This is a genomic window from Rummeliibacillus sp. NPDC094406, from assembly GCF_044763875.1.
In the GTDB taxonomy this organism is placed as follows: Bacteria; Bacillota; Bacilli; order Bacillales_A; family Planococcaceae; genus Rummeliibacillus.
In genome coordinates this window covers 1-57,671 of the sequence record NZ_JBIWGZ010000007.1, presented here as the reverse complement: position 1 = coordinate 57,671, position 57,671 = coordinate 1, and the positions used below count along the sequence as shown (strand labels likewise).

Annotated in this window: 58 protein-coding genes, 7 tRNA genes, 1 rRNA gene, 1 pseudogene, 2 riboswitches and 1 other annotated feature (1 of these 70 running past the window's edge); of the genes and pseudogenes, 19 read left to right on the top strand and 48 right to left on the bottom strand. The window is 34.6% G+C overall.

Annotation, left to right across the window (positions count from 1 at the left end):
- From ACIQ4I_RS16875 to ACIQ4I_RS16860, 4 genes are all read right to left on the bottom strand, one after another.
- Positions 1–437: the 5' portion of a YfiT family bacillithiol transferase gene (locus tag ACIQ4I_RS16875; RefSeq protein ID WP_403098103.1), read on the bottom strand. The gene continues 73 nt to the left of window position 1, outside the view; the window shows 437 of its 510 coding nt (coding positions 1–437); it begins with the start codon at positions 435–437; its stop codon lies beyond the left edge, outside the window.
- Positions 434–997: a ribonuclease FAU-1 family protein gene (locus ACIQ4I_RS16870; protein WP_403098101.1), complete on the bottom strand. Its 564-nt coding sequence runs from the start codon at positions 995–997 to the stop codon at positions 434–436. Before ACIQ4I_RS16870 ends, ACIQ4I_RS16875 begins: the two co-directional genes overlap by 4 nt.
- A 200-nt stretch (positions 998–1,197) precedes the next feature.
- Positions 1,198–1,533, bottom strand: coding sequence for a DoxX family protein (locus tag ACIQ4I_RS16865; RefSeq protein WP_397536490.1), 336 nt, complete (start codon positions 1,531–1,533; stop codon positions 1,198–1,200).
- Positions 1,534–2,106: 573 nt separating this feature from the next.
- A complete protein-coding gene (locus ACIQ4I_RS16860) occupies positions 2,107–2,592 on the bottom strand; it encodes an HIT family protein (protein WP_403098099.1) in 486 nt (161 codons plus the stop codon).
- Positions 2,593–2,761: 169 nt separating this feature from the next.
- On the opposite strand from ACIQ4I_RS16860, the gene ACIQ4I_RS16855 reads away from it, so the two are divergent.
- Genes ACIQ4I_RS16855 through ACIQ4I_RS16845 form a run of 3 tightly spaced genes read left to right on the top strand, consistent with a single transcriptional unit; the run spans position 2,762 to position 4,451 of the window.
- Positions 2,762–3,475, top strand: a complete 714-nt coding sequence (locus tag ACIQ4I_RS16855; RefSeq protein ID WP_403098098.1) for an MBL fold metallo-hydrolase — start codon at positions 2,762–2,764, stop codon at positions 3,473–3,475.
- Positions 3,476–3,503: 28 nt separating this feature from the next.
- Positions 3,504–4,070: a TetR/AcrR family transcriptional regulator gene (locus tag ACIQ4I_RS16850; RefSeq protein WP_403098096.1), complete on the top strand. Its 567-nt coding sequence runs from the start codon at positions 3,504–3,506 to the stop codon at positions 4,068–4,070.
- 33 nt (positions 4,071–4,103) lie between these two features.
- Positions 4,104–4,451, top strand: a complete 348-nt coding sequence (locus ACIQ4I_RS16845; protein ID WP_403098094.1) for a YrdB family protein — start codon at positions 4,104–4,106, stop codon at positions 4,449–4,451.
- A 103-nt stretch (positions 4,452–4,554) separates the two neighbouring features.
- Here the strand turns inward: ACIQ4I_RS16845 and thiE are convergent, their stop codons facing one another.
- From thiE to ACIQ4I_RS16820, 5 genes are all read right to left on the bottom strand, one after another.
- Positions 4,555–5,178, bottom strand: a complete 624-nt coding sequence (gene thiE, locus ACIQ4I_RS16840; protein ID WP_403098092.1) for a thiamine phosphate synthase — start codon at positions 5,176–5,178, stop codon at positions 4,555–4,557.
- Positions 5,165–5,989: a bifunctional hydroxymethylpyrimidine kinase/phosphomethylpyrimidine kinase gene (thiD, locus tag ACIQ4I_RS16835; RefSeq protein WP_403098090.1), complete on the bottom strand. Its 825-nt coding sequence runs from the start codon at positions 5,987–5,989 to the stop codon at positions 5,165–5,167. The genes thiE and thiD overlap by 14 nt, the downstream gene beginning before the upstream one ends.
- Positions 5,989–6,738, bottom strand: a complete 750-nt coding sequence (thiM, locus tag ACIQ4I_RS16830) for a hydroxyethylthiazole kinase (protein ID WP_403098088.1) — start codon at positions 6,736–6,738, stop codon at positions 5,989–5,991. The genes thiD and thiM overlap by 1 nt, the downstream gene beginning before the upstream one ends.
- Positions 6,725–7,408: a thiaminase II gene (tenA, locus tag ACIQ4I_RS16825; protein ID WP_403098086.1), complete on the bottom strand. Its 684-nt coding sequence runs from the start codon at positions 7,406–7,408 to the stop codon at positions 6,725–6,727. The genes thiM and tenA overlap by 14 nt, the downstream gene beginning before the upstream one ends.
- Before the next feature lie 61 nt (positions 7,409–7,469).
- Positions 7,470–7,568, bottom strand: a riboswitch (TPP riboswitch).
- Between the two features lie 63 nt (positions 7,569–7,631).
- Positions 7,632–7,729: riboswitch (TPP riboswitch) on the bottom strand.
- 58 nt (positions 7,730–7,787) lie between these two features.
- Positions 7,788–8,207 (bottom strand): VOC family protein, encoded by a 420-nt coding sequence (locus ACIQ4I_RS16820; RefSeq protein WP_403098084.1) that lies wholly within the window; start codon positions 8,205–8,207, stop codon positions 7,788–7,790.
- Positions 8,208–8,412: 205 nt separating this feature from the next.
- Between ACIQ4I_RS16820 and ACIQ4I_RS16815 the strand changes: the two genes are divergently transcribed.
- The gene (locus tag ACIQ4I_RS16815) at positions 8,413–9,165 is read left to right on the top strand and encodes a class I SAM-dependent methyltransferase (protein ID WP_403098083.1); all 753 of its coding nucleotides are present in this window, start codon (positions 8,413–8,415) and stop codon (positions 9,163–9,165) included.
- A 21-nt stretch (positions 9,166–9,186) separates the two neighbouring features.
- Here ACIQ4I_RS16815 and ACIQ4I_RS16810 read toward each other — a convergent pair whose 3' ends face one another.
- The 4 genes from ACIQ4I_RS16810 to ACIQ4I_RS16795 all read right to left on the bottom strand — a co-directional run bounded on the left by ACIQ4I_RS16810 (position 9,187) and on the right by ACIQ4I_RS16795 (position 12,438).
- Entirely contained in the window at positions 9,187–10,104 is a 918-nt protein-coding gene (locus tag ACIQ4I_RS16810; protein ID WP_403098081.1) for a LysR family transcriptional regulator, read from the bottom strand.
- A gap of 29 nt (positions 10,105–10,133) precedes the next feature.
- Entirely contained in the window at positions 10,134–10,610 is a 477-nt protein-coding gene (locus ACIQ4I_RS16805) for a GNAT family N-acetyltransferase (RefSeq protein WP_403098080.1), read from the bottom strand.
- 372 nt (positions 10,611–10,982) lie between these two features.
- Complete coding sequence (locus tag ACIQ4I_RS16800) at positions 10,983–11,525, bottom strand: NADPH-dependent FMN reductase (protein ID WP_403098078.1); 543 nt, start codon at positions 11,523–11,525, stop codon at positions 10,983–10,985.
- Positions 11,526–11,703: 178 nt separating this feature from the next.
- Entirely contained in the window at positions 11,704–12,438 is a 735-nt protein-coding gene (locus ACIQ4I_RS16795; RefSeq protein ID WP_403098076.1) for a polysaccharide deacetylase family protein, read from the bottom strand.
- A 216-nt stretch (positions 12,439–12,654) separates the two neighbouring features.
- Positions 12,655–12,906 (top strand) — a binding site (T-box leader).
- 124 nt (positions 12,907–13,030) lie between these two features.
- Between ACIQ4I_RS16795 and metG the strand changes: the two genes are divergently transcribed.
- Both metG and ACIQ4I_RS16785 read left to right on the top strand, forming a co-directional pair.
- The gene (gene metG, locus ACIQ4I_RS16790) at positions 13,031–14,665 is read left to right on the top strand and encodes a methionine--tRNA ligase (protein WP_403098074.1); all 1,635 of its coding nucleotides are present in this window, start codon (positions 13,031–13,033) and stop codon (positions 14,663–14,665) included.
- Between the two features lie 120 nt (positions 14,666–14,785).
- On the top strand, positions 14,786–16,027 hold the full coding sequence (locus ACIQ4I_RS16785) for an aminopeptidase (RefSeq protein ID WP_403098072.1): 1,242 nt from the start codon (positions 14,786–14,788) through the stop codon (positions 16,025–16,027).
- 83 nt (positions 16,028–16,110) lie between these two features.
- On the opposite strand, the gene ACIQ4I_RS16780 is transcribed toward ACIQ4I_RS16785, so the two are convergent.
- Positions 16,111–16,437, bottom strand: coding sequence for an ArsR/SmtB family transcription factor (locus ACIQ4I_RS16780; RefSeq protein ID WP_403098070.1), 327 nt, complete (start codon positions 16,435–16,437; stop codon positions 16,111–16,113).
- A 101-nt stretch (positions 16,438–16,538) separates the two neighbouring features.
- Complete coding sequence (locus ACIQ4I_RS16775; RefSeq protein ID WP_403098068.1) at positions 16,539–18,314, bottom strand: SulP family inorganic anion transporter; 1,776 nt, start codon at positions 18,312–18,314, stop codon at positions 16,539–16,541.
- Between the two features lie 275 nt (positions 18,315–18,589).
- Here ACIQ4I_RS16775 and ACIQ4I_RS16770 point away from each other — a divergent pair, with 275 nt between their 5' ends.
- Both ACIQ4I_RS16770 and ACIQ4I_RS16765 read left to right on the top strand, forming a co-directional pair.
- A complete protein-coding gene (locus tag ACIQ4I_RS16770; protein WP_403098066.1) occupies positions 18,590–19,276 on the top strand; it encodes a DUF2225 domain-containing protein in 687 nt (228 codons plus the stop codon).
- Between the two features lie 29 nt (positions 19,277–19,305).
- Positions 19,306–19,668: a hypothetical protein gene (locus ACIQ4I_RS16765; RefSeq protein ID WP_403098064.1), complete on the top strand. Its 363-nt coding sequence runs from the start codon at positions 19,306–19,308 to the stop codon at positions 19,666–19,668.
- Between the two features lie 98 nt (positions 19,669–19,766).
- Here ACIQ4I_RS16765 and ACIQ4I_RS16760 read toward each other — a convergent pair whose 3' ends face one another.
- From ACIQ4I_RS16760 to ACIQ4I_RS16730, 7 genes are all read right to left on the bottom strand, one after another.
- Positions 19,767–20,222: a GNAT family N-acetyltransferase gene (locus ACIQ4I_RS16760; RefSeq protein WP_403098062.1), complete on the bottom strand. Its 456-nt coding sequence runs from the start codon at positions 20,220–20,222 to the stop codon at positions 19,767–19,769.
- 42 nt (positions 20,223–20,264) lie between these two features.
- A complete protein-coding gene (locus tag ACIQ4I_RS16755) occupies positions 20,265–20,822 on the bottom strand; it encodes a cysteine hydrolase family protein (RefSeq protein ID WP_403098060.1) in 558 nt (185 codons plus the stop codon).
- Positions 20,823–20,842: 20 nt separating this feature from the next.
- Complete coding sequence (locus ACIQ4I_RS16750) at positions 20,843–21,526, bottom strand: hypothetical protein (RefSeq protein WP_403098058.1); 684 nt, start codon at positions 21,524–21,526, stop codon at positions 20,843–20,845.
- Between the two features lie 279 nt (positions 21,527–21,805).
- On the bottom strand, positions 21,806–22,387 hold the full coding sequence (locus ACIQ4I_RS16745; protein ID WP_403098056.1) for a GNAT family N-acetyltransferase: 582 nt from the start codon (positions 22,385–22,387) through the stop codon (positions 21,806–21,808).
- A gap of 277 nt (positions 22,388–22,664) precedes the next feature.
- Positions 22,665–23,027 (bottom strand): MerR family transcriptional regulator, encoded by a 363-nt coding sequence (locus tag ACIQ4I_RS16740; RefSeq protein ID WP_403098054.1) that lies wholly within the window; start codon positions 23,025–23,027, stop codon positions 22,665–22,667.
- Between the two features lie 708 nt (positions 23,028–23,735).
- The gene (locus ACIQ4I_RS16735; protein ID WP_403098052.1) at positions 23,736–23,909 is read right to left on the bottom strand and encodes a hypothetical protein; all 174 of its coding nucleotides are present in this window, start codon (positions 23,907–23,909) and stop codon (positions 23,736–23,738) included.
- A 33-nt stretch (positions 23,910–23,942) separates the two neighbouring features.
- The gene (locus ACIQ4I_RS16730) at positions 23,943–24,269 is read right to left on the bottom strand and encodes a YnfA family protein (RefSeq protein ID WP_403098051.1); all 327 of its coding nucleotides are present in this window, start codon (positions 24,267–24,269) and stop codon (positions 23,943–23,945) included.
- Positions 24,270–24,439: 170 nt separating this feature from the next.
- Between ACIQ4I_RS16730 and ACIQ4I_RS16725 the strand changes: the two genes are divergently transcribed.
- Complete coding sequence (locus tag ACIQ4I_RS16725) at positions 24,440–25,003, top strand: histidine phosphatase family protein (RefSeq protein WP_403098049.1); 564 nt, start codon at positions 24,440–24,442, stop codon at positions 25,001–25,003.
- A gap of 99 nt (positions 25,004–25,102) precedes the next feature.
- Here ACIQ4I_RS16725 and ACIQ4I_RS16720 read toward each other — a convergent pair whose 3' ends face one another.
- Together ACIQ4I_RS16720 and ACIQ4I_RS16715 are read right to left on the bottom strand one after the other, a co-directional pair.
- Complete coding sequence (locus ACIQ4I_RS16720; RefSeq protein ID WP_403098047.1) at positions 25,103–25,672, bottom strand: hydrolase; 570 nt, start codon at positions 25,670–25,672, stop codon at positions 25,103–25,105.
- A 217-nt stretch (positions 25,673–25,889) separates the two neighbouring features.
- Entirely contained in the window at positions 25,890–26,477 is a 588-nt protein-coding gene (locus ACIQ4I_RS16715; RefSeq protein WP_403098364.1) for a DNA-3-methyladenine glycosylase I, read from the bottom strand.
- A 196-nt stretch (positions 26,478–26,673) separates the two neighbouring features.
- On the opposite strand from ACIQ4I_RS16715, the gene ACIQ4I_RS16710 reads away from it, so the two are divergent.
- Positions 26,674–28,419 (top strand): ABC transporter ATP-binding protein, encoded by a 1,746-nt coding sequence (locus ACIQ4I_RS16710; protein ID WP_403098045.1) that lies wholly within the window; start codon positions 26,674–26,676, stop codon positions 28,417–28,419.
- A gap of 180 nt (positions 28,420–28,599) precedes the next feature.
- On the opposite strand, the gene brnQ is transcribed toward ACIQ4I_RS16710, so the two are convergent.
- Both brnQ and ACIQ4I_RS16700 read right to left on the bottom strand, forming a co-directional pair.
- On the bottom strand, positions 28,600–29,940 hold the full coding sequence (gene brnQ / locus ACIQ4I_RS16705; protein WP_403098043.1) for a branched-chain amino acid transport system II carrier protein: 1,341 nt from the start codon (positions 29,938–29,940) through the stop codon (positions 28,600–28,602).
- Positions 29,941–30,204: 264 nt separating this feature from the next.
- Positions 30,205–30,522 carry a MazG nucleotide pyrophosphohydrolase domain-containing protein gene (locus ACIQ4I_RS16700; protein WP_403098041.1) on the bottom strand — a complete coding sequence of 106 codons (318 nt, stop codon included), beginning with the start codon at positions 30,520–30,522 and terminating at the stop codon, positions 30,205–30,207.
- An 88-nt stretch (positions 30,523–30,610) separates the two neighbouring features.
- Between ACIQ4I_RS16700 and ACIQ4I_RS16695 the strand changes: the two genes are divergently transcribed.
- On the top strand, positions 30,611–31,189 hold the full coding sequence (locus tag ACIQ4I_RS16695; protein ID WP_403098039.1) for an LOG family protein: 579 nt from the start codon (positions 30,611–30,613) through the stop codon (positions 31,187–31,189).
- A 71-nt stretch (positions 31,190–31,260) separates the two neighbouring features.
- On the opposite strand, the gene ACIQ4I_RS16690 is transcribed toward ACIQ4I_RS16695, so the two are convergent.
- Together ACIQ4I_RS16690 and ACIQ4I_RS16685 are read right to left on the bottom strand one after the other, a co-directional pair.
- Complete coding sequence (locus ACIQ4I_RS16690) at positions 31,261–32,349, bottom strand: sensor histidine kinase (RefSeq protein ID WP_403098038.1); 1,089 nt, start codon at positions 32,347–32,349, stop codon at positions 31,261–31,263.
- Positions 32,346–33,068, bottom strand: coding sequence for a response regulator transcription factor (locus ACIQ4I_RS16685; RefSeq protein WP_403098362.1), 723 nt, complete (start codon positions 33,066–33,068; stop codon positions 32,346–32,348). The genes ACIQ4I_RS16690 and ACIQ4I_RS16685 overlap by 4 nt, the downstream gene beginning before the upstream one ends.
- A 150-nt stretch (positions 33,069–33,218) precedes the next feature.
- Between ACIQ4I_RS16685 and ACIQ4I_RS16680 the strand changes: the two genes are divergently transcribed.
- The 7 genes and pseudogenes from ACIQ4I_RS16680 (at position 33,219) to ACIQ4I_RS16650 (ending at position 39,670) form a co-directional block, all read left to right on the top strand.
- Positions 33,219–34,139, top strand: coding sequence for an ABC transporter ATP-binding protein (locus tag ACIQ4I_RS16680; protein ID WP_403098036.1), 921 nt, complete (start codon positions 33,219–33,221; stop codon positions 34,137–34,139).
- The gene (locus ACIQ4I_RS16675) at positions 34,132–34,836 is read left to right on the top strand and encodes an ABC transporter permease (RefSeq protein WP_403098034.1); all 705 of its coding nucleotides are present in this window, start codon (positions 34,132–34,134) and stop codon (positions 34,834–34,836) included. The genes ACIQ4I_RS16680 and ACIQ4I_RS16675 overlap by 8 nt, the downstream gene beginning before the upstream one ends.
- Positions 34,836–35,669, top strand: coding sequence for a DUF4097 family beta strand repeat-containing protein (locus ACIQ4I_RS16670; RefSeq protein ID WP_403098032.1), 834 nt, complete (start codon positions 34,836–34,838; stop codon positions 35,667–35,669). The genes ACIQ4I_RS16675 and ACIQ4I_RS16670 overlap by 1 nt, the downstream gene beginning before the upstream one ends.
- 581 nt (positions 35,670–36,250) lie before the next feature.
- A complete protein-coding gene (locus tag ACIQ4I_RS16665) occupies positions 36,251–36,955 on the top strand; it encodes a response regulator transcription factor (protein ID WP_403098030.1) in 705 nt (234 codons plus the stop codon).
- The gene (locus ACIQ4I_RS16660) at positions 36,956–37,891 is read left to right on the top strand and encodes a sensor histidine kinase (RefSeq protein WP_403098028.1); all 936 of its coding nucleotides are present in this window, start codon (positions 36,956–36,958) and stop codon (positions 37,889–37,891) included. It abuts the gene before it with no gap.
- A gap of 96 nt (positions 37,892–37,987) precedes the next feature.
- Positions 37,988–38,910, top strand: a pseudogene (locus ACIQ4I_RS16655) (ABC transporter ATP-binding protein).
- A 61-nt stretch (positions 38,911–38,971) separates the two neighbouring features.
- Positions 38,972–39,670 (top strand): ABC transporter permease, encoded by a 699-nt coding sequence (locus ACIQ4I_RS16650; RefSeq protein WP_403098026.1) that lies wholly within the window; start codon positions 38,972–38,974, stop codon positions 39,668–39,670.
- A gap of 329 nt (positions 39,671–39,999) precedes the next feature.
- On the opposite strand, the gene ACIQ4I_RS16645 is transcribed toward ACIQ4I_RS16650, so the two are convergent.
- The 4 genes from ACIQ4I_RS16645 to ACIQ4I_RS16630 form a co-directional block, all read right to left on the bottom strand.
- Positions 40,000–40,599 carry a class I SAM-dependent methyltransferase gene (locus tag ACIQ4I_RS16645; protein WP_403098024.1) on the bottom strand — a complete coding sequence of 200 codons (600 nt, stop codon included), beginning with the start codon at positions 40,597–40,599 and terminating at the stop codon, positions 40,000–40,002.
- A gap of 388 nt (positions 40,600–40,987) precedes the next feature.
- Positions 40,988–41,920 (bottom strand): DUF4309 domain-containing protein, encoded by a 933-nt coding sequence (locus ACIQ4I_RS16640; protein ID WP_403098022.1) that lies wholly within the window; start codon positions 41,918–41,920, stop codon positions 40,988–40,990.
- A 355-nt stretch (positions 41,921–42,275) separates the two neighbouring features.
- Positions 42,276–42,863, bottom strand: coding sequence for a YdeI/OmpD-associated family protein (locus tag ACIQ4I_RS16635; protein WP_403098360.1), 588 nt, complete (start codon positions 42,861–42,863; stop codon positions 42,276–42,278).
- A gap of 48 nt (positions 42,864–42,911) precedes the next feature.
- Positions 42,912–44,171 (bottom strand): chloride channel protein, encoded by a 1,260-nt coding sequence (locus tag ACIQ4I_RS16630; RefSeq protein ID WP_403098020.1) that lies wholly within the window; start codon positions 44,169–44,171, stop codon positions 42,912–42,914.
- A gap of 372 nt (positions 44,172–44,543) precedes the next feature.
- Between ACIQ4I_RS16630 and ACIQ4I_RS16625 the strand changes: the two genes are divergently transcribed.
- Complete coding sequence (locus ACIQ4I_RS16625) at positions 44,544–45,026, top strand: hypothetical protein (RefSeq protein WP_403098018.1); 483 nt, start codon at positions 44,544–44,546, stop codon at positions 45,024–45,026.
- 230 nt (positions 45,027–45,256) lie between these two features.
- On the opposite strand, the gene ACIQ4I_RS16620 is transcribed toward ACIQ4I_RS16625, so the two are convergent.
- The 16 genes from ACIQ4I_RS16620 to rrf form a co-directional block, all read right to left on the bottom strand.
- Entirely contained in the window at positions 45,257–47,002 is a 1,746-nt protein-coding gene (locus ACIQ4I_RS16620) for a methyl-accepting chemotaxis protein (RefSeq protein WP_403098016.1), read from the bottom strand.
- A gap of 355 nt (positions 47,003–47,357) precedes the next feature.
- A complete protein-coding gene (gene glmS, locus ACIQ4I_RS16615; RefSeq protein WP_403098014.1) occupies positions 47,358–49,160 on the bottom strand; it encodes a glutamine--fructose-6-phosphate transaminase (isomerizing) in 1,803 nt (600 codons plus the stop codon).
- A 775-nt stretch (positions 49,161–49,935) separates the two neighbouring features.
- Positions 49,936–51,288, bottom strand: a complete 1,353-nt coding sequence (gene glmM / locus ACIQ4I_RS16610) for a phosphoglucosamine mutase (protein ID WP_403098012.1) — start codon at positions 51,286–51,288, stop codon at positions 49,936–49,938.
- A gap of 49 nt (positions 51,289–51,337) precedes the next feature.
- Positions 51,338–52,627 (bottom strand): CdaR family protein, encoded by a 1,290-nt coding sequence (locus ACIQ4I_RS16605; protein WP_403098010.1) that lies wholly within the window; start codon positions 52,625–52,627, stop codon positions 51,338–51,340.
- Positions 52,627–53,469 (bottom strand): diadenylate cyclase CdaA, encoded by an 843-nt coding sequence (cdaA, locus tag ACIQ4I_RS16600; protein WP_403098009.1) that lies wholly within the window; start codon positions 53,467–53,469, stop codon positions 52,627–52,629. Before cdaA ends, ACIQ4I_RS16605 begins: the two co-directional genes overlap by 1 nt.
- A gap of 117 nt (positions 53,470–53,586) precedes the next feature.
- Positions 53,587–54,207 (bottom strand): anti-sigma factor family protein, encoded by a 621-nt coding sequence (locus ACIQ4I_RS16595; protein ID WP_403098007.1) that lies wholly within the window; start codon positions 54,205–54,207, stop codon positions 53,587–53,589.
- 12 nt (positions 54,208–54,219) lie between these two features.
- Positions 54,220–54,783: an RNA polymerase sigma factor SigW gene (sigW, locus tag ACIQ4I_RS16590; protein WP_397536544.1), complete on the bottom strand. Its 564-nt coding sequence runs from the start codon at positions 54,781–54,783 to the stop codon at positions 54,220–54,222.
- Positions 54,784–55,069: 286 nt separating this feature from the next.
- Positions 55,070–55,975 carry an arginase gene (gene rocF, locus ACIQ4I_RS16585; protein WP_403098005.1) on the bottom strand — a complete coding sequence of 302 codons (906 nt, stop codon included), beginning with the start codon at positions 55,973–55,975 and terminating at the stop codon, positions 55,070–55,072.
- Between the two features lie 622 nt (positions 55,976–56,597).
- Positions 56,598–56,670: transfer RNA gene (locus ACIQ4I_RS16580), tRNA-Lys, on the bottom strand.
- A 12-nt stretch (positions 56,671–56,682) separates the two neighbouring features.
- Positions 56,683–56,757, bottom strand: a tRNA-Gln gene (locus ACIQ4I_RS16575).
- 5 nt (positions 56,758–56,762) lie between these two features.
- Positions 56,763–56,846, bottom strand: a tRNA-Tyr gene (locus ACIQ4I_RS16570).
- A 7-nt stretch (positions 56,847–56,853) separates the two neighbouring features.
- Positions 56,854–56,929, bottom strand: a tRNA-Val gene (locus ACIQ4I_RS16565).
- Positions 56,930–56,956: 27 nt separating this feature from the next.
- Positions 56,957–57,031 (bottom strand) — tRNA-Glu (locus ACIQ4I_RS16560).
- Between the two features lie 120 nt (positions 57,032–57,151).
- A tRNA-Thr gene (locus tag ACIQ4I_RS16555) sits at positions 57,152–57,224 on the bottom strand.
- A 13-nt stretch (positions 57,225–57,237) separates the two neighbouring features.
- A tRNA-Asn gene (locus tag ACIQ4I_RS16550) sits at positions 57,238–57,314 on the bottom strand.
- A gap of 263 nt (positions 57,315–57,577) precedes the next feature.
- Positions 57,578–57,671, bottom strand: a 5S ribosomal RNA gene (gene rrf, locus ACIQ4I_RS16545); the annotation flags it as partial.

The following is a 57,671-nucleotide window of genomic DNA, read 5'->3' as shown; positions in this document are numbered from 1 at the left end:
ACTGTTGTAATGCTTGAAACAGGATGAAGGAAAGTTCTTTTCAACTGTTCTTCAGTTAACTTTTGAAGCAAATAAGCCCATCTCTCATGAAGGCTTTCGATAAGATGTAATGATACCGTCATAGGCAAACTATAATCCGGTAGCTCTGCCCATTCCGCCTCTTCATAGGGTTTAATCGTTGGCATTTCCTCTGTAATGGCAAGTTTCATTCGAATATAACCATTCATATGGCTATCCGCGAGGTGATGCACAAGCTGGCTTACTGTCCAGCTATTTGGGCAATATGTTCTATTGAGATCTTCTTCTCTTAGATCTTTAACAACTTCTTTTAGCTGTTGTGGTAATGAGTGGATTTCTTCGATCCACTGCGCAACTTGTTCTTTTGAAATAATATCATCATATTCGAACTGTCCAATTGGGTATCTTTCATTGATCATTTATCTTTTCCCTCGCTTTCTTGCTTTAATATCTCTAAAATCTCTTTATGCTTCTGTGCTAAATTTAATAACTTAAAACTTCCGGTATGTAATAGATTCATGAGTGTATTTGTTTCTTTCCATGCTAAATCATACTGAGCCTGATCAATTTCTCCATTTTGTAAAGCCTCTTCTAATTCATCTTCATCTAATAGAAAGGTCTTTTCTGAAGGTAATACCACGATATCCAAATATAAATCATCCATATAGGGTATATCGTTTTCTTCACCATTACGGAGGCAAATATCAACATATGTATATACGATATTGCCGTTCCTATCAAATGTAGTGGTTATTGCGTGATTGCTGTTACTAGGAAACTGCTGTAACCACATATAGCCATCATCAACAATACATATATTTTCTTCTTCATGATTCACATAGAGCGGGCTAGCTACTTTAACCATATCGAGTAATGCGATATAGCCTTTAAATTCTTTCGTATCAAGATAAGATTGTGCATAACTCTTTTGTAAAATGCGTTTCCAATCAGGTCGATTTCCGTACTTCCTCTTTAGCATGTCTATACACTCCTTTCTATTTTTCCTAATTATACACCATTGTATTTTCGTGAATAATAAATAACTAAAAATTCAGAAATAAAATGGACTATCTTAGAAAGAGATTTTCTAGATAGCCCTTTATCGAAGTAATTATCACTTCAATTCTATTTATTTAATAAGTAAACTCTAGTTTTTCTTTTACATAACTAATTTTTAATTTAGTCTTCTACACTTTCACTAGTGGATACCAAAAATATAACTGAGTTTAATACGAAGAATATAAAGGGCTTCATAGCGATCTCTAGACCTTGCCCAACCATTAAATGTGTGGATGTAGCTCCAACCATCACAACTGCTAATGCTCCACTCGAAATCGGCACAAAACCTTTCTTCCAAAAACCTATTAATAAGCCTATAGCTGATGTTACTTCAACTGCTCCTACCCCATACATGATGATCTTTCCATAGCCATACACTTCAGTAAAATTTTCTACATGAATTGGATTGGCAGTTAACTTCATATAACCAAAATACATAAACGCAAGACCTAGCAAAAATTGAATTAGACCAACTGAAGACTTCTTTAAAATAGCAACTCCTCCTTTATCATATATTTCTTTCTACTACATATCATAGTCTCGTAGTATTACGTTTAGAAGTAGATTTATCAAAAAGTCATAATTTCAAAACAGAAACTAATTTAATATTTTATTGATGACGGGAAATTCATTTTTTAAGGAGGCGATCGAAAGAAATATGCTTATATATCTGCCCTTATTTATTTCCTTTGGATTTATACTTTTTCATGTAAGTGTAAGTATGAAAAGAATCTTTTGGCTTAGTTTTGTAGCTACTTTTGTTTATACAATATTCGTTTGTTGGATTGGTCCTCATTATGAGTTTACTTTTATATTGGGCTTAATCTGTATAATGTTTTGGTTAATGGTCTTATCTGTCTTCATCACACGTTCTCATTACGATTAAATAAAAGTTTGCTTTAATGATTTTAAAAAGGATAAAAAGCGCTCTAATAGAAATCATTAGAACGCTTTCCTTTTATTCATTTTTACTTGAGATCGCAGATCGTTACTTTATGTAGATGGTAGTTAACGCGCCATATAGAATACTTAATTATTCAAGGCTATCGTTAATACTTTGATTGCATCCATTACTTCTTTCATATTTTCTTCATTGTTCATATTGTTTCTAGCATGAAGAAGAACTGGTCTAACTGATTCTACGGAACGACCGAAGTCGTACATCCAGTCATATCGTGGAACCATCCATATGTGAAAATGATGTGTTGTATCTTCGTTATAAAAATAATAAACGTATTCGATTCCTAAAACTTCTCTTTGAGCTTTTCTTATCTTAGATAATAAGTAAATATAATCAATTTTTTCTTCTTCCGTTAATTCATCAAAGCATTTAATGTGACGCTTAGATGCTAAAATAATTAAACCTTTAATCGGATAGGCAACATCTTGATGCGCATGAAAATATTTAGTTTCTGTTATGACACCTCCATCAGGCATAATCTCTCCACTTGTAAGTGCACAGCTTAAACATTCTACTTGAACAACCTTTCCATTGGATAAAATTATTTCTCTCATAGCGACCTCCGTAAAAGTGATTTCATTAACAATCATATATTCCCACAATATTTCGCTTATTTTATTATCGTTAATTTCTACCATTTATGTATCTTTTTTATTTAAAATAGCATAAACTAATGTTATTAGTTAATTAACTAATTAAATTAGTTTTCGGAAGGAGTACGCCATGAAAATCACGAAAAATGATTATATATTTCAGTTATCCTTTATGCCTAATGTATTTCCGGTGAACTGTTATCTGATTGAAGAGACGGATCGACTTACTCTAATTGATGCAGGGCTTCCTTATAGTGCAAAAAGTATTATAAAAGCTTCACAAAAGATTGGAAAACCCATAGCAAATATCGTTTTGACGCATGCTCACAATGACCATGTAGGTTCCTTGGATGCATTAAAAGCTTCATTGCCAAACGTTCAAGTAAGTATTTCTGCACGTGATGCACTCTTACTAAAAGGAGATACAAAACTTCTGGAAGATGAGCCTTCTTCTCCAATTCGGGGAGGGATTCCAAAGAAAATTCAAACGAAGCCAGATATATTGTTGAAAGATGGGAATCTTATAGGTTCACTCGAAGTTGTTACTGCTCCAGGGCATACGCCTGGCTCCATAGCATTATTGGATACTCGTAATGGTAATCTAATCGCCGGGGATGCTTTTCAAATCAGAGGTGGAATAGCCGTTTCAGGTGTTTTAAAACCTTCTTTCCCATTTCCTGCACTCGCTACTTGGAATAAACAAGTTGCGGTCGACAGTGCAAAAAAACTAATAGACCTAAATCCAAGTTTACTAGCTGTTGGACATGGGCAAATGATTGAAAAACCTATACAAGCGATGAAGCAAGCAATCGATGATGCTTCGCGATTATTAAAAACCAAATAATAGGAAGTGATTAGGAGGTGAAGAAAAAATGGCCCCTCGCATGAAGATAGATTTTAATATTGTACTTCAAAAAGCAACTGACATCATTGATGAAAAAGGGTTAGATGAACTATCTCTGAGTTTATTAGCTAAAGAATTGCAAATCCGTCCACCTTCCTTATACAATCATGTGAATAGTCTTTCAGAATTGAAACAGGCCTTAGCTATTCAAGGGCTTAAAAAGCTTTATCAATACATGCTACATGCTGCAATAGGGACATCGGGAGACGATGCAATCCGCAAAATTAGTGAAGCGTATGTTCAATTTGTAAGAACACACCCAGGTCTTTATGATGCTACAACTCGATTTCCAAATCCTGAAGATTCAGAACTACAGCATCAGCAACAATTAATCGTTGATCTAGTGATGCAAGTTCTCGAAGCCTATGGTTTACAAAAAGAAATGGCAGTTCATATGGTTAGAGGATTACGTAGTATTCTGCATGGTTTTACGTCAATCGAACATATGGGTGGCTTTGGAATACCATTGGATATTGATAAAAGTCTATCCATTTTAATCAATACTTTTATTGAAGGAATTCACTCGATAGCTTAATGTTCTGAAGACTAAATAGAAAGAGGTATGAGAATGGTCTTTTTAACAATTCTTGAGATGATGAACTTAGGATTACGCTTTATATTAGAACTTACTGGTCTTATACTTTATGGTTACTGGGGATTTCAAACGGGGAATACCCATATTCAAAAAGGGATACTCAGTATTTCAATTCCTTTAAGCATCGCAGTAATCTGGGCTTTGTTTGGTTCTCCAAAAGCCAATATTCCTCTACCTGCAACTGCTCATTTCATATTAGAAATGATAATTTTCTTATTGCCCGTCCTGCTATTAATTAGCTTAGGAAAAGTAGCAGTAGCGTGTGTATACGGATTGATATTCATACTAAATAAAATATTACTTGTATTCTGGCATTCATGAATAATAAAATACTTAAACTTAAAACATTTAATAACACTTTGAATCTATATAATTCAAAGTGTTATTGAAATGGATAATAATTATTTTTTGAAGCTGTTTTCTTTTATAAAGAAGAAAAAGACTGAATTGTCGCCTTTCTATTAGGACTTTCACTAATGGCTGATATGACGGCAACTCCATCTGCTCCTGCTTGCCGTACTTCATGTGCATTTTGCTCTGTAATTCCACCAATCGCGACAAGTGGGAAATCAGGATACATGACTCTTGCTTGGTGTAAAAATGTTACACCTGCTGGCTTTTTCGCATCTGATTTTGATTTTGTTTCATAAATTGGTCCAATGCCAACATAATCCGCTCCACCTATCACTGCCTTCTCCATTTCCTCTTTCGTATGCACAGAGATCCCTACAATTTTGCCTTTGAATTTTGTTCGAATTGCTTCAAGAGCTATATCATCTTGTCCTACATGCACACCATCTGCATTAATCTTCAAAGCAAGATCAACATCATCATTCACAATAAAGGGAACATTGTAATGCTTACATAACGTTTGACACGCTATGGCAAAATATTCTAAATCATGCTCTTTTAACGCAGCCTCCCCTTTTTCTCGTAATTGGAAAATAGTTACTCCTGCTTTTAATGCTTCCTCAAGTACCTCTAAAGGGCTATCAATACAATTTCGTGTTCCCATAATAAAGTAAACAGCTAAATCATTTCGTTTCAATGATTGTCACCTCGCAAACTCCATTTTCCTTTTTATATGCAAAGTGATTTGTTGGGCCATGGCCGTGCCCGATATTTAAAGGATTTTGTATCGCTAATTGTACAAATTTCTTTGCTTCAATGATCGCTTCACGTAAATCATAACCCTGACCTAAAAATGCTGCTATTGCAGATGAAAATGTGCAACCTGTTCCATGTGTCTGCTTTGTATCAATACGCTTCGTTTGCATTGAGAATGATGTGCCATCTTGAAAATAAACCGTATCAATCGCTTCTTCACCTTCTAAATGACCACCTTTCATCACAACGCAAGAAACGCCCATATTAAGAATTATCTTTGCGGCTTTCTCTATATCTGCAGCAGTTCTGATCGTGTTCCCACTTATTACTTCTGCTTCAGGAATATTTGGCGTAAGTACAGTAGCAAGTGGCAGTAGTGAACTTTTCAAAGCTTTGATGGCTTCTGATTGAAGGAGAGATGCACCACCTTTTGCAATCATGACTGGATCAACAACAAGCTGGATTTCTTTATCCTTTAAGCTTTGAGCAACGGCTTCAATTATTTCTGCAGAAAAAAGCATACCTGTTTTGGCAGCTTTTACAGGTAAATCTTGCATTACTACTTCAATTTGTTGTTGTACAAATTCAGCTGTTGCAGGGAAGATCCCTTCTACCCCTAAAGTATTTTGTGCAGTTAGTGCAGTAATAGCGGATGTACCGAAAACACCTAACTCTTGAAATGTTTTTAAATCAGCTTGGATTCCTGCCCCTCCACCACTATCAGAGCCCGCTATTGTCATCACAATGTCCATTATTGTTCACCTCTAGAGATATCGTGTAATGCATTTAATACTTCCACTTGGAAAGAGCCTAGTGGACCTGCAATAGCTGCACGCTCTGCAACAGCTTTATAATCTTGTAAAACATCATGAAGAACAGTTAAAGGATTGCCTTCTACAGCTAATGCCGCACTACAAACTGCACTAAGTAAGCAGCCTGTTCCTGTCACCTGCGTCATTATTTCATTGCCTCCTCCAATGGTATAAGTTTGCTCGCCATTTGTTAAGATATCTGAAGGGCCCGTTACAATGACTAGACAATGATATTGACGTGCTACTTGTTTCGCTACTTGTTCAACATCGATTTCTCCTTCTCCACTGTCTACACCTTTTACTTGCCATTTAACACCTGCAATACTTGCTAGTTCCCCGGCATTACAACGGATTAAGTCAAATTTCACCGCTTCCAGTAATTCTTGAACCGTTTGTTTACGAAATGCTGTAGCGCCTACACCAACAGGGTCAAGGACAACGGGTATTTCTTTCTCGTTTGCTTTACGACCTGCAAGAATCATTGCTTCCTTAGTTCGACTGTTAATGGTTCCAATATTAAGTAATAAGGTAGAGGCATTGGATACCATTTCTTCGACCTCAGATGCTTCATCTGCCATTACAGGTGAAGCACCAATTGCAAGAAGCCCGTTAGCTGTAAAGTTCGCTACAACATAATTCGTAATACAATGGACAAGAGGACTTGTCATTCGAATTTTAGATATACTCATAATTGACCACTTCACCTTTCCAATCTTCTAAAGTCCAAGGCATTTCCCAAAACTTCCATTCATAATAGCAACTTTTCTTGAAATGAGATTTCAATAAAGATACTTTTTCAGGTTGTTCTTTTGCAAAACGATTCATCATCGACTTTTGCAATTCAATTTTTTCTTTATAATCCGGATCACTGTACATCGTAATCCATTCTTCATAAAGTTTGACACCTGGTTTAGCGTCTTTGTATTTTTCTCCAATTTCTTGATACAACCAAGGGCATGGGAACATGGCTGCAAATGCTTCAGCAACATCACCATTATGAGCTGTATTGTACATATGACTAACGTAATTGTACGCGGCCGGTGCAGGTTCAAATGTTTCTAATTCTTGATCAGTTACACCAAGCTCATGGAAAACTGTCCGATGCAATTCCAGCTCAGCTTCATTAATATGACGAGCTGTTTCTAAAAAATAAGCAATATCCTCATTCGTAATTGCCTTTGATGCAGCTATCGCTAACACTTTTGTATAATGCTTTAAATAATAAGCATCCTGCATCATATAAAATTTGAATTTCTCAATTGGCAGAGTTCCTCCAACTAATCCCTTTACAAATGGATGTTCAAAACTACCTTCCCAATAAAAATCTGTCTCTTTTCTTACCTCTTCACAAAATGTCATCCTAAGTCCTCCTTGTAGTGGACGTAGACGCAAAAAAAGTCTCCATGCTAAACATAGAGACTTCATAGTGAATATTGCTCCCTACGTCAGTATTAACTGTCAGGTTCTAAGGGTCAGGTTTTAACCTTCTCAACACAAAAGTGTCCCCCCGCACAAAAATATTTGGTTGGTAACAAAAAAGCTCTCCAAATCGGAGAGCTACTGTACAAAAATCATGCATTATTATGCTATGTACTTTGCTCCCTACGTCAGTGTTAACTGTCAGGTTCTAAGGGTCAGGTTCTACCTTCTCAACGCATAAGCGTCCCCCCGCAAATATTTAAGTTGCTATTATCGTAGCATTTCTTACTCAGCTGCTCAAGGATAAATTTATCCTTTATTAGTCACCAATGCCAGGGGTGTTCATTAAGACAATTCTCCAACCATCTGGATCTTCAATTGTAACGCCTGATTCTTCCCAGTATCCGTTCTCTGGTGAAACTATATCATATCCCATATTCTTCAATCTATTTTTGATATCTTCAATTATTTTACGATCAGGGATATAGAAGACGAGTAGGTTATCCTTTGTTGGAGCTGGACAAGGACTACCATCTATATGTTGAGTAAATTCCAAATGATAGTCAAAACCGGGAAGCCCAATCATTATTCCTTTATATCCCCTATGCCCTTCAAATGAGCCAATCGTTTTCAATCCTAATCCTTTACAATAGAAATCTACAACTTTGTCGAGTTGATCCGTAGGGCGTGCCACTCGAATTTGCGCTACTTTCATTTCATTTGGCCAATTACTTTCCATTCCTTCATCCCCTTATTTTCATTCTCAAATTACTAATTACTACCATAATTATAACAAGGGGGTAATCGAGCATACCTTAAGTAATTAGACTGAATTTGAATTAAACAATTTAATTCTATATTCCACTTTGGAATTAATACACCCTTTATCAGTCATATCTCTACTATCAAATTCTCTGTTATCCTCATCTAAAGGAGATGATCAAATGAGAGAATGGAATGCAGTTTTATATGATAAAAAGCATGATTTCGTTTCAAAATTTGGCGGGAGTTTAGTCGAATTACTAGCACCACAAAAAGAGGAAACAGTCTTAGATTTAGGCTGTGGTACAGGAGATTTAGCAAATGAAATCACAAATCAAGGAGCTATTGTGCATGGCATAGATGCATCGGAAACAATGATTTATCAAGCACAAACAAAATATCCACAAATACAATTTTCTGTACGAGATGCTACACAAATAGATACACATCATCAATTTGATGCAGTTTTCTCCAACGCCTCATTACATTGGATCAAACAACCTGAAATGGTTGTCCAAAATGTTTACAATGCTTTAAAAACAAATGGTCGTTTTGTTGCTGAGATGGGTGGCAAAGGAAATATTTCTTCAATCGTGAATGCGATAAAACAAAGCATGGATGAATTAGGTTATACGTATATTGAAGATTATTTTCCTTGGTACTTTCCAACCGCAGAGGAATATAGTGAATTATTACAACATGCAGGTTTTCAAGTAAAGATGATGACATTATATGAACGTCCAACCCCACTTATTGGAGAAGACGGTATCAGAAATTGGCTGCAAATGTTTAGTAATAATATTTTTCAGCATTTATCTGAATATCAAAAAAATAATGTTGTTCAATTATGCGAAAAGATTTTAAAACCTCAGTTATATAAAGAACATACATGGATTGCTGATTATTGGAGACTCCGTTTTGTTGCAGTTAAATAGACGAAATAAAAGGCATTTCTGTTAATTTGAAATGCCTTTCCTTTTTGAAGCGAAACTTCCATCAGTGGGGGTTTTACAATCCGTTAATGCAAGGTAAATTTCCTTGCTACTTTCTAGAAAAGCCTGAATATCACTAGATATGTATTTAGAAATAAAGTAAGTTTGCGAGGTTATATGTTCAAATAAATTTAAAGACCGGATACAAAGGGTGCCTCCCTCTTTTTGCACAACACTTTGTGGTAAAAATGCAATGCCCAGTCCTTGCTTAACAAAGTTTTTGATAACTTCTGTTTGGTTAACTTTCATACTTTTATGTGAAGGAAATTGGCTTATAAGCACATGTTGAACGGCTTCCCAATAAGGTGCGTACTCATGTGTTAAAATTATCTCGCTTTTTAATAATTCGGTTGGCTCTACTTCACTTTTAGAAGGTGAGATGACTAATTGAATAGATTCATCCGCAATCATTTCAATTTGTAAATCTCGTGTAGATATTATTTTCGATAGACCGATATCAATGGCACCACGATAAGCAGCTTCCCCTATTTCATTTGAATTTAATAATTCAATCGATAACTGAATATGCGGCTTGTTTGCATTAAAATGCTCGATGATCCTAGGCAAAGTTGAGTTGGCAATCTGTGGGGCTACACCAATTGTTAAATTAGACGTATAACCTTCCAAAAAGGCTTGGGTACTCCATAACGAATCATCAAGCATTTCAATTAACTTTTCAGCTTTTTCAAAGAAGTAAGCACCCGCTATATTTAATCGTACTTTTTTGCCACTTCGTTCAAATAAGGGTGTTTGTAGTTCTTTTTCTAAATGATGAATATGTTTTGTTACAGTCGATTGTGTTAAAAAGCGTTTTTCTGCCGCTTCCCCAAAGTTCTCTGTTTTAGCTGCAACTAAAAAAGTCCTTAACCATTCCGTTTCCATAAGCACTTCTCCCATCAACAGTATTCAAACTATAAAACTTTTTGAAGCTCAATTTCATCTCTAATTGGAATACCGTCATTCCCTACAAGCGGAATTTCTGGTTTGTATTTTCTCGCTATTTGTACTGCATTGGGGTAAACCTTTGTTAAATGATATCCTCTCTTTTGGTAAAACTTTAATGCATGCAAATTATCATTTGTTGTAATTAACGTAACGAGTTGGCAGCCCTTTGCTAGAGTTGTTTTTTCAACCTCTTGAACAAGTATTGTGCCAATTCCACGATTCTCTTCGATGCTATCTAAAGAAATAATCTCACATTTTTTACCTCGAAGAATATATGTGACGAGTCCAATGATCTCGTGTTGATCATTAAGAAAAACATATCCATCTAATTGGCTGCAATCATATATCCCTGATGAAATAACCATTTCTGTAGTACCCCAATGTTGAATAAAGAAGTTGATTACTTTTATCTTTGGATATTCTTGGAGTGAAGAAATTTTCATATAGTTATCCCCTTTTAATTATTCTAAATATTAAATCTATTTCTATTGTAACAAATCCCCTATTTTGATAGTAACGAAATAACTTTTCATCTTCTCCTCTAACTTCAGGAAAAATAATACTTGCGAAATTGGATGTTTTTCTTGTGAAGTTAGATGATTTACTTGCAACTTTGTCCTATTTACTTGCGGAAATTAAAATTATATTTGCGTTTACAGCATTTTATGTTCTCAATAATTTCACTTTTCCTTTACGCTCTAACTTTAGGCTTTAAGTAGCCACCTTCTCCCAAATAAAAATACATAAAAATAAGCCAAGCAATAAAAAATGACCCCTGTAATTTGCAGGAGTCATGATCTCTTCGATATCAATTATTAAATATATAATTTCATCCAATTCATAAAGTTCTCGACTACTGAATCTAAGAATTTTACTGTACCTTCATCTGTTAAGTTTCCTTCAGCATCGAATTTAGTATGAGCAGCACCTACATATACTTCGTTTCCTTGTAGTACAGGTGAGCCAAGACCTTGCGCAAATAGAATATCACGTAAATGCATTTGTGCTTTTACTGTACCAAGATTACCCATTGAAGCTCCCATAATCCAAGATGGTTTACCAATCATGACTTTGTCCACTCGTGATAACCAATCAATAGCATTTCCTAGAACACCTGGGATTGATGAATTGTATTCTGGCGTTACCCAAAGAACAGCATCTGCTGCTTTAACTTTTGCTTTGAAATCAAGTACAGCTTGAGGTGCATCATTTTCGATATCTTGGTTGTACATTGGGATATCATTTAAACTTAAGATTTCTAATTCAAATTTGTCAGCATTATGTTGCTGTACAAATTTTGCTAATTTATAATTATATGATTCTTTACGAATACTTCCTACAATTGCTACTACTTTCATTGTCGTTACCTCCTAAATGGAAATATGTATTTTCAATTTAAGAATATTATTAATTCGAGATAATATCAAACTATTAGCTTTTTATTAAAAACCCTCCGTATTTTAGTTGAATTTTTTTACACACTAAAAGAGTAAGGAACATTTTTTACTCATCCTTACTCTAAACATTAGTGTAGTGTTATTTTTTAATTCGTGGACTTATGTCTCCCATTAGCTCCGAAATGGTTACAAATTTATAACCCTGCTTTTGCAGTACAGGCAATATTTGTTCTAACGCTTTGATGGTTTGCGTACGATTGCCGCCTCCATCATGGAATAGAATAACGTCACCTGGTGTTGTGCCGTTTAACACTTTTCTTACAATTTTTCTAACGCCTGGGCTTTTCCAATCTTGTGTATCAAGGTGCCAAGACCAAATTACTACTTTAAAACCACTCTTTTGTGCAGTGTTAATCATTTCATCTGTATAAATGCCACCGACAGGACGAAATAGTACTGGAGAAAAACCTGTAATACCTTGAATAATTTCATTTGTCTTTTTTAGTTCATCTACCAATTTCTTTCCTCTTGCTTTAAATGGATGGGAATATGTGTGATTTGCAAGTTCATGTCCTTCATCATACGCTCTTTCAATAATCTTTGGATATTTCTCAGCACTTCTCCCTAACACAAAAAAAGTCGCTTTAGCATCATATTTTTCCAATAAGTCTAAAATTTCAGGTGTATATCTTGGATCTGGGCCATCATCAAATGTTAATGCAATCACTTTTTCTTCTGTTTGAATATCCCACAATACCTGCCCAGTCTGCTCATAATAGTACCTTCCCTTATCCGCAGCATTACTAAAGCTTGCGTAAAAAATGGAGATGACTAAAACGCAAACAGTCAAAAATATTATTTTGTTTCGTTTCAAAATATCACCCCCATAACTTTTTTGCTTTCTAAAGAACATCGATGACTTTAATATTTGCTGAACACGATAAATTATGCCTTCAAAGCTGTTTACATTTATTGTTTTGGAAGCATTGCCAATTAAATTTTTATAAATAAAAAATCAATTTTGGGTGACAATAACAAAAGGATTTGCAAATTGATAATTTTCCTATTATACTAATAACTGTAAATTCAGAAAAAAGCGTTGATAAGGGAAAGTAAATGAGGGAATATTTATAGAGAGCTTCTGACGGTGGAAAAGAAGCATTTTGAACCTGGTTGAAAATGGCCTTTGAGCTGCGTATCGAAAAGCGAAGCTGAGTAGAATACGCCGAGATGACACTCGTTACAACAGGAGCAGTATCTCTTTTAAAGACGTACTGATAGAGACAAATAGTGTGAGCTATTTGTAAAACTAGGTGGTAACACGATTATACTCGTCCTAATCTTTAATAGATTAGGGCGTTTTTTATTTTGGCTATTCATGCTAAGTGTACAAACCCGAGCTTAACTCAATCCCTTATTAAAGCAAAACTTTCTTGCGCTTTTTTTAAATTAAGGAGGAATTTCAAATGACTATAGTTATTGGTGGTGCGTGGCCATATGCAAATGGTTCTCTACATTTAGGACATATTGCTGCACTTTTACCGGGCGATATTTTAGCAAGATATTACAGGCAAAAAGGAGAAAAAGTCCTCTATGTTTCAGGTAGTGACTGCAATGGTACACCGATTTCGATCAGAGCCAATCAAGAAAATACAACACCTGAAGCCATAGCAAATCATTATCATCAAGAGTTTAAAAACAGCTTTAAACAACTTGGTTTTACTTACGATTTTTATACCCGCACCGATGCGGATCATCATCATCAGTCTGTGCAAAATATATTCAAGCAATTACTTCAAAATGGCTATCTATACAGAAAAAGAATTGAGCAGGCATATTGTGAACATGACAAACAGTTTTTACCTGATCGATTTGTTGAGGGAATTTGCCCAAATTGTGGGGCAAAAGCTCGTGGAGATCAATGTGATCATTGTTCTACGATACTCGATCCGCTTGATTTAATCGATAAAAAATGTAAAATTTGCGAAAATGAGCCTATCATTCGAGAAACGGAACATTTTTACTTTGCGTTCAGTCGCTTTCAACATGCTTTAGAAGATTTTCTTCAGCTGGCTGAAGAAGAACATCGATGGCGTGATAATGCGATCCAACTAACAAAACGTTATCTTGCTGAAGGTGTACCTGACCGTGCAGTTACGCGCGATTTACCAAATGGCGTCTCAGTCCCCGTTGAAGGTTTTGAAGGCAAAAAAATTTATGTATGGATTGAAGCCGTTGCAGGTTACTTAACTGCCAGCCTCGAGTGGGCAAAACAACATGGAGCAGATATTGAAGATTGGTGGAATGCTCAAACAATTTCTTATTATATTCATGGAAAAGATAATATTCCTTTCCACTCAGTTATTTGGCCATCCTTATTAATGGGAATTGGTAATCAAGCTTTACCTACGCATATTATTTCAAATGAGTATCTGACTTTAGAAAAACGCAAGCTTTCAACAAGCCAAAATTGGGCAGTTTGGGTACCTTATATTACTGAAAAATATAATCCTGATTCCATACGCTATTTCCTTACAATCAATGCACCTGAAAATCGCGATACTGATTTCTCATGGCGTGAATTTATATACAGCCATAACAGTGAATTGCTTGGAGCTTATGGAAACTTTGTCAATAGAACGCTTAAATTTATCGAAAACTCATTTGAAAGCAAAATCCCAATAGGTGTAGTTGATTTGGAAATTCAAAATCATACCCTTAAACTTTATACCCAAGTGGGAAGCCTAATAGAGGATGGACATTTCAAACAAGCTTTAGAAGATATTTTCGAATACATTCGTCGTGCCAATAAATTCTTCGATGAAAAGCAGCCCTGGATTCAAATAAAGCAAAACCCTTCCGAAGGAAAGGATACGTTATATACTTGCTGTTATATCATTTTAAACTTGGCTCAACTGTTGCAACCATTCTTACCTTTCTCAACAGATAACATCAAAAAAATGTTAGGTGTAGATGTAGTTGAATGGAAAGAGCAAACGAACATTCCAATCAATATTAACCACGTCATCCCACTGTTTGAAAGATTGGATACAGGTTTAATAGATGAGGAGTATAATCGTTTGGTGAATCATACTAAATAAAGACTCTACTTAAATGAGAGGTTTATTTATCAGAATAATTAGACAGGCTAAATATTTCGGAATTTATTTTCTATTATGATAATATAATCAATAGAAAATATATTTTTGGGGGTAAAGGAAATGATAGCTAACTTTGAAGAAAATCTACAGAAATATGCAAAACTTTTAGTAGCAAAAGGAATCAACGTTCAACCAGGAGATTGGGTGAAAATGACCATTACAGTTGATCAAGCTCCCTTAGCTCGTCTTATTACACAGGAAGCATATGAATTGGGCGCTGAAAAGGTCATTGTGAAATGGTCTGACGATGAAATAAGTAAACTCCATTATTTACATCAACCTGTAGAGGTATTGACTGACATTCCAGATTATGAAATTCAAGAATCCGAAGATCACGTATTAAATCATCACGTAAGTCGTCTTTCGATTGTATCCAGTGATCCTGGGTTGTTAAATGAAGCAGATCCTACGAAAATAGCTGCTTATCAAAATAAGGCTGGTAAAGCTTTTATTGCACAACGTAAGGCAACTCAAAATGATGATTTGAAGTGGACTGTTGCAGCGGCTGCTGGAGCTGGTTGGGCTGCACACGTATTTCCTGACTTAGCTACTTCTGAAGAACAAGTAGATGCTTTATGGGATCAAATTTTCAAAACTTGCCGTGTCTATACAGATGATCCAATCAAAGCTTGGGATGAACACAAAAAAACATTAAATGAAAAAGCAGCTAAATTAAATGAAATTCAATTTGACGCATTACACTATACAGCACCTGGTACAGATTTAACTTTAGGATTACCAAAGAACCATATTTGGGCTAGTGCAGAAAGTTACAGTCCAAAAGGGGATGAATTTATCGCTAATATGCCGACAGAAGAAGTTTTCACTGCTCCGGATACACACCGTATGGATGGAGTCGTACGTAGCACGAAACCATTAAGCTATGCTGGTACATTAATTGAAGGTATTGAAGTACACTTTAAAGACGGTAAAATCGTGGATATTTCCGCTGAAAAAGGCGATGAAACAATAAAAAAATTAGTACATGACAATGATGGAGCAACAGGTTTGGGTGAAGTTGCCCTTGTGCCAGATCCATCGCCAATTTCTCAATCTGGCATTACATTCTTTACAACACTTTATGATGAAAATGCATCTAACCATTTAGCAATCGGCTCAGCTTACCCTACTACGATTCAAGGTGGTACAAAAATGAGCCAAGAGGAATTGCTTGCACATGGTATGAATACTTCAACAGTTCACGTTGACTTTATGATTGGTTCTGACAAGATGGATATTGATGGCATCAAACAAGATGACACAATTATTCCAATCTTCCGTAATGGTGATTGGGCATTTTAATAAATGAATATAGATAATATTTTTCCAAATAAAAACTCGGATAGAAAATAAAGCATTTCTATCCGAGTTTTTTGATTTTTACACTATTCTTCTTTCATCTGATCAAGGAGTGTAATAGCATCTACAAGGTGGTTGTTAAAAATCTGCTTAGCAACTTCTAACAATTCGATAATCATGGAATCTCTTAATGAGTAGATTACACGATTTCCATCTTTTGTTCCATAAACAATATTCTTTGCCCTAAGTACTGTTAATTGTTGAGAAACAGCAGATCCTTCACTGCCTAACTGGGTTTGAATTTCATTGACACTCCGATTACCTTCTGATAAAACTTCGAGAATTTGAATTCTTAATGGGTGGGCAAGTGCTTTAAAAAAATCCGCTTTAAACTCATGTAATCCTTTATTCAATGTAATTCCTCACTTCCTACATATAAAACGTATTCTCTAGATGCTTTCAAATAGAGTAAATTTTAATGAGTGAATCTTTAAAAACCACACTAAATTCTATTTTACTTGTAATGATAACTATCTTCCACGCGCAATCTTAATTTTCTCTTTTGGTTATCTTCTTCACAAGATAATACTTTACATTCATTAAAAACAAATTTCTTACAACCCATACATTTATTTTTGTCTAATTGTAATAGAGCATAATCGATTGCTTCACCCGTATGATCAAAGAAATGTTCTTCACCTATAAGGTTATATAACCCAGTTTTTTTGAAAAACATTTTAGGCTCAGCTTTTAAACCCGTTACCAAGATGATTCCATGTTTTGAGAAATCTTTTACAATACTTGTTAAATAATAATTTCCCGTTGTATCGATAAAAGGCACTTTATTCATTCTTAAAAGCAATACTTTTGGCTTGTAGTTAATAGAATTCATAATATCTTCTGCAAAAGATTGTGCAGCACCAAAGAATAGTGGTCCTTCAATATTGAAAATACTAATTTGTGGGCACCCGTGTTGAGAAGTTGCCTTTTGAGCTTCAACTTTCGCATGTTTTCTAGAGCGATTTGGTATAGCTTTTTTCGTAACCATATGATAACTCATATTCTTTATAAATAAAATAACCGCTAGTAGAAGACCGAATTCTACTGCAACTGTTAAATTGATGAAAACTGTTAATATAAACGTAACAGCTAAAACTAGCGAATCACCTGTTTTTGTTTTTAACACATGGTAAAACACCTTTTTTTCGCTCATATTCCATGCAACTACCATTAAAACTGGCGCCATACTGGCAAGTGGAATGTTTGAAGCATATGGCGCAAAAAGTATTAATATTATTAATACAACCAAGCCATGAACAATACCAGAAATAGGTGATACAGCACCCGTTTTAATATTCGTTGCTGTTCTTGCAATAGCACCGGTTGCCGGAATACCACCAAAAAGTGGTGTTACCATATTGGCTACCCCTTGTCCTATAAGCTCTCGATTACTGTTATGTTTACTATTTGTCATACCGTCAGCCACAACTGCAGATAGTAATGATTCAATACTACCAAGAATAGCAATTACGAAAGCTGGTTTTAAAAGATGGACAATTTTTTCCCAAGTTATATCAGGAAATTGGAACTGAGGTAAAGAGTTTGGGATATCCCCATACTTAGAACCGATTGTTGCAACTTCTGTTGGGTAGAAAATGGTTGCAATAATCGTAGAAACTACAATACCAATTAAAGGACCAGGTACTTTTGGAGCCAATTTTGGTATGAATAGAATCAAAAACAAACAAATGCAGCCAGTTAAAATACTATAAATATTCACTGTATATAAGTGAACAGCAATTTCTTTCAAATTATCGATAAATAATTCTTTGCTTTTAACATTTTCAAGTCCTAAAAAGTTGGCAATTTGCCCGACAAATATAGTTACAGCAATTCCTGTCGTAAACCCGATTGTCACTGGTCTTGGAATATATTTTATTAAGGATCCAAGTTTAAAAACTCCCATTAAAATGAGCAAAATCCCTGCTAAAAATCCCGCTATTAATAAATCTTTATAACCATATGATATAACAATACCAAATAAGATTGGTATAAACGCTCCTGTAGGGCCACCAATTTGAAATTTTGAACCTCCCAAAAGTGAAACTAAAATTCCTGCAATAATAGTTGTATATATTCCATACTCCGGTTTTACTCCTGACGCAATTGCAAAACCCATCCCTAATGGAATTGCAATGACAGCTACTATTAAACCTGATAGTAAATCCTTTTGAAAACTCTTTAAGGAGTAGTCTACATACCTTCCTGAAAAATTTAATTTTTTCAGCATAATTATCCTTCTTCCTTTATCTTTTAATAACTGAATATCTGATTATTTGAATATACTATTATATGAATATATAGCGTAAAGTAGAATTTGTAAATAGTACTTCTAATTAATATTTTTCTATGCACAAGAGACTATAATACGGTCCATTAGACAACATACTTCTATAAAACCGAACTCTAAAAAAATATCTATTATTTTAAAGTTCTTTTCACCTATTATTAGCAAAAATATTGTAAAATAAATGCATACTTCTATGACAAAAGGAGAGGTATTATATGGGAATTAATATCTATTATTATGAAAGTAAAATAGAATGTCAGTATTGCAAAAAGAAATTTACTACATATAAAGTACGCCCAAATCGTTATAAAGTAATTCATCAGGATACAGATTTTATGCCTATCTACGACGGATTAAATCCAATGTTATATGAAGTTGCAGTTTGTCCTCATTGTGGATATGCCTATCATAAATCAATGGTTCGCACATATGGACCTTTTATGGAATTTGTTAGAGAAATTTATATTAAACCGCTACAAAAACCAATGTCCATTTGCCATGAAAGAACATTAGATGATGCGATCGCCAGTTTTAAGCTAGCCTATCTAGTGTCTAAAGCTTCAATGGAAGAACCACTTGTTATGGCCAACATTGCGATTAAAATTGCATGGCTTTACCGCTTAAAAGAAGAAAATAAATCAGAAATTCATTACCTACGTTCTGCTAGGGACTTTTACAGCCAATCATTTGCGACAAATAAGGAAGGTGAAGAAAGAATTCAATTTCTGTTTGCTGAATTAAGCCTTCGCATTGGTGAGACAGATGAAGCTAAAAAAGGATTTTCTCATTTAATATCAGGTCGAGATGTTTCAGATAAATATCAACGATTAGCTCGTAATCGTTGGGAAGATTATAAATATAATTCGGATAAAATAGAGAATGAGAATGTGAAAGAAGGATAATCACATCATTTTTTAAAGGGGATATTTTTATGATATCAAACTCAAAAATTCAATTAGGCGTAAAAGAAGAAGATATTTTTTCAGATGTGATCCATTTTCTACTTAGAAAAAACCATCGTCTTTTTTCAAATGATCAATTAATCGAAAAAACTGGAATTCCTTCAGACTTAATTTTTAAATGGGTAAAATCAGGGAAATTAAATCCATCCCTTTTTCCTAATCTTGGAGCACCATGCGAAAAATGCGGAAATCTAACAAATCATTCAAAAATCTGTAGGGATTGCACTCAATCAATTACTCATACCCTTAAGCAAGAAGAAAAAGATAAAATATGGTTTGATAAAATTCAGAAAAAAGCACCGAAGGCAAACTCCTATCGCTATAAATTATAAACTACCAAAATCAATCCAAAATGATTTTAATAAAAAAATCGGGTAGAAAATAATTTATTTCCACCCGAGTTTTTTGAAATTTCTAATCATAATTCGCCTTATAATTCCTTTGTCATAAAGACACTATTAGGGTCTTCCTTGTAATCAGCAAAGGGCTTACAATACTGAAATTCAAATTTTTCATATAGATTTCTAGCAGGAGCAAATGTTGCCATTGAACCTGTTTCCAAACTTAATCGTTTATAACTACGCATTTTAGCTTCTTCTATAATGTGTTGCAAAATTTGCTTGGCAACACCTTTTCTTAAATGATGCGGTGCGGTTTTCATTGATTTGATTTCTCCATGTCTTGAATCCAGCTTTTTCAATGCACCACATCCAGCTAATTCATCTTGTTCCCACGCACTCCAAAACGTAATTTCAGGTTTCTTCAATTCCTCAAGACTTAAAGCATGAATACTTTCAGGAGGAGAATGTAATGTCATATTTTGAATATGTCCTCCTATTAATTTCGCCACTTCCATCCCAGACAAATCATCTACTTTAATTTTCATTAACAACCCTCCAATTATTTAAGTGGACTATGATATTGCTTCTTATCGATAGCTATCATGAGTAGGTTCAAACAAGTTTTCATTAGCATTTCTAACCATCGAAAAATGATCTACATTATAATGTCCATGTAGCGTTGCATTGTGATGACGAATAATTTGCTCAGCAGATAATATCTTCGAGTCTGTTGTGGAATGTCCATCACCAACTAACGTCACATCAAATCCATTAATAGTTGCCGCCCTAACTGCCGTGTCTATACAAAATTCAGTTTGGCACCCCATAACCACAAGGTGTTCTATATTCTTGTCCTTTAAATATTCAAGTAATGGCGTACCATAAAAAGAATTTGTTGCTAGTTTATCAAAGATTACAGCATCAGAAGGTACTTTAATATCCTTGTGTACTTGAAATCCGCTACCTTTTCCGTTTGAAACATCTTTGTCCCTAATAAAAACAATATTCGTTTTTTCCTTTAACGCCTTCTCAATAACAACATTGATATTATGGATGACTTTATCTTTTTCAAAAACACCTTGGCGTTCTAATCCACCATCCATTAACTCTTGCTGTGCGTCAATTACAAGTAAAGCTTGCTCCAAAATAATCTCCCCTTTTTAAATCATTTATTTAATTTAATCCATACACGTAATGGACCTATTGCTTCCCATCCTGAAGATTTTGCTACTATTAGACTGCTATTGTGCTCATATCCTACCATTGATAGCTTTGGGAATTCTTTCGATATGATTTTAGGAATATCCCTCCATAGTTTTTTCTCTTCATACCCTATAGAAAATACATTTGATATTCCTACAACACCTTCACTTAAATTAGCAATAAATCCTGAAATTCCATCCTTTGTCTCACATATAAAAATCTTCACATTCTGTTGCTTTAATAGCTCAGATTTAATGACATTTTCTAATTCACTTGCACCATTCCATTTTTTTAAATCTTTTTCTGTTGTAATTATTCGCCAGTTTGTTTGAATAGGTTCGAAATCCAAAATCGGTTCATGAACAATCCATTCGGCCTCAAATAAAATATCAAAACCTAATGGTGTTAAATTAAGATTTGCATAGCTATCTTTAATACTTGATACCTTTCCATTTTCAATAAAGTACTTTACTTCTTCAATTGTTGCACGTTTATCTGAAGTAATGACTTCAGGGTAAAATGTTGGAGCTTTTGAATGAAGTCCCCAGATGTTTTTTTTTGATATCCCAACAATCCCATGTGTAATACATATGATTTGACACCAAGCAATATTATTTAAAACGGCTAGATCTATTTTAGAGCGCATCTATCATTCTCCTAGTCCAAAAATTGATTTGTTTTCCCTATGCAGCCTTATTTCGAGGCCACTGACAAAGTCAAAATGCATGCGTATTAATAATTAAATTTTGTGTTTCAATTTTTGTTGAAGTGGAATCAGCGAAGACTCCCGCGGAAAGTTAAGCTGATTCCACTTCAGGTTATAGTATTTGTATTATGAAATTTAGGGATAAAATAGTTTTTCAGCCATTATGGTTAATACCATGTTGTGTTTTTATAAAAGCTCGAATAGAATACGAATTAAATTTTATCCAAAATATTTTTCATAGCACACACATTCATGAACACGCTGATTGTCGTTGAATTGCTCTATGTTCTGTCCTACATAATGAGCAAAACTTTTTACAGGATATAAATTAGGAATTTCTCCTTTGATTTTCCCCTTCATTTCATTTTCTTCGAAATAAATATGATAATAGGAATCAACCTTTTGAAAATTCATTTTTTCATACCAGTTTTGCACCCATTGGTCGTCTCTCGTCCATGCTTCGAAACGATTTAATCCTAGCTTTTTTGCAAGTATTTCAGCATTTTTCAGTAATTGTTCCCCAATTCCTTGTCGATAGAAATCCGGATGGACGGCTATATGCCAAATCATCCCGCCTAATCTTTCGCCCCTTGAACAAACGGTCTTTTCTTCCTTTTCATATTCCACATCAATGAGACCAACAATTTGGTTATCCATCTCTGCAACTAATTCGATTGCTGGATTTGCATAGTGCTCCTTCTTATTTAAGACATTATCAAAATAAGCAGTATGCAAAAATGATAACGTTCTACATCGAACCCAGCCTTCTTCATCTCTTTCTTCATAATTACGAATAATCATAGAAAAAAATCTCCTTTTCGTCTGAATTGAAGCCACTGAAAAAGTATAGTAATACAAATATTTGCAGTATATATCTGCTATTGAATGAAGTGGAATTAGCTCCGCTTTCCGTGGGCGAACTGACGAGCCTCCTCGCTGCGCTCCGGGGTCTCGTCTAGCTCGTTTTCCCACAGGAGTCTCCGCTAATTCCACTTCAACTAAAAATCAAGCAACGTTTACTTTTTCAGTCCCGTTTCTAAATAATTGTAGGTGAATACTGCGATTTGCATCTTCCTAACTAAGCATTTGTTAATTTCTTAATTTGAGCGATTAGCTCTTCAATCATTTGAAGCTTGTTTTGAATATCCAATACTTCCGCTTCAAAGAATTCCTTACTAGAATTCAGTTTTAGTAAGATACTAGATATTAATTCTTTAGAGTTACAAGCAGTTTCTCTTTTTATCTTGAATACCATTTGAATGTCCTTCATTGATAATCCTAAGCGCTTCATTTCCTTAATCACTTCAAAATCAGTGATATCTTGTTCGGTATAGTTTCTTCTATGATCTTTCCAGGTTGGTCTAAGTATTTCTAACTCTTCATAATAACGAACAGTATCCTTTGTAGTACTTACCTTCTCAATAAATTCACTTATTTTCATAAATCTCTCCTTTTCCTATTGATGTGGGGTTAACCCCATACTTTATACTGGCCAAAATAAGGATCCAGAAGGGGGAAAAATCATGATTAGTACTTTCATAATTCTTACTTATTGTTGTATCAGTTTAGTATCTATTGCTATTTACTGTTATCAACAAAACATCCTAAAATTAAGTATTAATAAACTTGTTGCTATCTCTTATTTTGTAATCGTACATTCTCTATTTTTAACTACAACAATCTTACACAATAATTCTTCTTTATTTTATATTATTTCGATAATTCTGGTAATAACATCTCGCATATTCATTGGAAAAATTCTATTTAACAAGATTCACTTTTCACATCATATTGTAATGTGTTCTTTCTTACTCATAATGATTACTATTCGTTATTTAGGTTATTAAAATTAGATTAAACAAATTTTAGATTTACCCATTATTGTAATTTAAGCAAAAAAAGTCGACACTGTTTATCTACGTGTCGACTTTCGATTTTAATGAAATATCATATTCAGATTTGGATGTTCCGCTACAGACGGCGCTTTCCACGGGGCTTGGCTTCAATCTCCTCGTCACTACGTGCCTGCGGGGCTTTCAGTTCAAGCTTTTCCCGTAGGAGTCGCCGTCTTTCGCTCCACACAAAAAATTGGATATCATTTAAATGTTCATATATTTTATATAAATTTTACATTATGAAATTGATTCATTTATGAAAAAATAACCTTTAATAATTTACTGATCATTCTCGGTATGATCAGTAAAAAATTCATAATTACTTCGCCTATTAATGAATCACGAATGTATACCAGCAAATCTTTTATATTGTTATTTACCTTATCTTTTTTAGAGTCAGATTTCTTATTCTCTGGTGTTTTTGGCATATGAAATGTACCCTTTTTTTAGCCTGAAAATTTTTAATGACGCGGTGCAAATAAAATAACAGCAGCACCTATTAAACAGATAGCTGCTCCAATCCAGTCATATAGATCAGGTGTTTTTCTATCAACTCCCCATCCCCACAAAATAGATAGAACAATAAATACCCCACCGTATGCGGCATAGACTCTTCCGAAAGATGGGAAACTTTGAAATGTAGCGATGATTCCATATATGGCTAAAATAATTCCTCCTAAAAGTCCCCAAGATAAAGGCTTTCCTTCTCTTAATGCTAGCCAGATTAAATAGCCTCCACCTATTTCTGCTAGACCAGCTAAAATAAATAATAGTATTGCATTAAACATTTCATACACTTCCTTAAAGCTTCAATTAATATATAAGCCATTATAACGTGTTCTTATGTAAGTAGCTCCTTTTATTAGCGAGAAAACTTCCTAAATAGGCATTCATAATGAACAAATCTGGGAGAAGGTAATATATTATGGTATGCATTTAATCGGAGGGAGAAATAAAATTGAACTACCCGCAATATGTAGGCGGAGAACATTCGTTACTGAATTCTCTCCAACAAGGTGGATATATTTTGTATGCCAGACACGGAGAAGCTCACGTGGGATCGGATCAGCCATACCTCGACCTCAATAATTGCTATACGCAAAGAAATCTGAGTGATACAGGAAGGAGACAAGCAATACTTTATGGGGATGCAATACGGCGTTTGCAAATACCCATTGAGTATCCCGTCCATGCCAGCCCTTTGTGTAGAACAAGGGAAACGGCTTCACTAGCTTTTGGTGGAATGAATGTCCAAGTAGATCCAATAGGTTATGGAATTAATCAATTAAGCGGTCATTTAAACTGGTGGGACCAAGAAAGAATTTTAAACGATCTTCAATCAGTACTAGAAATACCACCAAGCATAGGGAAAAATAAAGTAATTGTTGCACATAGTTTTCCAAAGGGCGTTGGATTAGGCAACATTCCTAATATGGGAACAGTTGTTGTAAAACCTCTTGGACGGGGAAATGGTTATGAAATTGTTGCAAGAATCCCTTTGGAGCAACTTCAATACCTATAAAGCTTATGCATAATACGGAGCCATTATTTATGACTTTGTCATACATTTCTTAATGAAAAAGGATGGAATTAGATCCATCCTTTTAATTTGAGTATTGATTTAATCATTATTTATTAGATTCATTACTTCTTCACTGGTCTTAATTTGACCAATTCTCGGGAAAATATATTTACAAACAAAATCATGTTCCTCTTTGGCAGTAGCTGTCATAGCATCTTCTACAAAGATTTGGTGATAGCCGTGTTGATATGCTTCTCTAGCCGTCATATCCACACCTATTGAAGTTGAAATGCCGCATAGCACGATGGTATCAATACCACGACGTCGTAATTGCAAATCAAGATCAGTACCATAAAATGCTCCCCATTGTCGCTTAGAGATTACATGAGTATTTTGAACATTCTCTAGTTCAGGCACAAGGCGGTCCCAGTCTTCTGGTAATTGCGCCGAATTACTATTGTTTTGTAAATCTGTATGGGGGTTTAACATATCTTTTCCATCTACAGATGAAACTCGTACAAGAACAACAAATGCTCCCTTTTCTGCAAATGCGTTCACTAATTTACTTGCGTTCTGTACAATCTGTTCACCCGTATAAGGAGCACGTTGGCCATGAACGATTCCATTTTGTAAGTCAATTACGACAAGCGCTGTTTTCTCTGTATTCAATTTCTTCTCTCCTCTTTTTCTATAATGGCTTCTTTTAAACAATTGTGCCGATGTACTTAATGATTACTTGCTAATCGTTGGATTTATGTTACTTGAGCTTGTTGAAATTAAGCTAAAAAAATCACACAATATGCTACAGGGTAATAGCATTATTATATTAGAATGCAGAACGAAGATTTTCTCTTCATTCTGCTTTTTTTATTGTTACATAGATTTCTCAAATAGCTGGGTTATTTTCTTTTGAATGAGAAGATGGATGACAGTAACATTCAACTGTGTGGTCATTCACCATTCCCACAGCTTGCATATAGGAATAGCAAATCGTACTTCCAACAAACTTAAATCCATCTTTTTTTAACTGTTTACTCATCTTGTCACTAATTTCATTTGAAGTAGGTACTTCATTTCCCGTCTCCCAATTATTTATAATTGGCTTGTTATTCACAAAGCTCCAAATATAACTAGAGAATGAACCGTACTCTTCTTGGATTTTCAAAAATGCCTGTGCATTTGTTACCACGCTTCGGATTTTCATTTTATTCCGAACAATCCCCTTATTTTCCATCAATGATTGTAATTTTTCATCTGTATACATAACAATTTTTTCTGCTTCAAATCGATCAAAAGCATTTCGGTAATTCTCTCTTTTTTGTAATATCGTCCACCAACTAAGTCCTGCTTGTGCCCCTTCTAGGCATAACATTTCAAACAATATCCGATCATTATGAACAGGGACTCCCCATTCTTTATCATGATACTCAATATATAATGGTTCTTTTGTTTTTGCCCACGTACATCGTTTAATCATTAATAATTCACCATCCCGATATCATATGATTTGTGTCTCACTTTACTAATTATACATAATCTTTCTCTTTCATTATTTTCTAATAAATGAGATCTGCAATAAAGTAAAAATTTAAAATTTTTACCAATTAATATTTAGTTCATAACTTTTTTGTATACTATTTATAACAGAGTTAGAAAGGAAGTATATAACTATGCAACAAGATAAAGCTCAAAAAGGGTGGCGCCAGTTTTTGCAATTAGTCAAGCAAACGAAACCTTCCAAATTAATGATAGGAATCGCTCTACTATTGAGCTTAGCTACCACAGGTGTTGGTTTATTAGTGCCACTTTTTACTAAAGACCTCGTTAATGGTTTTTCCATAAGTGCAATAAACGCTAAAAGCATTTCGATTTTAGTTATTGCGATTCTTGCACAAGCATTGGCGAGTGGATTCTCAATTTATTTATTAGATCGAATCGGTCAATCAGTTATCGCAGGTATTCGCGATAAACTTTGGAAGAAGTTACTTGTATTACCGGTTAGTTATTTTGACGAACATCCTTCAGGTGAAACGGTTAGTCGTATGACAAATGATACTTCTGTCGTAAAAGAATTAATATCGGAGCATTTAGCTACCTTTGTTTCAGGAATTATTTCAATAATTGGTTCGATTATTGTATTATTCATTCTTGACTGGAAGATGACATTAATGATGTTCATCGCTATTCCTATCGCGGCATTAATCTTAGTACCGCTTGGGAAAACAATGTACAAAATCTCAAAAGGTACACAAGATGAAACGGCAAAGTTTACTGCTGTACTTCAACAAGTGTTGTCCGAAATTCGCCTTGTTAAATCTTCTAATGCCGAAGAAATTGAGTACAACAATGGTAGACGAGGTATTACAAATCTATTTCACTTTGGTTTAAGAGAAGCGAAAGTTCAGTCATTGATTGGTCCTATCATAAGCCTAGTTATGATGACACTCCTTGTTTTATTATTAGGTTATGGTGGTATGCGTGTTTCGTCTGGCGCTTTAACTGCTGGTTCTTTAGTGGCTTTTATCATGTATTTATTTCAAATCATTATGCCAATGGCACAAATGGCTTCTTTCTTCACTCAATTCCAAAAAGCAACAGGTGCAACTGAACGCATCATTTCTATTTTGGAATCTGAAGAGGAACTAGATACAACTGAAGAAGTGCAACATATGAACGAATCCATTAAAGTGGAACATGTAAACTACAGTTATAATACAAAAGATCCAATATTAAAAGACATTAACTTTAACATTGAGGCGGGTAAAGTTACTGCAATTGTTGGGCCAAGCGGTAGTGGTAAAACGACTCTATTTTCACTATTTGAACGCTTCTACAGACCTAATACTGGGGACATTTCAATCGGTGGCAAATCAATCAACGATTTCTCCCTGTTTTCTTGGAGAAGTCAAATTGGCTATGTTTCGCAAGAGAGCCCTATCGTTTCTGGAACAATCCGCGATAATATTTGCTATGGTATGAATCGTGAAGTAACTGATGAAGAGATTAATACAGTTTCGAAAATGGCGTATGCAGATCAATTTATCGCTGACCTTCCAAATGGGTATGACACAGAAGTTGGCGAAAGAGGTATGAAGCTATCTGGTGGACAACGCCAAAGAATAGCGATTGCTCGAGCTTTTTTAAGAAATCCCAAAATATTAATGCTTGATGAGGCAACTTCAAGCCTTGATAGTAAATCCGAAAAAGTAGTTCAGCAAGCATTAGATGAATTAATGGAAGGTCGCACGACAATTGTTATTGCTCATCGCTTATCAACTGTAATCGATTCAGACCAAATTATTTTCCTTGAAAAAGGAACAATTACTGGTAGCGGAACGCATCAGGAATTATATCAATCCCATAATTTGTACCGTGAATTTGCAGATCAACAGTTACACAAGATTGAATTTGATTAATTCTTTGAAAAGAATGAAGGAATATTTGATTTGTATTTGTAATCTAAAAGAAAAGCCTCTTAGAAGTTCTAAGAGGCTTTTTCTAGGTTCATATTGTTTTTCAATATTAATATTAATAGTTTATCTCACGATCATCGTTTAGAATTTCAATAGGAAACTATATAAAAGGTGATAGCATATTTATGCTTTCTTTATAAGTGCATAGACATAACCAATTAACCCCCCGATTATCGCAGGAATTAACCAGCCTAAGCCAATTTCATAAAATGGCAATACACTTGCATAAAACTTTTCAATTGAATCTAAAAAGCTAACTTGTGCTTTTGGTAAGTTTGCTACTAATGCGTTATACCCGTCAATCAAACTGACAAAGAATGTTAAGAACATTGAAACTGCATATACGCTACGGCGCGCCTTAAATAACGGTGCAACTAATGTTAATAAGATAATAACGATTGCCAATGGATATAAGAACATTAAGACTGGAACAGCAAATTTAATAATATTATCTAAACCAAAGTTCGCAATCACAAATGATATGAAACATAAGATGAATACAAACCATTTATAGCTTACTTTTGGGAACACTTCATGGAAGAATTCACTACATGCAGTAATCAAACCAATACTTGTTTTTAAACATGCTAATACAATAATAATTGCTAATAGAATACCGCCGAATGAACCGAAGTAATGCTTCGCAACAGCTGCAAAGATTAAGCCTCCGTTTTCAAATGATCCAACAGCATCGACACTTGTTGCCCCCATAAATGTGATAAAGCCATAAATAAGCATCATAAGAACCATAGCGAAGATTCCGGATTTCCAAGTTGCCTTCGCAATTTCCTTCGTACTTGTAATACCCTTACTCTTGATGGCATTAATCACGACTATACCAAAGGCTAATGATGCAAGAGCATCCATGGTATTGTACCCTTCTTTAAAACCTGTCATAAATGCTTGATCAACATAATTGCCTACCGGATTTTTGAAGCTACCCATCGGGAAAATAATACTTGTGATAATCAAAATAAATAAGAATACTAAAAATGCAGGTGTTAAATATTTTCCGATATAATCCATAATTTTCGCTGGATTTAACGAGAAGTAATACACGATTGCAAAGAACACCAAACTAAACAAACCAAGTGCTAAAGTGACATGGTTTGATGCTACATAGGGTTGAATTCCTACTGCAAATGGTACTGTAGCTGTACGAGGAATCGCAAAGAATGGTCCAATTGTTAAATAAAGTGCTAATGAAAAAATAAGCCCAAACACTGGATGGACACGATTACCCAAGTCACGTAAACCATTGCTACCAGATAAACCAATAGCTAGAATCCCCATAAATGGTAGACCAATTGCCGTAACTAAGAAACCGATAAGTGCTGGCCAAAAATGCGTCCCCGATAACTGGCCAAGTTGGATTGGGAAAATTAAATTACCTGCTCCAAAGAACAATCCAAAAAGCATTGTTCCAATTACCGCATATGTTGAAAAAGGGATCTTCGATGTCATGGCTAAATCTCCTTATTGCCTAAATTTTTTATTTTATATAGTAATTTTAGTATCTTATCAATATTTCTATTAAACGACAACCCTACAAGAGCAAAAAAAGAAACTGTCCACATAAGACAGTTAGTTGTGTAGTATATTTTAATTTTTCACTCTTTTAAGAAAACTCTTGTGTCATTTAATATAAAAAGATTCTCTCTTTTAATTTAAGTTAAACAATTCATAATCTCTATCCATTTTCGGTTTTTAAATACATAACCTTATCTATCAATCAGAATAACGATCTGATAGTTTCTTTTTATGTGAGTTAAATACTTCTTCTAGAGGGATATCGTACTTGTTTGCAATCACAATTAGATTACCTAATACATCACCTAACTCTTCAGTTAACTCCTGTCTATTTTCCTCATAAGTTCCTCTTACTTCATCAGGTCTATCTCTACCTATTTCAAGGGCTCTTATTGCTCGTGCAACCTCACCCGTTTCTTCTGCTAAAAAGCCTATACGAATAAAAATGTCTAACTCAGACCAGCCCCTACTTTCGTAATAACTCTTTACCCATTGCTGAAATTCAGTTACATTCATTTTTATCTAACCTCCAATTCAATTATTAGTTTAACAAAGTACTGAAAGTTTTGTATAATATTGTCTGATGTTTTTAGGAGGCGATGTTATGAAAAAGTTAGCTGTATTTTGTGGATCAAGTAATGGCGCATCAGAAGTCTATATAGAAGGTGCAAAAAAACTTGGTAAAGAACTAGCTAAACGAAATATTGCACTTGTTTATGGTGGAGCGAGTGTTGGTGTTATGGGTGCTGTTGCAAATTCCGTTTTAGAAGAAGGCGGATATGTCATTGGTGTCATGCCAAGTTTTTTGGAAAAGAGAGAGATATCTCATAAGAACTTGTCAGAGCTGATCGTCGTAGATTCTATGCATGAGAGAAAAGCAAAAATGGCTGATTTGGCAGATGGATTCATAGCTTTGCCTGGTGGTCCAGGAACTTTAGAAGAGTTCTTTGAAGTTTTTACTTGGGCTCAATTAGGACTTCATCGTAAACCATGTGGTCTCTTAAATATTAATCACTATTATGATCCGCTTATCACGTTATTTAATCATATGGCTGATGAGAAATTTTTGCATGAACAATACCGTTCAATGGCACTTGTAAATGAAGAGCCAAAGGAACTGCTCGATCAATTATCTACTAATGAGCCACCATCTGTGAAAACTTATATTAAGGAAAAAGCTTAAGACAATTAGGAAGGCACCATTCTTTTTTGAAATGGTGCCTTAAATTTACGTAATCCATATTTTTCTATCAACTACTTTAAAAGAGGTAAGGTTATGGTGAATTTTGTTCCTTGCTTTAATGCACTCTCTACTGTAATTATTCCTTCATGGGCCTCTATTAAACTTTTCACAATTGCCATACCCAAGCCTGTTCCTTCAGATTTTTGCTCGGTTGTTGTACCTCGATAATATCGATTAAATAAATTTTGTTGCGTTTCCACTGTCATACCTATCCCATTGTCTAGGATAATGATCGTTAATACATTTTGTTTTATCTCGAGTGTGGTTGTAATCATAACAGGTACTTCATTATAGATCACTGCATTCATATAAATATTTTGCAGTGCTCGTTTAAGCAAATACGGGTCAAACACTAAAGCTAAATCATCTACTTCCGCATGCAATTCAAAATGGTGCTTTTGTGCACGTAAATCATTGCTAACATCAGCTAAAACTTGTTGGACAAACGTTACAATATTTTGTGATGTTTTACGAATGGGTAGAGACTGTGAATCTTCAAGGCGCAACGCTAAATTCAAGTCTTGTACAAGTTGCTCCATATGGGTCCCCTTATCATCAATTTCTTGAACAAAATTACGCTGTTCCTCTTTTGACCAATCATAATCAGGATTTAATAATAATGTTGAATAACCTTTAATATACGTTAATGGTGTTTTTAAATCATGTGAAATTCCCGCTATCCATTCACGCTTTGCCTTCTCTAGTTCGGCACGCTCAACCTTTGCCTTCTGCAATTGTTCCCTCATACGTTCAAGATGTGTGATAACTTCTTGATATAAACGATAACGCATTTTTAATTTTCCTTTACGTAAATAAATTTTTTCGCAGTCTTTAAGTGGCGAAAAATCTTCATTCACTAATTGATCAATCCACTTCATTATAAGTAATAAGGGACTACCAAAATACCAGCCAAACCATATAATGCATAAGATTGTATCCAAACCAATGATAATCATTACAAACCATTGATAGCGTTCGCCATTTAACCCAAGCCTCGGCAAAATGCCCTCCATCACAAGTGGCACTGTAAATGTTAAAAGTAATAGCCAAACGATAAAACCTAATAATAGATGCAGAATAAATCGTTGTTGAATTTTCATTTAGCATCACCTGTCGGCGGAATAAATTTATAGCCAATGCCTCGTAAGTTCACAATAATTGTTGGCTTTCTCGTATTATCCCTCAATTTTTTACGCAACTTTGCAATATAAATCGTTACGGTTTTTTCCTCGCCAAACAGATCTTCTCCCCATACAAGCTCATAAATTTGTGAAGTCGTAAATACGCGGTTTTGATTTTTGCAAAAGAAATGCAGTAATTCTAATTCTTTTGCGGTAGCTTGAACTACTTCCCCATGTACAGTTAATAAAGCCTCATCTGGTGAAAATGCGAACGTGTCATATGTATATGTTTTTCTTTCAGAATGTACGGACTTTTTTTCATACACTCGCTGGCGTCGTATAATTGCTCGTATTCTTGCTACAACTTCAAGTGGATTAAATGGCTTTGTAATATAATCATCGCCCCCCACACTTAGGCCAGTTAATTTATCAAAATCACTAGAACGTGCACTAATAAATAAAATTGGTGCTGTTGTTTGTTGACGAATAGATGAACATAACTCAAATCCATCACCATCTGGCAACATAACATCCAATAAAATAATATCAAACTCCTTCTTCCCCAAAGCTTGCAGCGCCTCCGTTTTCGTCGACGCGGTTTCAATATATGTAAAGTGCTCTTTTTGCAATGTGATTTCAAGCATTTTTAAAATACCAACTTCATCATCCACAATTAAAATTCTTTCATCATATGTCATTTTATTCCCTCTTTCTCCTTCTATCTTATCTAATTTTCTTAGTAATACTATCTTCCATGCAAAAATTATTTTCATTTTCCTGTCTCTTTACTTTATTTTTACTTTCATCTTTTACGATGTAATTAGGCAATATAAACGGGAGGCTTTTTAATGGAATATATTATTCAAACACATCAATTAACAAAACGTTTTACACTCGAACCTGTTATTAACCAAGTAAGTATGAATATTAAAGCCGGTGAAATTTATGGCTTTCTTGGGCCGAATGGTGCTGGTAAAACTACGATTATGAAAATGCTATTAAATTTAGTAAAACCGACATCTGGTGAAATTAAAATTCAAAATCAATCAATTATAGCAACTTCATACGAATATTTAAGAGACATCGGCAGTCTCATTGAATATCCGATTTTTTATGAAGAACTTACTGCATATAAAAATTTGCAATTGCACTGTTCTTATATGGGTTATAAAGACATGAATCATATAAAGAAAGTGTTAGATATTGTAGGTTTACAACAAAGCGAAAAGAAAAAGGTACAAGAATTTTCTCTCGGCATGCGTCAGCGTCTTGCTATTGCACGTGCCATTGTTACTAAACCTAAAATTTTAATTTTAGATGAGCCCATTAATGGTCTAGACCCAATTGGTATTAAAGAAGTGAGGGAGCTGCTTGTTATGCTAAAACAACAATATGGTATGACGATTTTAATTTCGAGCCATATCGTCTCAGAAATCGAATCCATTGCAGATACGATAGGAGTTTTAAATCACGGTGAATTGATCGAGGAAATCCCTATGCATTCCCTACGAAATAAAACACACTCAACCGTTGAAATGGTCGTAAGTGATACTACAAAAGCTAAACAATTATTAGAAGAAGCGTTTAACGCTAATGTTCAGATCATTGACGGCACAACCCTGCATATTCAAAAAGCATATGAAAAGCCGTCAACATTAACAAAACATTTAGTACTGAATGGTGTTGATGTAAATGAGGTTGAAACTTTGCATCAATCTCTAGAAGAATACTTTGTAAATCGTATTAATGGAGGTAAACAAAATGCTTAATCTATTAAAACTTGAATGGCATAAGCATCATATGGCACGTTATTTTAAAAGCTTTCTCTTCTGTATTATTGGCATTTATGCCTTTATGGCTTTAATTTCTCTAGGCTCAAAAAATGATGTTGATGGGGCAATGAGCTCATTTAAGGAATTTATGTCACTTTTTAACATTATATCAAATATTACTTTTATTATCTTTGGTAGTGTTATATTATCTCGCCTGATCATTTCGGAATTTCGTACGAAAACGATGCAAGTAATGTTTACCTACCCTATACAACGTAAAAAACTTTTATTTGCTAAGTTAACACTCGCTTACCTTTTTACTGTAGGGAGTTTATTTGCTAACATTTGGCTCATGCAAATTATTACGTACTTTTTACAACCTTCACTTGGATTATTTGAAGGGACAGTAACACTACAAGATTTAATCGCCACATTGCCAACAACTGTATCTAACTCACTAATGATGGGTGCAATTGCTTTAATTCCATTAATTTTTGGAATGCGAAAAAAATCGACAGCTACTACGATTACTTCTGCTGTCATTATCGCCTTTTTAATTAACTCAACGGTTTCAAATGGCAGTGAGACATTCAGCTTAACGAATGTTGTATTTATTCCAATTATATTATCACTGTTTGGAATTGCCATCGCCTATTTATCATTCCGCAACATCGATATAAAGGATGTGGGATAATGATAAGGAAAAAACTATTTATACTATTGTTACTTGTCATAATGAGTACAGTCGCTATTCTTTTTATGAAACAATCTACTGAGACAATGACTATTGGTAAGTATGAAGCAATGCCAAACATTGATGTGACACTTAATGAGTTAAATATCGCTATTGCCGGCTCACCTGATGATAAAATACATGTTCAATTAAAAGGTCCTAAATTAAATAAAGAAATGGTGAAAATCACCGAAGAAAACAATAAATTCTTCATTAAAGAACCACTACGCAAGAAAAAATGGAAAGACTATATTCACTTTCGTCCAACACCTACTATTGTCGTGCAATTACCCAAAACTCAAAGTAAAACACTTACGCTTAACAATGCAGATGGTGATTTCACTATTCGAAATTTGAGATTGGATAAGGTACAAGCGGAAATGTCTACAGGCTCTTCCAATCTAAAAAACATTGCTATCTCGAATGCTGAATTTCATATGAAAGATGGCAATGTGACAATCGCTAAAAGTGCAATCGAAAACTTATTGATTACAACAAGTTCTGGTGATGTTGCTATAAAGGAGAGTACTGGCTCAACCCAATCGATCCAAACGGTTGATGGCCAAATCAAAATGACGGATGCTACAGAACAACCAAGTTTACATGTGAAAAGCGTTTCAGGAGATATTGGAATCCACTATAAAAAAACACCCACTTCACTTCAACTCAAGAATTCGGGTGCTGGTGATATTAAGATTAAGCTACCAAAATATGATAAGAAAACACATATTATTGGCGATGGCACTAATATACTTTCAACTGAAACGAAAGATGGTAGTATTGTGATTAAATAGAAACGTGAAATAATAAATATTTTATGACAAAATAGTTGGGTACTGAGAAGCTTTCAAACTCGCACTCCTGCTTCTCACATCGCAAAAGTAAAAGTCAGGAACTCAATTCTCTTAATATTCAAATAAAATAGATGGGCAAAATCCTTTATGCCACAAAAAAGCACGATTCAATAAAAATTGAATCGTGCTTTACATTTAATTTTCCGATTGAACGTGCCAGTTCCAGACTTTTTCATTCAACATTTTTTGAATGATATACGATTTTCTAACTTAATACCTTCTTTCCATTCTCCATGATAGCTGGATCTTTCCATTTGAATAGAAGGAGGCGAACAACCTATTGGACTATTCCTTATGAGATTATTTTTTCTTTTACAATAAAAGTTGGTAGTTGTTTTATTTTTTAAAATTTAAATATAGTTGAAAGTTTTCTATATTATGTGAAAATAAATACTAGAAAATAAATGTAATTATAGATATTAATAACGAATTACTAAAGTTAAGAGATGGTGTTACTTGAAGAAAGTATGTGCCATCGAGTAGTTAATGTGAAATTTTTACAGGAAAGGCGTTGCTTTTTGATGGAGAAAACAAAAACTATTTTACTGGTTGAAGATGATCCGGCTATTAGTAATATGGTAAAAACATATTTAACTAATGAGGCCTTTAATGTTAAATGTGTCTTTGATGGAGAGGAAGCCATGAATGCCTTTAAGCATGAGCATTATGATTTGGTTTTATTAGACTTAATGTTGCCAAAGTTAAATGGTATGGACTTTCTTCAAATGGTGCGAACTAAGAGTTACATTCCCGTAATTATTATGTCAGCAAAAGATAGCGAAGTGGATAAAGCATTAGGTCTTGGTTTAGGCGCAGATGATTATATCACCAAGCCATTTTCAATGGTCGAGCTTGCAGCAAGAGTGAAAGCGGCTATAAGAAGATCCACACAGTATATAGTTCCTCAAATTGAACGAAATACATCAATAATCAAAGTACATGAGATTGAAGTGGATACGGAGAATCATTGTGCGACAAAGAACGGTATGGAAATCAACTTAACATCTAAAGAATGGAAGATTCTTTGTTTGTTTTTTGAAAATCAAAAGAAAGTTTTTACAAAAGAACAAATTTATCGTTCTGTCTGGGAGGACGACTACTATGGTGATGAAAATATTATAAATGTTCACATAAGCCGACTTAGAGAAAAAATCGAGGATACCCCATCGAAACAAACCTATATCAAAACAATATGGGGGATCGGGTACAAGCTAGGAGAATTTTAAATGATTACTATATTAAGCTGTATCATAGTTGTTCTTCTTATTTGTTTAATCTATCAATATCAATCTAAGAAGGTAAGAAACAAGAATCTCGCTTATATAACAAATAAAATTGAACAGATGAAAGCCTCACAATCAAATGAGCGAGTTCTCATTGTAACAGATGATAAGCACCTCATAGAGATGCTAGAAATGTTAAATCAGATTGTCGATGATTATCAAGAAAATGTACGTCAGTATAAAAAAATGGAAGCCTCCATGAAACGGATGTTGGCGAATGTCTCTCACGATCTTAAAACGCCACTTACAGTGATCGCAGGCTATATCGAAATGCTTCAGAATCAACCTCAAATGAATGAGCATGAAAGAGTGCGCTTGCTAGAACAAGTACAAGGTAAAACATTAGAACTCATTACTTTAATGAATACATTTTTTGACTTGGCTAAGTTAGAATCCGGTGATAAAGATATTCCGCTTGAAAAAGTTAATCTAACAGAGATTTGTAAAAATAATATGCTATTGTTCTATGAATGGATCCAAATAAAAGGATTAGAAGTGGTCATTGAGATACCAGAAAAGCCTATTTTTGCTCTCGGTAATGGAGAGGCATTAAACCGTGTATTAAATAACTTGATTTCCAATGGTCTTCGCTATGGTGCTGATGGCAAGATGATCGGTTTAAGGGTGTTTTATGATGAAACGAGAGTCCATGTTGAAGTTTCGGATAAAGGAAAAGGAATTAATGAGACGGAACAGGAGCGTGTATTTGAACGTATGTTCACACTTGAAGAATCAAGAAATAAAGCCTTCCAAGGCAGTGGTCTAGGTTTAACCATTACAAAAAGATTGGTTGAAGAAATGCAAGGAGACATTTCAATACAATCCATACCATTTGAAAAGACATCATTTACATTTTCATTGAAGCGTCTGAATATTTAGCCATCTGGTTTCTTAAGATTTTCGTAAGAATTAAGACAGAAAAAAGCAAGGGACGCTTGCTAGAATGAAAACAGGTAGAAAACGAGGAGGGTCATCATGGACTATGTTGTACAGACAAGAAATTTAACAAAAACTTTCCAAGGGCATGATGTTGTGTCCGATGTAACAATGAATATTAGACAAGGTGAGATTTACGGATTTCTTGGCCCGAATGGTGCTGGTAAATCAACCATTATGAAGATGCTAACCAATGTGATTAAGCCTTCACATGGCGAGATTACAATCTTCGGAAAACCACTCAAACATGATTCTTTCGATTACTTGAAGAGAATAGGCAGTATGATAGAATACCCTATTTTTTATGAGAAAATGACTGCACGGGAAAACTTAGAAATGCATTGTACTTATATGGGATACCATAATAAGCAAGCAATTCGCGATGCTTTGGATCGTGTGGGACTTGAAAATGTGGAAAATAAGCTGCCAAAAGATTTTTCACTAGGGATGAGACAGCGTCTTTGTGTCGCCAGAGCCATTATCACAAAGCCAGAATTCTTGGTTCTAGATGAGCCGATTAATGGACTTGATCCTGCTGGAATTAAGGCTATGAGGAAATTATTCAAGATGCTTAATCAAGAATACGGTATGACCTTGCTCGTCTCCAGTCACATTATTGGTGAGATTGAGCAAATCGCAGACACGATCGGTGGCATTAAAGGTGGCAAACTGATTGAAGAGGCATCAATGGATGCGATAAAGGCGAGAAATACAGACTATATTGAGTTAGTGACAAGTAATCAGCGGAAGGCACCATGGTTCTGCATGATAAACTCGGTATTAATAACTTGAAGGTGGTTGATGATCAAACCATTCGAATCTATGCAGCAGAAGTGCCTCAATCGACTATTTCTAAGACACTAATACTTGAAGATATCGACATTGAGTCTATTGATAAAAAACAGACAACATTAGAAGAGTATTTCATAAAAAAAGTCGAGTTAGATCAGGTAGTGAGTTAACTTTTCTACAAAGAGAATAGGACAATGGAGTAACATATTAAAAGTTAAGGAGCCGATCATTTTGTTTCAATTAATAAGACTTGAGTCAAAAAAGTTTAAATTAGGATGGTTTATCAAAGGTGCTATTCTTGCAACTATACTCATTCTGTTTTGTTTATGTATGATTTCTGTACTTGAAAAAAGTGAAGGTACTGAAATGTTAAAAGATATGACAGGATTTTTCACGATAAGTGGAGCACTGGTTAGAGGTGTTTTTATAGTATTTGCCGCTGTTCTTATTTCAAAAATGATTATTCAAGAGTTTAAGAGTCGAACAATTCACATCATGTTTTCCTATCCAATTAATCGTAAAAAAATCCTGGGTGCAAAATTGATACTTATCGTTTTGCTGACATTCATTGCAATGACAATTTCACATACAGTAGTAATTATTGGTTTTATTGGATTGAATCAAATTTTCCATTTTATTTCTGCAATAAGTTTAACTTCAAGTGATTTTTCGGCTGAATTCATAAAAGTAATCATGTTTAGCTTAACGACTGCAGTAGCAGCACTTGTGCCTCTCTATTTCGGGATGAAAAAATATTCTACACCAGCAACGATAGTTTCTTCACTTTTAATCGTTAGTGTGACATGTCAATCTATGGGTCCGAATTTCTCATTAGCCAATATTATTTATATCCCTCTTGCCTTGGCATTAATTGCTTTTGGTATTGTTGCTTTAGCTATTCGGAATGTTGACCGTATGGATTTAAATTAAGTAAAAGATTCAAATCCTTTCATCAAAGAACTTACATTGGATACTTTTATTACGATGGACTTGATTAATAGATGAATTAAGGAGCAGAAGAAATGGAATTAGGTATCATATCAGGAATAATATTTGGCATATTATTGTTTATTATAAAGTTTATTCTCATTATTTTTAACTAAAACGTAAGAGTATCGATAAGAAATGGGCTAAGAAAAAACAAAAAACCATGCTACAGGTGTAAGAACTGTGTCGTGGTTTATTTTTATGTCACACTAAATCAAGAGATTCCCCTGCTACTTAATGAAATATAAATTACTAAACGATGTCTAAACTTTTTACATTTTAATTCCTTTCATACAAATCCACTTTTTATTTACATTTTCATAAAATTCTACTTTATTAAACCCTGATTTTTTAAACAATTGCTCTAATTCTTCCTTGGTTTTATAGGATTTCATATGATAGTTAATTTTATATTTCTCAGCAATGATTAAGAAACAACCTTCTGATTTCAATACTCTAAAAACTTCTTTTATACCATTTTCTAAATCGGACCAAAAGTAATGTGTTTGAAATGCAGTAATTATATCAAATACATTTTCGGGAAATGGGATGTCAGTCACACTCGCTCGCTGAACGTATACTTTACCCGTAGCTACATCTGTTTTATTTGCTCTTATTGAATCTTTTACTGCCTGTTCAGAATAGTCTATACCGTATATTTTTCCGTATGTATTAATTTTGGACATTAATTGTATTGCTTTACCTCCTCCACAACCTATGTCCAACATTACCGCATTTTCACTAATTTTTATCTTCTCGAAAGCCCATTTGTTCATTTCAGTATGAGCAGTATTCATTATATTTAACATAAATGAACCTATGATTCCATTTGGATTCTTAGCTTGTTCTATCAACCTATTTAATAAGTTCAAATTCATTCCACCTTTCGACTTCGCATCACCTTTTATATTCCACTCTCTTGTTATTATCTCCTCTAAATTAATTGAAATATCCTGACTTTAGCTTAAACTTCCACAATCAACCGCCACTTAAAAAATACATTTGTTATAGAAGAAAACCAACCATTTTGAAAAAGAGATAAATCTTCTCTTAAAAACACAAAGGCGATACTACTTAAAACCTAGTACCCCCTTTTAAAGTTCTTTTAAAATATTTAATTCAGCGTAATTGTAGAAATTTAAACAGATTACTTTGAGTCCGCTTTTAATTTCAGATGTTCTTTTTCTGTTAAACATAAAAACCCCCTTAGATAAGGTTATCTAAAGGGGCGAGAATAAACATCATAACTTTATTGCACTATTACTGATAAACATTGTAACTAACTACTTTTGGATTTTTGTCATTGGCATCATTGTATATACTTAGGAATTCAAATGTTAGTTTATAATTCCCTGCTTTATATGTAACAAGATGCGCTCCTTTATATTCAATTTCTTTTGCTGGTTTTCCTAAAGTCTCTTTTACTGTATTTAAACGAATGGCAAGTACTGCTTTATCGTTTTTATTTTCACCTTTTTTTGCTAGTTTCATTACTTGGTTTAAACTAGCTGCTTGTTTAGATGCTTTAGTTTGATAGACATTGTAACTTGTTACTTTCGGATTTTTATCATTCGTATAGCTGTATACACTAGGGAATTCAAACGTTAGCTCATAATTCCCTGCTTTATATGTAACAAGATGTGCTCCTTTATATTCAATTTCTTTTGCTGGTTTTCCTAAAGTCTCTTTTACTGTATTTAAACGAATGGCAAGTACTGCTTTATCGTTTTTATTTTCACCTTTTTTTGCTAGTTTCATTACTTGGTTTAAACTAGCTGCTTGTTTAGATGCTTTAGTTTGATGGACATTGTAACTTGTTACTTTTGGATTTTTATCATTCGTATAGCTGTATACACTAGGGAATTCAAACGTTAGCTCATAATTTCCTGCTTTATATGTAACAAGATGCGCTCCTTTATATTCAATTTCTTTTGCTGGTTTTCCTAGAGTCTCTTTTACAGTTTTTAAACGAATGGCAAGTACTGCTTTATCGTTTTTATTTTCACCTTTTTTTGCTAGTTTCATTACTTGGTTTAAACTAGCTGCTTGTTTAGATGCTTTAGTCTGATGATTAGAATTAGTAGTTTTATGATCAACAGCAGATGCAAAAGTTACATTACTTACGCCATTTAACAGTGCTACAGAAAGTGTAGTAGCGATTAATACTTTTTTTGTTTTAGTTAAATTATTCATTGAAATTCCACCTTATTTTTAAAGTTAGATAAATAATTCCCTTATTTATGTTACAATTATATTACAAAGATTTCATTTTGTATACAAATCAAACAAAAATAAAAAATATTTGTGACTTTATTTTTACAAAACTTTTTATATAGGACCCTTTCGTATTTTAAAATCTGATGTAATAGTTATTATGTTATGAACTTTCTAATTCATTTGTGCATTTATAAAAAAGCCGACACTATATTTGTTACAGTGTCGGCTCTTAATTTCTAGGGACTTTATTATGTTTTAAATGATTTTATTATTTGGGTACAAAATCCGTATAGATTGATTAAAGTTGGATTCCCCTATTCAAAGAAAATAGCTAATCATTTAATCCCTTTCCATCGAGAATTTGCTGAATATATTTTTCAACCCTTGACGCTCGAGTTTTGGCTTGCTTGGCCCCCGAAAAGTAAAAAACGTATGCTCGTTGTCGTCCTGGCGTCAATGCTTCAAAAGCAGTTTTCAATTCAGGAATTTCATCAAATTTAATTTGAAGTTCTTCAGGAATTATGATATCTGTGTTCATATTCACTTTCATCCCTGCTTTTTCAATTTCAATAGCTTCATTAATATAGGCTTTTAAAATGGGTTCCATCTCGACTATTTCTTGCACATTGGTGAAGCGAATCTGGCGAGCTGCCTGTACATTCTCCGTTTGTTGGATTAGAATTCCATTGGGATCCTTTAACAAAGCACCTTTGTGAAACAGAAACGCACAATATTCTTTAAATCCATGTATTAACACTATGTTTTTATTCTCAAACGTATAACAAGGGTGCATCCACTTAAATTCTTCTGTCAGCTCACAGTCAAGAACAATATTTCTCAACTTCTCATATTCTTCTTTCCACTTTTTTGATTTACTTAAATACTCATCAACCTTAGGATTCATTCTACTATTTGTCATCAAGGAACACCCCTCTTCAATTTTCCAAAACAGCATCTTCAACTAAAATTAAGCAGTTATTTTTTTCGGCAATTTTTTTCTCATTTTACTTAACCAAATGAATAAAGCCACAATGATTAATATAATCGGGGCTAACTCTTTCGGGAAAAATAGCATTAGAGCAACTCCTACTAGTAAAGGTGTCTTTAAAATAGCAATCGAAGCACTACTACCTATAACAGCTACGATAAAGAGCATATCTAGTTGTGGAAAGAAAGTCGCGATAGCGTAGCCTTGTAAAATGGAAGCAAATATAACTGGTAAAACATTTCCACCAACCCAACCTGACTTTAAACAAAACTCCATAAAAATCAGTTTTAAAACCGAACCCAAAATTAAAGTAGCAATCGAAAGTGTCGGTACTAAACTAGGTAAGTCTTGCATAGAAAGTTGGCCCGAAAAAAGTAGATTAGGAGCGATTAAAGACATTAAACCAATACCAATACCACCGATAACAGCACTTAAAATAATTTTATTGTTTATTTTAGAAAAGAGTTTATTCATCGCTATTTCCATTAGTTTATAAAGTTTACTAAACAAAATACCAATCAAAACTAAAGGAATAAAAAGAAACAATTCATCCAAACCCCAATTAGTTTCCCCTAACTTTGTTACAAAAGGGGGCTGATCCGATATTTTTATAAAAAACATAAAGGTCACTATACCGTTAACGATAAACAACATATAAAATAATTTCTTAAATAATAGTAGTTTTTTCTCTTTAGGAGCCTGATCAGGATTATAGGGAATAAGGTAATTATGAGGTAAAGCTAATTTTTTTAGTCTAATTAGACAAGATTCCTTTTTCAATTCGTTGTAGGAAAAATAAAAGTAACGCATTTTATCTCCCTGCCATACCGATAACGCAATAACAGAACTTAATACGGCTGCTGCAGGACCTACACTTGCACCAAAGATTAAAATTAAAAAGGCAATTAAAAAATTGATATATATATTTGAATAGTCCATTCTTTGAGTTGTTTTTAATTCAACAATAGCATCATTAGCTGTTTTAGGTAGGTTCCCCCACTTATACCTGCTAACACCTACTAAAACACCTCCAAAAATACATAATAATAATGTATAAATAGCGGGTACTTTTAATGTATTGGATAGATCATTCCATAAAAAATCTGCCAAGCCATTAACTAAAATTAAAAAAACAGAAGATATAAAACCGATTATCCCACTTAGAATTAAGCCATAAACAAGTAATCCGCTTATTTTAAAATACTTCTCATTCAAAATAAAACTCACCACTTTTTTCATGTATATTAAACTCACTAGTTGCATTAAGTAACAATATTCATTTGAAATACACATAATTTTAATGTCGATATAACTATACTAGACTTTACCTTGAAAGGGCTAGTAATTTCCTATCTAAATTGTAGGTTTGGAATACAGTTTGATTAAAAGCGCGCTACAGATTGATCAAAATGCGGGGAGTTGATTTTGGATTGAAGGCAATTTTTATAAAAAAAGATTGATTAAAACTGAGAGACAATATCTTTCTTATAAGATTCCGATGGTGGATCAGATAATACAGGGTCCTATTAGGTCAGCTGGATCTCGATAGTTGGTGGTTGGTAAGGTTCATACTGTTTCATTCTCAAGATAATCACTGAAAGAAGGTGAAATATGTTTAAGATCATCTACATCATAAGCTTTTTAATGTCAGTTTTACTTTTTTACTTATGTAATGATATGACACAGACTTTAAATATAAATAGTGAGTTCGGAGTAGTTGGTGGTAATGGCAATCTAGGCCTATTTCCTTGGATCTTCCTCTTTCCCTTCTTTGGATTCTTTGTTTATGGAACTTTTAAGTATTCGATGCTCACATTAACTAAACTAGCAAAGGCTAAGAAAATAATGATGCTTGCAGGTTCAGGTGTGTTATCTTTCATAATAGTGATAAATGTCTACAATCAAGCTTCAGAATTGAGAAAAAAGATTGTGGAGGTTAGTCCTACTTATACAAGGGAAAGTGAATTATCATTATTGAATTTCTGGTCAAATTCTATTTTCTTCAATTTTTTTACTTTTTTACTAGTTATTCTTTTGACTATTCTGCTTAGTGCAGGAATGACTATGTTAAAAAGTAGAGTTCCAAGAGCATAAAAAGATAAAATTACCTTAAGCTAACCTGCCCGATGCTTAAAGAAAAAAATCCTGCAAAAATACAGGATTTTTTTCAATCTTTATTTTAAATAATCGAACTTCGCTTTAAATAATCAATCTTATTTATAAAGCTACACAAAATGTGTCTATATCCTACCCTCAAAAAGATAATCAATAGCAAAATTCATTCATAATAGTAGAATTTTATTCTAAAGATTATCTTTTCATTCTTAAATTACTTGGGAATTGTCTGGGTTTTTGACACCTACATCAAACTTTGAAACAGTTTTTTCAAGATCTTCCGCCATTTTATTAAGCCTTAAAACGGCATGAAGGATATCTTGATTGTAGTTTTCTTGTTCAATTGTTCGGTCGACCACACTTTCTGTTGCCTTTGCTGCCTTATTTGCAAGCATCGTCGTTTCCATTACTCCTGCTGTGATTTCCTCCGAGAATGCTGACATTTCTTCCGAAGTTACGGAAACTTGCTTCGTATGAGATACTACGCCCTGAATAGAGTCGAGAATACTTTCAAATGATTTTCCAGCTTCTTCAACAGCTTGTATACCGTCTTCGACATTTTCTGTTACAACATTCATTGTTTGTACTGTTAAACTCGTATCCACATTTATTTTAGAAATTAAATCCGATATGCTATTTGCTGATTTTTCCGATTGCTCAGCTAGCTTTCTTACTTCTTCAGCTACTACAGCAAAGCCTTTTCCGGATTCACCAGCTCTCGCCGCTTCAATCGCAGCATTTAATGCAAGTAGGTTCGTTTGTGAAGCAATGTCACGAATGATATTTATAATAAGTGAAACTTCATTTGATTGATTCTCGAGTTTTTTAATTGCATTTGCCGATAATTGAACAGATTGATTAATAACATTCATTTGATGAATCACTTTTTCAATGCTACTATTTCCGAGCTCTACATTTTGTAAGCTAATCGATGATAATTGAGATACATTTGAAGAAGCTTCAGCAATTTGTTGAATGCCCTCTGACATTTGCTCTAATGTAACTGAACTTTCCTCCGAGCTTTTATACTGTGCATGCGCTCCTGCCGATACTTCCTGAACGGACGCAGAAATGTGGCTAATTGCTTCACTTGCCTTCTCGCTACTTTTAGCCACTGAATTGGTCGTGTCAATTAACTGTTTGGACCCAACGTTGATGCCAAGAATAATATTTTGTAAATCTAATACCATCCGTTGAAATGCTTGTGTTAAAAGTCCAATTTCATCTTTTCGTCCTGTTTCTATCATGACAGTTAAATCACCATTACCAACTTTTCTCACTTGTGATGTTAATTTTCGTATAGGTTTCGTTAAATAATCTGCGAAGAAATAAACAATGCAGATTCCTACTATTAAGATAATCAGTGTAATAGTAATAATTTTCATTTTATTGGCGCCCATAGCTTCATAAACAGCTGTGGCATCCAAATCTGCCCCCAATAATCCAATCACTTCTCCAGCCTTATTTTTTATGGGAGCATAAATAGCTAGTACTGCACCATATTTTGCATCATTTGATAACTGAAATTGTACTTTCCCGGTTTCAAATACTTGTTTCATTTTAGGATAGGATTCGGGTGATTCCTCTTTAACACCAATCGTGGAACCCTCACTTGGCATACTATCTACCATATAGTAGTATTCGTAGTCTTCATCCTTTTTCACACGAGACATCGTATACAAACTAGATACATCATAAAACTCTTTAACAGAGCCTAGTTCTTTTTGTAATTCTTGATAATATCCTTCCTTTTTAGCACCAATTTCCAAATTTTGATAACCTTTATCATCTATCTTAGAGATTGCATGATCAATCATAGCTAAGTTTTGTTGACCAACAGACTCTTTCACTAAATCTAACGATGAACGATAAACAAAAAAGCTAATCAGAAAACACGAAATAACAAGTAAAATTGAAAAAACCATTAACATTTTAATCTTTAAGCTACTTCTCATCGATGAACTCCCTTTGATTATTTTAATATTCCATTTCCCACCGTGGATATATTCCCCAAATTTAAGGATATCAGGAGTTGTAAATTTTGCAATATTTTCCTTAGTATAATGCTGGTATTTCTAAAATATTATTTTACTTGTTCATTTATAATAAAGTTTGATTTAGAATCCTCTCTCCTCTATAGATTTCTACGAGGTGAGGTGAGGCCGGGACATAACTAGTCAAAAACCTTAAAAGCGCGAGAACTCAACTTTAAAATCGTTGATTTCTCGCGCTTTTCTGATGTGAAATTTTTTAATTTTAGGGTACAACTTAGTTGTGTGCAGACACAAAATTCAGCTTTAAAAAACCAAACTACTCAACCGTAACGGATTTAGCCAAGTTACGTGGTTTATCCACATCGCATCCACGGTATAGTGCTGCATAGTAGCTGATTAGTTGTAAGGCTACTACGGATACAAGTGGTGTTAGAAGTTGGTGTACTTGTGGTAGGACGATTGTGTCACCTGCTTCTTCCATACCTTCCATTGAGATGATGCATGGGTTAGCGCCACGTGCTACTACTTCTTTGACGTTTCCGCGAAGGTTCAGGCTCACGTCTTTTTGAGTGATTAGAGCGAATACTGGCGTACCATCTTCAATTAGGGCTATGGTACCGTGTTTTAGTTCGCCACCTGCAAATCCTTCTGCTTGGATGTAAGAGATTTCTTTTAGTTTTAATGCACCTTCAAGGCTTACGTAGAAGTCTACGATACGACCGATAAAGAATGCATTTCGTGTTGTAGCTAAGAATGAATCTGAAATCTTTTTCAATCCATCCTTGTCATCAATCATTGATTGGATACCATTTGCAGCAATTGCAAGTTCCGCTTTTAGATCAAAGTCTAGTTGTTTACCATGTGACTGAGCTTCTACATAAGCAACGATTGCAAGGACTGCAACTTGGGCTACGTAAGCTTTTGTTGATGCTACTGCAATTTCAGGACCTGCATGTAATAGCAATGTGTAGTCCGCTTCACGAGATAAAGTTGAGCCAGGTACGTTTGTAATTGTTAATGCTGGGTAGCCAAGTTCTTTAATCTTCACTAGCACTTGGCGACTGTCGGCAGTTTCACCTGATTGTGAGATGAAGATAAAGAATGGTTTTTTCGATAATAGCGGCATGTTATATCCAAATTCACTTGAAATATGAACTTCTACAGGAATGCCTGCGATTTTTTCAAAATATTGTTTCCCAACAAGACCAGCATGATAGCTTGTGCCTGCTGCAATAATATATAAACGATCTGCTTCATGTAATGCTTCCGCAATTTCAGAAGGGATAGATAATTCACCTTCTTCATTTTGATAAGCTTGGATAATTTTACGGACAACGACCGGTTGTTCATCGATTTCTTTTAGCATGTAGTGAGGATATGTGCCTTTTTCAATATCGCTCATATCTAACTCAGCTGTAAATGGAGCACGTTCTACTACAGTGCCATCTAGTTTTTTAATTATTACAGATTCTTTCGTTACGATAACAACTTCTTTGTCATGTAGTTCGATGAATTGGTTTGTGACTTGTAACATTGCCATTGCATCTGATGCTACAACATTAAAGCCTTCACCTACACCTACAAGTAATGGGCTTTTATTTTTTGCTACAAAGATTGTTTCTGGATCTTCTGCATCCAATAACGCAAGTGCATAAGAGCCGTGTACAAGTGTTAATGTGTGACGGAAAGCTTCTTCAGTAGTCATACCGTCCTTCACGAATTTTTCTACAAGTTGTACTAGTACTTCTGTATCTGTTTCAGATTGCATCTCAACGCCTTGTAAAAATTCGCCTTGTAAAAGGTGATAATTTTCTAATACCCCATTGTGTACTAAAGTGAAACGACCTGAAGTACTTTGATGAGGGTGAGCATTGCGACGATTTGGTACACCATGAGTTGCCCAACGTGTATGCCCAATCCCAACAGTTGCTTCTAGTGAAGTATCTACGACTTTACGTAAATCTGCAATACGACCTTTTTCTTTAAAAACGGATACACCTTCAGCATTACTTAACGCAATACCAGCAGAATCATATCCGCGATACTCTAGTTTTTCTAAACCTTTTAATAAAATTTCTTTGGCATCCAATAAGCCATTATATCCAACAATTCCACACATATATTTTTCCTCCGAGCTTCGCAAAATTAGCCACAAGAAATCTACTTCCCCTAAATAGGCGAAGTACATTAATATTGTAGCTGCTATTTTGCCTTCTTACTCCTTTGTCTACTCAATTGCTCGAGTAATTTAAAAGTAAGATAACGATCGGGCATTGTCGATCGGGAGGCATCCGCCGAAAATTCGATACTCCTCCACCTCGTCTACTGAAGATTGTACGCTCTATTTCTTCAGTACTGGCGCTATAACTGTTTTCCGATTTCATGCTTCAAAACGATCCTCCTTAGCATTATACTAATCGAATGAAAAGGTTAGACCTTTTAAATTCAATAGCAATTTCATCATACTGAAAACACCATTCATAGTCAATTACAAACATGCATTGAAAAGGTTTACAATTTCAAAAAATAATTAATCATTATATAATACGCAACAAATTCCAGTTTTGTTGCATTTTTTATAAAAAAGATTCCTTTTTACTATTCCTACTTAATCTACAATTAAAAAAGTCCTTTGTGGTTTTAGTTCATTTTTATCCTATAATTTATATCCTTCCGCAAGAAAGAATTTTTAAACATAAGTCTATGTTAAAATCTTTTACGCACAGTGCCAGCGCGCTAAGCGCACAATAACTATTCCTTTCAGATACCAATAATCAAATTTAACTGCGCCAACATAAAAAGAGATATCCTCAAAAGTTCTGTGAGAATATCTCCTTAACTATGTTAATCAAGGAATCGTTCATTTGTGATTTCTATTCCTTGTTGTAAATGAATTAATCCTTTAATTCCATTTCTTCACGAACGACATCCACAATTCGTGTGCAATAAGTTTCGCAAAGTTCACTTGATGGTGCTTCAACCATAACTCGAACTAATGGTTCTGTACCTGAAGGTCTAACTAATACTCGTCCATCACCATTCATTTCTTGTTCAACTTGTGCAATAATTGCCGCTACTTTTTCATTTTCTTTCACAGTATGTTTATCAGTAACTCGAACATTAATTAGTTTTTGTGGGAAAATTGTCATTTCAGAAGCAAGTTCTGATAATTTTTTGCCTGTCTCTTTCATCGTATTGACTAACTGTAAACCTGTAAGTAAACCATCACCTGTTGTGTTATAGTCTAAAAATACGATATGGCCTGATTGTTCGCCACCAACGTTATAATTACCTTCACGCATAGCTTCTACTACATAACGATCGCCAACTTTAGTTTGCACGCTATGCAAGCCATTTTCTTCTAAACCTTTGTAAAAGCCCATATTACTCATAACTGTTGATACGACTGTATCTTGTTTGAGCATACCTTTTTCGTGTAGATGCTTAGCACAGATGTACATAATTTGGTCGCCATCAACAATTTGCCCATTTTCATCAACTGCGATTAAACGGTCACCATCGCCATCAAATGCTAACCCTACATTAGCACCTTTTTCCACTACTAAATTTGCTAATTTTTCTGGATGTGTAGAACCAACGCCATCATTAATATTCAAACCGTTTGGAGAAGATCCCATTGTTGATAAGTCTGCCTCTAAATCTGCAAATAAATGTGTAGCCAATGATGATGTTGCACCATGAGCACAGTCTAATGCAATATGGATATCTGTAAAATCTTCATATACAGTTTGTTTTAAATATTGAATGTATTTTTGGCCACCTTCAAAGTAATCGCTAACTGAACCTAAATCTGCTCCAGTAGGGCGCGGTAGATTATCATGTTCTTGGTCTAGTAAAGCTTCAATTTCTTCTTCTTGTGCATCTGAAAGTTTAAAGCCATCTGGACCAAAGAATTTAATGCCGTTGTCTGCTACAGGATTGTGAGATGCTGAAATCATCACACCCGCTTGAGCACTCATTACTCTTGTTAAATAAGCAACCCCTGGTGTACTAATAACACCTAAACGCATTACTTCTGCTCCTACTGATAATAGGCCTGCAACAAGTGCACCTTCTAACATTTCACCAGAAATACGAGTATCTCGTCCTATTAATACTTTCGGACGATCTGTGGTTTCTTTCGTTAAAACGTATCCACCAAAACGTCCCAATTTAAACGCTAACTCAGGCGTTAGCTCACTATTGGCGACTCCGCGGACGCCGTCTGTTCCGAAATATTTACCCATTTTGTTATTCTCTCCTTCAAAACTGTATGCAATTTTTTAACGAACTTTTTTATGAAAGTTGACTAATTTTTAGTTTTATAGAACTCGGAGTGGCATTCCATGTTGTTCCCGCAGGACTACTACCTAATATCTTCAAGGTATTTGTTCCCTCTTTCACATCTTTTGCATCTACATATAATTGAATATCCGATGCTGTTATGTTCGCAATCTCTTGCTCATCGCCAGTTACAAATACTGATACATAATAACTTGTTTCATTATCAATGGCGAATTGTTCTTTATCTAGATTTTTTACACTTACTTTAACGTTGTCAACAGTAGCTGTAGATGCCGTTGCACTAGTAGTTTCTTGATTATTAGTTGTTTCATCATTTACATTTTTGTTGCTACTTAATGTTTCGTCTAGTGTAACATGGACTTTTAATTGATTAGTTGATAGCTTTGTCACGCCGGATGGTTTGGACAAATTAACTGTGACATAATCAGATTTCTTTAATTTCGAAACATCTACATCAACAGGCAATGAACTTATTCTTTCAAGTTCATCTTTTGGTCCAAATAGCGTAATATGGCTCGCATCAGCTTTCAACGATTTTACCTTTAAATTATCTTTTGGATTACCCTTTACATTTAAGGAAATCGGCACTTCCTTATTATACTCCCCAATGTCAACTTTTACTTGCACAGTAGAAGGGCTAATTGTAATATCTAATTTATTCATATCACGATCTAGCACTTTTACAGGTGCTTCCTTAGTAAAGGACTCTGTCACTCTGGATTCACCTGATAACATTGCTTTTACATAAGCTATACTGTCGACTACACTTTTAGCACCAGTAACTGTAACTTCATTTGGATTCGCTGTCATTGTTTTTACAAAATAATCAGGTGCTAATTGACTTTCGTTAAAGTCAGGATCTACTTTAAAGGTCCGTGTGACTTTTTCTTCTATAGATACATCTATTGTAGATGGTTCAATTTGAATTTGGAGCTTATCTGAAAAACCCTTATATTTAAATTTAACCTTGTGTTTTCCGATTGTTTCTTTACTTAGATCTAAGTAAACTTCATAATCCTTAAGCGCCTTCGTTTGTAATACAAGTGCTAATGGCCCCTTTACGGAAACATCAACCGTCTGTGGTACACCCGTAACAATTAAGTTTTTGTCATCATAAAGCACTTTTACAGGAACGTTATGAATTACTTCAGTTTGGCGGTCAGAAGTTGTTGTTGTATTATTGCCTGGACTTGTTTCAGATCTCACTGTAAAGAACATTAATAATGCCAATACAAGTGCGGTAATTCGTAAAAACCATGGACTGTCGACTAGTTTATCCATCACTTTTTATCCCCCCTCCAGTTCCATTTGGAGGTACTGATTGCAGCAGTTGGTTCGCCAAACCATGCACGCTGTAAACGTGACTCAAATTCTTCAATAGATAAATCACGATGCAAATCACCATTAATGGTTAAACTAATAGCGCCTGTTTCCTCTGACACTATAATCGTTACAGCATCCGTTACTTCACTAATACCAATTGCTGCACGATGACGTGTTCCAAGTTCCTTTGAAATAAATGGACTTTCTGAGAGAGGCAAATAACAGGCGGCTGCTGCTACTTTATTTTTTTGTACAATTACTGCTCCATCATGAAGCGGCGTATTTGGTATGAAAATATTGATAATTAACTCTGATGAGATTTCAGAGAACATAGGAATACCTGTTTCAATGTAATCATTTAAACCTGTTTCTCTTTCAATTGAAATAAGCGCGCCAATTCGTCGTTTTGCCATGTAACTAACAGATTTGGACATGGCGGATATCAATCGGGCCTGTTCTTCTTCTTCCTGTAAATTACTTCGAGCAAACAACTTTCCTCGCCCTAATTGTTCCAACGCTCTACGTAATTCAGGTTGAAAAATAATGATGATCGCCAAAAAGCCAAATTCAATAACTTGTTGCGTCATCCAGCCTAATGTAGTTAGCCCTAAATAAACGGTAATAATTCGAATGATTACGATCACAAAAATACCTTTTAAAAGCTGAACGGCCTTTGTGCCACGAATCAATGTAAGTATATTATAAAAGACCAACCATACTAATAAAATATCAATGATGTTTAATACCATTCTTATCCATTGATTGTTGGTGAACTGTGTAAATTCATTAATAAAAGTCATGTGGATCCCCCACTTTTCTAGCGAGTACGTATACGTCAAGTATAGCACAACTACCTTACTTTCTGCCCGTATGAAGCAGAAAAGCCCACTATTAAGTTAGCAGACTTCTCAATTAGTTTATTCATTTTTATCAATAAAAGACCAAGCACTTTTCACACTACTTTTAATTTTATACCATAGCCATTCAAAAGCCTCGTCAACTTCCTCAATTTGTCCGGTGACATTTGCAGTAGAAGCCATATATTTACCATTAATAACTGTAATATTCCCATCAACTTCACCTTTTACAATAATATCGCCATTCTTCACAACGATGTCGCCTTTTACAGTCTCTCCTTCAGGAACAATTACCGTTTGACCTTGTACTTGTAAATTCGGCTGTTTTGTAAACGAAAATTCTTGGTCATTTTTATAACCTGATAGGAGTGACGCACTCATAAGAATGCAAAACATTGCTGCTGCTACTAAAATTGGGTGTCTACGAATCCATCGTTGTATGCCATTACGCATCTTTCTTTTAGGAAGTTTTTGCATTACTTGTTCTACAAAATTTGGAGGCGCTTCAATAACGGCTGCACTTTTCACGAACGCGATTGTTCTAGTTAACTCTTGCATGTGCTTTTGGCAATCATCACAATTTCGCATAAATGACTTCAACTCTTGCTCTTGTTCGCGGCTAATATCCCCATCTAGATATTCATGCATGTATTGCACGATATGTTCAGGGCATTTACTCATAGTGAAAACCCCCTACAAATTGCTCAATTGCTTTCTTAGCGCTTCACGCCCTCGGTGAATACGTGTCTTTACTGTTCCTAATGGCATATCCAAAATTTCGCTAATTTCTTGCAGTGGCAATTCTTCAATATACTTCAAGATTATGATTGTTCGATACTTTTCTGGCAAGCAACTAATTTCATATTGAATTCTTTCTTGCAATTCCATTCTTTCAATCTCTTCTTCAGGGAGTCGATCTGATGAAGAAATCTGAGAATACATATCGAGTCCATCCGTACCTGTAACTTGTGCATCTAAGTAATAGTCTGGTTTCTTTTTTCTTATGCGATCTATACACAAATTTGTTGCGATACGAAATAGCCAGGTAGAAAATTTCCTATTTAAATCGAAAGTGTGCAAGTTTGTATATGCACGTATAAAAGCCTCTTGTGCTATATCTTCTGCTTCATGTTGGTTGTTGAGCATGCGGTAGCATACTTGATATACTTTTTGCTGATAGAGGCTCACAATATCTGAATACGCATGTTGGTCACCTTTCAGCACTTGCTTTATTCTTTTGTTGATTAACGCATCCATGTGATTTCCCCTCCGCCATGCGGCTGCCTATAATATACGAACCGATTCCTCAGTTGGTTTCATTTTTATTTCACATTTTTAAACATTATTATTTTTATTATACCAATACTCCCTTCTATTTCTTACAACTTTTTTCATTTTCACCACTTTAATGGTAAAACTTTGAAAATAGCTATAAAGGGCTAGTGGCTAGAAGTGCCATAGAACCACAAATGGACAGTATTACAGACGGCGATTAACCCTATTAAATAGATATAAAAAAGGATGAGCAAACCGCTCATCCTTTTTAAACTAGCGTCTCACCAAATAATGAGCCCATTAAAGCTACCGCTACATCAGCTGTTTTATTTTTTTCATCCAGAATTGGATTGACCTCAACAAACTCTGCAGACGTGATTAAACCTGACTCTTGTAACATTTCCATCGCTAAATGACTTTCTCTGTACGTAATACCACCTGGTACTGGAGTTCCTACTCCCGGAGTATAGATCGGGTCAATACCATCTAAGTCTAACGATAAATGGACTCCATCTACATTCTGACTTTTTAAATATGTAATGGCATCTTGTATTACATCCGTCATTCCTTGGCGATCAATTTCATGCATAGAATATACTTTGATTCCTGTTTTACAGATTAATTCTTTCTCACCTTGGTCAATTGAGCGTGCACCGACAATCACAATATTCTCTGGTTTTACTTTAGGTGCAAATCCTCTAATATTGACTAATCTTTCATGGCCCAGACCTAAACTAACAGCTAATGGCATACCATGAATATTTCCTGAAGGCGATGTTTCACTTGTATTCATATCTGCATGAGCGTCGTACCAAATAACACCTAAATTTTCATAGTGATCTGATATGCCAGCTAATGTACCGATAGCAATACTATGATCCCCACCCAATACTAATGGAAACCTTCCTTTCTCTACTACTTCATGAACTTTTTGAGCTAGTTTAGTATTTGCATCAGTAACTGCCTCTAAATTTCTTAATGTTGTATCTGGAGATTCCTCTTTCTTTGAGTGATCAATATAGATGTCACCTTCATCTATTACTGTATGACCGATCTCTACTAAACGCTCAACAGCACCTGCATAACGAATTGCACTTGGCCCCATATCTACGCCTCTGCGTAATTGTCCCATATCCATAGGGACCCCAATCATCGATATCTTTAATGACTCCATGAAGTCATACCCCCTTTGTTATCTAATTCTATTGTAACGGCAGGAATGCTGATGGCTCAACAAGACATTTTTCTGTATTTTTATTCAGTTCAAAAATTTTAAAAAATTATAGAATCCTTTAAGCAAAAGAATTTTAAAGAAGTCTATATCCTTTTATTTGAAACAATTTTATTATGCAAAATTCATATAAAATATACGAATATTAATTGATATCTATTTTTTTCATTGCAACGCTTTCGACGGTGAGCCCTCGAAAATGCATTCGCATTTCCTTCGTGCGAGGTTCATTCAGAGTCATATGGAATAAGCTTGAGCTGAAAGCACCGCAGGAACGTTAGTGCTACACTACTAAGTCGAAGTTAGCGATGCTGAATTCAACAAGGAGATTGAAGCCAAGCCCGTGAAAGCGCTGTCTGTAGTGGAACATCCAAATATGAATATGGAAAAGTTAATGTGTTGAAATAAAATTGATTCATTTATAAGGAAATTACAATATATGAAAGAATTTATTTAGACGCTGCTCTTTTAGATAAAATTGCAGCGAGAGGAAAAGACATGGAAATTAAAGCAACAAAAAAACCTTCTTCTAATATTTTAGAAGAAGGTTATATCTTATGAATGATGAGTCATGCAGGATTCGAACCAGCGACCCTCTGATTAAAAGTCAGATGCTCTACCAACTGAGCTAATGACTCATAAAATAAAAATGGCTGGGGTACCTGGATTCGAACCAGGGCATGACGGAATCAAAATCCGTTGCCTTACCGCTTGGCTATACCCCAATAAATGGTGGAGGGGGGCAGATTCGAACTGCCGAACCCGAAGGAGCGGATTTACAGTCCGCCGCGTTTAGCCTCTTCGCTACCCCTCCGAAACAGTGGTGGAGGATGACGGGATCGAACCGCCGACCCTCTGCTTGTAAGGCAGATGCTCTCCCAGCTGAGCTAATCCTCCAAATTGTTAATATGTAATTATTAAAAGTGGTGACCCCTACGAGATTCGAACTCGTGTTACCGCCGTGAAAGGGCGGTGTCTTAACCGCTTGACCAAGGGGCCATTTTAGAAAATTTATGTCTTTAACAGGACAAGAATAATAATATCACATTTCAATTAGTTTTGCAACCCTAAAACAAAAAATAATTAATCTATTTATTTTTTCGGTTTATAAGTTTCAAAAGCTTCCAACCGGGCTCGAACCGGTGACCTCTTCCTTACCATGGAAGCACTCTACCTGCTGAGCTATGGAAGCACAGACAAAAAAATGGCTCCGAAGGCAGGACTCGAACCTGCGACCCTCTGATTAACAGTCAGATGCTGCTACCAACTGAGCTACTTCGGAACAATATTATTATGTTACCTCTAACACATTTATTATTATAACAGGATATTAAAAACATGCAAGTAGTTTTTATAGAAGTTATTAGATTTTTTTGTTTTTTTAATTTAAACGTGTATTGGAGCAAGTTATTTCCATAAATCTTTATAAAGAGCTCTAGATAAACATGATATTCTTTAGAATAAAATAGTTCATTAATATAATCTTCTCTTATTATATCAATATAAAAAAAGATACTACCAATAAAATTAGTAGTACCTTAATGTGCCTAGCAACGTCCTACTCTCGCAGGGGGACAGCCCCCAACTACCATTGGCGCTAAAGAGCTTAACTTCTGTGTTCGGCATGGGAACAGGTGTG

What these genes read in the sequence shown, in the direction of transcription:
- ACIQ4I_RS16760 (WP_403098062.1), bottom strand. Translation starts at nt 20,222, where the DNA reads ATGAAAATTAAAGTAGATGATTTGTCTGGGATGGAAGTGGCGAAATTA.
- cdaA (WP_403098009.1), bottom strand. Translation starts at nt 53,469, where the DNA reads ATGACTTTTATTAATGAATTTACACAGTTCACCAACAATCAATGGATA.
- sigW (WP_397536544.1), bottom strand. Translation starts at nt 54,783, where the DNA reads ATGGATGCGTTAATCAACAAAAGAATAAAGCAAGTGCTGAAAGGTGAC.
- ACIQ4I_RS16695 (WP_403098039.1), top strand. Translation starts at nt 30,611, where the DNA reads ATGAAAAAGTTAGCTGTATTTTGTGGATCAAGTAATGGCGCATCAGAA.
- ACIQ4I_RS16850 (WP_403098096.1), top strand. Translation starts at nt 3,504, where the DNA reads ATGGCCCCTCGCATGAAGATAGATTTTAATATTGTACTTCAAAAAGCA.
- ACIQ4I_RS16710 (WP_403098045.1), top strand. Translation starts at nt 26,674, where the DNA reads ATGCAACAAGATAAAGCTCAAAAAGGGTGGCGCCAGTTTTTGCAATTA.
- ACIQ4I_RS16630 (WP_403098020.1), bottom strand. Translation starts at nt 44,171, where the DNA reads ATGAAAAAAGTGGTGAGTTTTATTTTGAATGAGAAGTATTTTAAAATA.
- ACIQ4I_RS16670 (WP_403098032.1), top strand. Translation starts at nt 34,836, where the DNA reads ATGATAAGGAAAAAACTATTTATACTATTGTTACTTGTCATAATGAGT.
- metG (WP_403098074.1), top strand. Translation starts at nt 13,031, where the DNA reads ATGACTATAGTTATTGGTGGTGCGTGGCCATATGCAAATGGTTCTCTA.
- ACIQ4I_RS16730 (WP_403098051.1), bottom strand. Translation starts at nt 24,269, where the DNA reads ATGTTTAATGCAATACTATTATTTATTTTAGCTGGTCTAGCAGAAATA.
- brnQ (WP_403098043.1), bottom strand. Translation starts at nt 29,940, where the DNA reads ATGACATCGAAGATCCCTTTTTCAACATATGCGGTAATTGGAACAATG.
- ACIQ4I_RS16820 (WP_403098084.1), bottom strand. Translation starts at nt 8,207, where the DNA reads ATGGAAAGTAATTGGCCAAATGAAATGAAAGTAGCGCAAATTCGAGTG.
- ACIQ4I_RS16845 (WP_403098094.1), top strand. Translation starts at nt 4,104, where the DNA reads ATGGTCTTTTTAACAATTCTTGAGATGATGAACTTAGGATTACGCTTT.
- ACIQ4I_RS16685 (WP_403098362.1), bottom strand. Translation starts at nt 33,068, where the DNA reads ATGACATATGATGAAAGAATTTTAATTGTGGATGATGAAGTTGGTATT.
- ACIQ4I_RS16860 (WP_403098099.1), bottom strand. Translation starts at nt 2,592, where the DNA reads ATGAGAGAAATAATTTTATCCAATGGAAAGGTTGTTCAAGTAGAATGT.
- thiM (WP_403098088.1), bottom strand. Translation starts at nt 6,738, where the DNA reads ATGAGTATATCTAAAATTCGAATGACAAGTCCTCTTGTCCATTGTATT.
- ACIQ4I_RS16635 (WP_403098360.1), bottom strand. Translation starts at nt 42,863, where the DNA reads ATGACAAATAGTAGAATGAATCCTAAGGTTGATGAGTATTTAAGTAAA.
- ACIQ4I_RS16800 (WP_403098078.1), bottom strand. Translation starts at nt 11,525, where the DNA reads ATGAAAGTAGTAGCAATTGTAGGAAGTATTCGTAAAGAATCATATAAT.
- ACIQ4I_RS16745 (WP_403098056.1), bottom strand. Translation starts at nt 22,387, where the DNA reads ATGATTATTCGTAATTATGAAGAAAGAGATGAAGAAGGCTGGGTTCGA.
- glmM (WP_403098012.1), bottom strand. Translation starts at nt 51,288, where the DNA reads ATGGGTAAATATTTCGGAACAGACGGCGTCCGCGGAGTCGCCAATAGT.
- ACIQ4I_RS16735 (WP_403098052.1), bottom strand. Translation starts at nt 23,909, where the DNA reads ATGCCAAAAACACCAGAGAATAAGAAATCTGACTCTAAAAAAGATAAG.
- ACIQ4I_RS16770 (WP_403098066.1), top strand. Translation starts at nt 18,590, where the DNA reads ATGGGAATTAATATCTATTATTATGAAAGTAAAATAGAATGTCAGTAT.
- ACIQ4I_RS16665 (WP_403098030.1), top strand. Translation starts at nt 36,251, where the DNA reads ATGGAGAAAACAAAAACTATTTTACTGGTTGAAGATGATCCGGCTATT.
- ACIQ4I_RS16855 (WP_403098098.1), top strand. Translation starts at nt 2,762, where the DNA reads ATGAAAATCACGAAAAATGATTATATATTTCAGTTATCCTTTATGCCT.
- ACIQ4I_RS16740 (WP_403098054.1), bottom strand. Translation starts at nt 23,027, where the DNA reads ATGAAAATAAGTGAATTTATTGAGAAGGTAAGTACTACAAAGGATACT.
- ACIQ4I_RS16660 (WP_403098028.1), top strand. Translation starts at nt 36,956, where the DNA reads ATGATTACTATATTAAGCTGTATCATAGTTGTTCTTCTTATTTGTTTA.
- ACIQ4I_RS16870 (WP_403098101.1), bottom strand. Translation starts at nt 997, where the DNA reads ATGCTAAAGAGGAAGTACGGAAATCGACCTGATTGGAAACGCATTTTA.
- tenA (WP_403098086.1), bottom strand. Translation starts at nt 7,408, where the DNA reads ATGACATTTTGTGAAGAGGTAAGAAAAGAGACAGATTTTTATTGGGAA.
- ACIQ4I_RS16785 (WP_403098072.1), top strand. Translation starts at nt 14,786, where the DNA reads ATGATAGCTAACTTTGAAGAAAATCTACAGAAATATGCAAAACTTTTA.
- ACIQ4I_RS16595 (WP_403098007.1), bottom strand. Translation starts at nt 54,207, where the DNA reads ATGAGTAAATGCCCTGAACATATCGTGCAATACATGCATGAATATCTA.
- ACIQ4I_RS16640 (WP_403098022.1), bottom strand. Translation starts at nt 41,920, where the DNA reads ATGAATAATTTAACTAAAACAAAAAAAGTATTAATCGCTACTACACTT.
- ACIQ4I_RS16625 (WP_403098018.1), top strand. Translation starts at nt 44,544, where the DNA reads ATGTTTAAGATCATCTACATCATAAGCTTTTTAATGTCAGTTTTACTT.
- ACIQ4I_RS16750 (WP_403098058.1), bottom strand. Translation starts at nt 21,526, where the DNA reads ATGCGCTCTAAAATAGATCTAGCCGTTTTAAATAATATTGCTTGGTGT.
- ACIQ4I_RS16675 (WP_403098034.1), top strand. Translation starts at nt 34,132, where the DNA reads ATGCTTAATCTATTAAAACTTGAATGGCATAAGCATCATATGGCACGT.
- ACIQ4I_RS16700 (WP_403098041.1), bottom strand. Translation starts at nt 30,522, where the DNA reads ATGAATGTAACTGAATTTCAGCAATGGGTAAAGAGTTATTACGAAAGT.
- thiD (WP_403098090.1), bottom strand. Translation starts at nt 5,989, where the DNA reads ATGGACATTGTGATGACAATAGCGGGCTCTGATAGTGGTGGAGGGGCA.
- ACIQ4I_RS16680 (WP_403098036.1), top strand. Translation starts at nt 33,219, where the DNA reads ATGGAATATATTATTCAAACACATCAATTAACAAAACGTTTTACACTC.
- ACIQ4I_RS16620 (WP_403098016.1), bottom strand. Translation starts at nt 47,002, where the DNA reads ATGAGAAGTAGCTTAAAGATTAAAATGTTAATGGTTTTTTCAATTTTA.
- glmS (WP_403098014.1), bottom strand. Translation starts at nt 49,160, where the DNA reads ATGTGTGGAATTGTTGGATATAATGGCTTATTGGATGCCAAAGAAATT.
- ACIQ4I_RS16775 (WP_403098068.1), bottom strand. Translation starts at nt 18,314, where the DNA reads ATGCTGAAAAAATTAAATTTTTCAGGAAGGTATGTAGACTACTCCTTA.
- ACIQ4I_RS16805 (WP_403098080.1), bottom strand. Translation starts at nt 10,610, where the DNA reads ATGAAAATTTCTTCACTCCAAGAATATCCAAAGATAAAAGTAATCAAC.
- ACIQ4I_RS16690 (WP_403098038.1), bottom strand. Translation starts at nt 32,349, where the DNA reads ATGAAAATTCAACAACGATTTATTCTGCATCTATTATTAGGTTTTATC.
- rocF (WP_403098005.1), bottom strand. Translation starts at nt 55,975, where the DNA reads ATGGAGTCATTAAAGATATCGATGATTGGGGTCCCTATGGATATGGGA.
- ACIQ4I_RS16605 (WP_403098010.1), bottom strand. Translation starts at nt 52,627, where the DNA reads ATGGATAAACTAGTCGACAGTCCATGGTTTTTACGAATTACCGCACTT.
- ACIQ4I_RS16815 (WP_403098083.1), top strand. Translation starts at nt 8,413, where the DNA reads ATGAGAGAATGGAATGCAGTTTTATATGATAAAAAGCATGATTTCGTT.
- ACIQ4I_RS16810 (WP_403098081.1), bottom strand. Translation starts at nt 10,104, where the DNA reads ATGGAAACGGAATGGTTAAGGACTTTTTTAGTTGCAGCTAAAACAGAG.
- ACIQ4I_RS16765 (WP_403098064.1), top strand. Translation starts at nt 19,306, where the DNA reads ATGATATCAAACTCAAAAATTCAATTAGGCGTAAAAGAAGAAGATATT.